At 40.0% G+C, this 41,893-nt stretch carries 26 protein-coding genes and 2 pseudogenes; 5 read left to right on the top strand and 23 right to left on the bottom strand.

Translation table 11 applies throughout. The annotated features are described in order from the left end of the window. The first annotated feature begins 623 nt into the window (after positions 1-623). Positions 624-1,367, top strand: a complete 744-nt coding sequence (locus tag EWV66_RS18825) for a cupin domain-containing protein (RefSeq protein ID WP_002762116.1) — start codon at positions 624-626, stop codon at positions 1,365-1,367. Between the two features lie 87 nt (positions 1,368-1,454). Here the strand turns inward: EWV66_RS18825 and EWV66_RS18820 are convergent, their stop codons facing one another. From EWV66_RS18820 to EWV66_RS18810, 3 genes are all read right to left on the bottom strand, one after another. Then, a complete protein-coding gene (locus tag EWV66_RS18820) occupies positions 1,455-2,375 on the bottom strand; it encodes a hypothetical protein (RefSeq protein WP_072927125.1) in 921 nt (306 codons plus the stop codon). Positions 2,376-2,451: 76 nt separating this feature from the next. Continuing rightward, positions 2,452-3,255: a type 1 glutamine amidotransferase gene (locus EWV66_RS18815; protein WP_072927118.1), complete on the bottom strand. Its 804-nt coding sequence runs from the start codon at positions 3,253-3,255 to the stop codon at positions 2,452-2,454. Positions 3,256-3,444: 189 nt separating this feature from the next. Next, positions 3,445-4,782, bottom strand: a complete 1,338-nt coding sequence (locus EWV66_RS18810) for a Mur ligase family protein (RefSeq protein WP_052275377.1) — start codon at positions 4,780-4,782, stop codon at positions 3,445-3,447. Between the two features lie 163 nt (positions 4,783-4,945). Here EWV66_RS18810 and EWV66_RS18805 point away from each other — a divergent pair, with 163 nt between their 5' ends. After that, positions 4,946-6,136, top strand: a complete 1,191-nt coding sequence (locus EWV66_RS18805; protein WP_052275376.1) for an HhoA/HhoB/HtrA family serine endopeptidase — start codon at positions 4,946-4,948, stop codon at positions 6,134-6,136. A 215-nt stretch (positions 6,137-6,351) separates the two neighbouring features. Then, on the top strand, positions 6,352-7,500 hold the full coding sequence (gene lptC, locus EWV66_RS18800; RefSeq protein WP_287107675.1) for an LPS export ABC transporter periplasmic protein LptC: 1,149 nt from the start codon (positions 6,352-6,354) through the stop codon (positions 7,498-7,500). Positions 7,501-7,567: 67 nt separating this feature from the next. On the opposite strand, the gene nuoK is transcribed toward lptC, so the two are convergent. From nuoK to pyrE, 5 genes are all read right to left on the bottom strand, one after another. Then, positions 7,568-7,873: an NADH-quinone oxidoreductase subunit NuoK gene (nuoK, locus tag EWV66_RS18795; RefSeq protein ID WP_197533180.1), complete on the bottom strand. Its 306-nt coding sequence runs from the start codon at positions 7,871-7,873 to the stop codon at positions 7,568-7,570. Between the two features lie 25 nt (positions 7,874-7,898). Further along, positions 7,899-8,495, bottom strand: a complete 597-nt coding sequence (locus tag EWV66_RS18790) for an NADH-quinone oxidoreductase subunit J (protein WP_002734810.1) — start codon at positions 8,493-8,495, stop codon at positions 7,899-7,901. A 145-nt stretch (positions 8,496-8,640) separates the two neighbouring features. Further along, positions 8,641-9,213, bottom strand: coding sequence for an NAD(P)H-quinone oxidoreductase subunit I (ndhI, locus tag EWV66_RS18785; RefSeq protein ID WP_002741201.1), 573 nt, complete (start codon positions 9,211-9,213; stop codon positions 8,641-8,643). Positions 9,214-9,255: 42 nt separating this feature from the next. After that, positions 9,256-10,374, bottom strand: a complete 1,119-nt coding sequence (nuoH, locus tag EWV66_RS18780; RefSeq protein WP_287107676.1) for an NADH-quinone oxidoreductase subunit NuoH — start codon at positions 10,372-10,374, stop codon at positions 9,256-9,258. A gap of 534 nt (positions 10,375-10,908) precedes the next feature. Beyond that, positions 10,909-11,598: an orotate phosphoribosyltransferase gene (gene pyrE, locus EWV66_RS18775; RefSeq protein WP_185236813.1), complete on the bottom strand. Its 690-nt coding sequence runs from the start codon at positions 11,596-11,598 to the stop codon at positions 10,909-10,911. Positions 11,599-11,651: 53 nt separating this feature from the next. Here pyrE and EWV66_RS18770 point away from each other — a divergent pair, with 53 nt between their 5' ends. Beyond that, positions 11,652-12,104: a hypothetical protein gene (locus EWV66_RS18770; protein WP_052275373.1), complete on the top strand. Its 453-nt coding sequence runs from the start codon at positions 11,652-11,654 to the stop codon at positions 12,102-12,104. Between the two features lie 250 nt (positions 12,105-12,354). Here the strand turns inward: EWV66_RS18770 and EWV66_RS18765 are convergent, their stop codons facing one another. The 14 genes and pseudogenes from EWV66_RS18765 to EWV66_RS18700 form a co-directional block, all read right to left on the bottom strand. Next, positions 12,355-14,349 (bottom strand): ABC transporter ATP-binding protein/permease, encoded by a 1,995-nt coding sequence (locus EWV66_RS18765; protein ID WP_287107301.1) that lies wholly within the window; start codon positions 14,347-14,349, stop codon positions 12,355-12,357. Positions 14,350-14,523: 174 nt separating this feature from the next. After that, a complete protein-coding gene (locus tag EWV66_RS18760; protein ID WP_185236811.1) occupies positions 14,524-15,132 on the bottom strand; it encodes an acyltransferase in 609 nt (202 codons plus the stop codon). Positions 15,133-15,196: 64 nt separating this feature from the next. After that, on the bottom strand, positions 15,197-19,669 hold the full coding sequence (locus EWV66_RS18755; RefSeq protein ID WP_353734425.1) for a non-ribosomal peptide synthetase family protein: 4,473 nt from the start codon (positions 19,667-19,669) through the stop codon (positions 15,197-15,199). A 185-nt stretch (positions 19,670-19,854) separates the two neighbouring features. Beyond that, complete coding sequence (locus EWV66_RS18750; RefSeq protein ID WP_052275369.1) at positions 19,855-20,631, bottom strand: SDR family NAD(P)-dependent oxidoreductase; 777 nt, start codon at positions 20,629-20,631, stop codon at positions 19,855-19,857. Positions 20,632-20,686: 55 nt separating this feature from the next. Continuing rightward, complete coding sequence (locus EWV66_RS18745) at positions 20,687-23,965, bottom strand: non-ribosomal peptide synthetase (RefSeq protein WP_287107303.1); 3,279 nt, start codon at positions 23,963-23,965, stop codon at positions 20,687-20,689. A 99-nt stretch (positions 23,966-24,064) separates the two neighbouring features. Beyond that, positions 24,065-24,436, bottom strand: a complete 372-nt coding sequence (locus tag EWV66_RS18740; RefSeq protein ID WP_287107304.1) for a capsular polysaccharide biosynthesis protein — start codon at positions 24,434-24,436, stop codon at positions 24,065-24,067. Between the two features lie 38 nt (positions 24,437-24,474). Continuing rightward, on the bottom strand, positions 24,475-25,275 hold the full coding sequence (locus tag EWV66_RS18735; RefSeq protein WP_287107305.1) for an SDR family oxidoreductase: 801 nt from the start codon (positions 25,273-25,275) through the stop codon (positions 24,475-24,477). A 48-nt stretch (positions 25,276-25,323) separates the two neighbouring features. Continuing rightward, complete coding sequence (locus EWV66_RS18730; RefSeq protein ID WP_287107306.1) at positions 25,324-25,950, bottom strand: cupin domain-containing protein; 627 nt, start codon at positions 25,948-25,950, stop codon at positions 25,324-25,326. 96 nt (positions 25,951-26,046) lie between these two features. Continuing rightward, positions 26,047-26,679, bottom strand: coding sequence for a LysR family transcriptional regulator (locus tag EWV66_RS18725; protein ID WP_271989432.1), 633 nt, complete (start codon positions 26,677-26,679; stop codon positions 26,047-26,049). Beyond that, positions 26,673-27,716: a type 2 isopentenyl-diphosphate Delta-isomerase gene (gene fni, locus EWV66_RS18720; RefSeq protein WP_271989433.1), complete on the bottom strand. Its 1,044-nt coding sequence runs from the start codon at positions 27,714-27,716 to the stop codon at positions 26,673-26,675. Before fni ends, EWV66_RS18725 begins: the two co-directional genes overlap by 7 nt. 39 nt (positions 27,717-27,755) lie before the next feature. Then, positions 27,756-32,540 carry a non-ribosomal peptide synthetase gene (locus tag EWV66_RS18715; RefSeq protein ID WP_287107307.1) on the bottom strand — a complete coding sequence of 1,595 codons (4,785 nt, stop codon included), beginning with the start codon at positions 32,538-32,540 and terminating at the stop codon, positions 27,756-27,758. Positions 32,541-32,893: 353 nt separating this feature from the next. Beyond that, a complete protein-coding gene (locus EWV66_RS18710) occupies positions 32,894-37,153 on the bottom strand; it encodes a non-ribosomal peptide synthetase (protein ID WP_287107308.1) in 4,260 nt (1,419 codons plus the stop codon). Between the two features lie 36 nt (positions 37,154-37,189). Continuing rightward, a pseudogene (locus tag EWV66_RS18705) lies at positions 37,190-37,321 on the bottom strand (IS30 family transposase); the annotation flags it as partial. 201 nt (positions 37,322-37,522) lie between these two features. Further along, positions 37,523-37,664: pseudogene (locus tag EWV66_RS18700) on the bottom strand (IS30 family transposase); the annotation flags it as partial. Between the two features lie 129 nt (positions 37,665-37,793). Between EWV66_RS18700 and EWV66_RS18695 the strand changes: the two are divergent. Continuing rightward, positions 37,794-38,579, top strand: coding sequence for an SWIM zinc finger family protein (locus EWV66_RS18695; protein ID WP_052275363.1), 786 nt, complete (start codon positions 37,794-37,796; stop codon positions 38,577-38,579). Positions 38,580-38,840: 261 nt separating this feature from the next. Here EWV66_RS18695 and topA read toward each other — a convergent pair whose 3' ends face one another. Next, the gene (topA, locus tag EWV66_RS18690) at positions 38,841-41,477 is read right to left on the bottom strand and encodes a type I DNA topoisomerase (RefSeq protein ID WP_185236802.1); all 2,637 of its coding nucleotides are present in this window, start codon (positions 41,475-41,477) and stop codon (positions 38,841-38,843) included. Positions 41,478-41,893: the final 416 nt, after the last annotated feature.

Raw genomic sequence — 41,893 nt, 5'->3', positions numbered from 1 at the left:
CTGTTCTCGGTTTTCATCTTGTAGGGATTCTTGCTTTTTCCCTATCTACCCAGATATTTTTCTTTTTGGCAACCCTTGTCTTGTCAGGTTTTGACCCACTTGTGTCCGTCAGTCAGACTCCTGACTCCTGACTCCTGACTCCTGACTCCTACCCCCAGGAAAAACTTTTTCAGCAGACCCTACTTATTCCGATAAATCGACTAAAAACGTTACAGATAAGGATTTGAGAGAATGAAACGATCCTAGTGTTCATTCCATGAGATTGTCGGCTATGCTTAAGAATTAAGACGATCACCTTCTTGTCGATGAGAAGCACGGCATAACTCAGCCGTTAGCTGGACTAAAAAGCCATCGCGATCGAGTTCCGCCTATTTCCCGTCCCGAAGTTATTAATGAGAGTAGATGAATTCGGAAACTTGAAGGCATAACTGCTTACATAGTATTCTTAGGTAGAAGAATAATACCAAATTGTGTGATAATTTTTGCTTATGAAATCGTGAAATGTTTACTGGGAAAGACTTTTAGGACTATTTGGTTAAATAAACCATCAGTATAGACCTCGTTTCCACACAGAAACCAGAAGAGCCTAATTTTTCGACGCAAAAAAATAAAATTCAGGAAAGATGACTGCTCAATCTCTGTGGAAACCCCAAAAAGTTCACGAAAACTTACTAAGCCGCGTATCTGTGCTTCCCACATCATTAACTTGGTTTCAGACAAACTTTACTGGAATTTGGTTTGGCTGTTTCGAGTCTGACCATGAAATCCAGGATCATCCAGTAACAATGCTGACTCGATTCTATCCGGGTGGTTTTTTTCCGCTGCATGGACATCCCGGTGGTGAAGAGATTTTGGTGCTTGAAGGCAATTTTGCAGATGAAACAGGGGTGCATCCACCGGGTACTTATATGCTTAACCCCGAAGGCTTTATCCATCGCCCCTATAGTGAGGAAGGATGCCTGACTTTTGTTAAATTGCGGCAACATGGTGGTAAAACTCGCCAACAAGTGAGAACCAACATTTTTAATGGCTCTTGGCAAGCAGGTATAGTGCCTGACATTAAGGTTCAACACCTCTACGAGCAAGCAGATTTCTCAGAAAAAGTCTGGATCGAGCGTTGGCTGCCCAACACTCAGTTGGTGAATGTTGTCGAAACTGAGATTAAAGAAATCTTTGTCATTGAAGGTACCTGGAGTGATGAGTTAGGTAGTTATCCAGTAGGCAGTTGGCTAAGATACCCCCCCAATTGCCCCTACAGCCCTTCCTCAACAACAGGTTGTCTCATTTACGTTAAAACCTATCCTGTTACTGATACAACCGCAAGATTTGTGGTCGGTGATGATTTCCAAGAGCCTGAAGCAACCTGAAGTAACCATCTATAGGGATCGAGGGTCGGACGTAGAGCCAAAAAAGACAGGCATTGAGCCTGTCTAGAAAACCAAACAAATTACCGATCAGTTGGCCACAAATAGGGAGTTTTTTGCGTCAAATTTCCAAGCAATACCATCGGGATCTCTGATGCGACTCCAATCGGCAAATTCTGTTTCGGATTTATTTTTCTTGTTTCTACCCAAAACGGCTGGGGTAACTCCTAAACGTTTAGCCAAATCCGCCAAACTCATTGATGAGATAGTTTCAGAATCAGAGGTTAGAGATTCTTCCTTAACTTCTGATTCTGATTGGGATAAAGAACTATCAGGACTGTTCAAACTAGGATTAATTATCTCCTCCGGTTCTTGAATTACCGTTTCTTGAACAGAGATAGCTGCGGTATTTTCTTCCTCTTTTTCCTCAAATAATTTACCTAAATTAGTCAGAGGTTGGGAGGAGGAAATAACAGGAACCTCCGAGACAGAATTTTCGCTTTTCTCGGCGACAATCAGAGAGGATTTAGCCTCCTGGGATTGCTCTAAATTGGTCAGGGGAGATCTCGAGGCAGTAATCGCAGGAATTTGTTTTTCCCCTATTTCTTCTAAAGAGGAGTCACTCTCATCAAAAATACTACCCAAGGTACTGGCAGTGATAAAGTAATAGGCCATACCTTTATCGCCTACAGCTTTTTTTTGCGCTCCAAATTCCTCAGCTTTTTTGTCTAAAAATTGTCTGGCTAATTTGGCCGTGAGATTGGCTTTTGCCGATAGGTCAATCGGGGTGAGACAACCTTGATTGTCCTGTAAAAGTTGATTGAAATAGGGGTTAATCACCGTCGATAATTTTGACCAGCGATAGTCTTGCCACACCTTGACTGCCAGAGTTAAGAAGAAGACAAGTAGGATCAATGGCCAAGCGGTAAAAACAAGGATGATTAGCACCGCTAGGGGAATGATGAGGACGAGAAACCCCGCCGTTTGACGATCGATAATTTTTCCAGTCATAATTTCATAAGCTGCCACAATTAAAATTCTTAATGGCTAGTTTGACTATCTCCTGCCATAAGTGTATATGACCAGTTTAGGCTTTATTGGTCACGCCGGTTAGTTCTAGTCGTTCAAACATGGCAAATCTTGCTTTCAGGGCCAGAGAATCATCAAGTTTTGTTAAAAAAATCGGTTTTTGATACTTTTGTTCTAAAGCTTTTTTGATTAACCAATCGGCTAAAAAGGGATTTTTGGGTAGTAAGGGACCGTGGGCATAGGTAGCGATCGCATTGTGGTAAAATGCTCCTTCATAACCGTCCTCTCCGTTATTTCCGTAACCGGTAATCACCTTTGCCAAGGGAGAAACGGTCTGTAAATAGGTACGACCCCCGTGATTTTCAAAGCCAATTACTAGCGGTTTTTCCCCAGTCATAGCTTTAATTTCCTCCGCTAAGGGAGAGGCCGTAATTTCAAAAACCACGTTACCGATACAGCGTTTCGCATTGGGTCCTGGATGTTTACTTACTAGGTCTAATAATCCCAATCCTTCGATTCTTTGACCGAAAGCTGGTTCGTAATAATGCCCTAATAATTGTGGGGAACCACAGGTAAAAACTCCCGGTATTCCTGCCGATAATTGTTCTTTCATCGCCGCTGCTTTTTTCCCCTGTAAATCCCGCATAACGATCTCCTGTTGCCGATCCTGCGCCCCACCTCCAACAATTATATCTACTTGATAAAATGTCTCTGCTTCTGTTTGAGCATCTAGGGGAATAATTGTCACAGGAATATCACGCCATTGACATCTTCTTTGGATAGTAATAACATTACCTCGATCGCCGTAGGTACTCATTAAGGTCGGATATAACCAGCCGATTTTTAGTTCTAGTTCTTGCATAATTTCTTAGGGGAAATGGGGGAATGGGGAAATGGGGAAATGGGGAAATGGGGGAATGGGGAAGTGGGGAAGTGGGGAAGTGGGGAATTTCAACTAAAACCCTAAAACCCTAACACCCTAAAACCCCCCGCAACGCGTACGCAGTGACCACACCAACACCTAACACCAATCTTCACTCTTTTCTAATTTCTACAAAATCTTTCGTCCCGTGAGAATCTCTCGTACTTCTAACATAGCAGAATAGGTGGGTAAAATATGTAAAGTTTCCTCATTTTTGGTGTTATTAAGGGCAATTTGGATCGCTTTTTTTAGATCAGATTCAACAATTAAATTAACTGGATAAGCGAGACTATCCTGACTATATTGTAAGCGTAAAGCCATATCATAAAGTCGATCGCCTGTTACCACTAAAGTTGTTCCCAAACGGGTTAATTTTTCCGTATCCACATCCCAAATCCAAGAAACATCCGTACCATCGGGGATGCGATCATTGAGAACTAAGAGAGTAGTAGAAGACTTTTCTTTCTGTAAAATATCAGCCACCGTGCGAATTGTTTCATTCATACCCACGGGATTTTTGGACAGTAAAATTCTAACTTTTTTACCCTCAATTTCTAATTCTTCCGCTCGACCAAAAGCCGCTTTAAAACCCTGAACTGTCTCAAAAATTTCTCGATCTTTAATCCCCAATTCCTGGGCTACTAAACCCGCTGCTAAAGTATTATATTTATTATAAACACCGATTAAAATCTGCGGCCAATCGTGACTATGAAAAGCAGGATTACTCTTTTTAAAGCCACAACTAGGACAACTAAAATCCCCTAAATGGGAGAGATAAACCCCGCGATAATCCAAAGAAGCACCACATTTAGGACAGTAAATAGAATCGACAGCGTGGGGAATTTCTTCTAGATACAATTCCGGCTCACTTAAGCCAAAATATACAACTCTTTGGGGCAGTTGTTGACCCAAATGGGAAAGAGTTGGATCATCAGCATTGAGAATCACTAAAGTATTGGTGGGTAGGGGAGATATGGCCCCTTGCCAACGGCGACTAATCGTATCTACTTCCCCATAGCGATCGAGTTGATCGCGAAACAAATTTAGAGCTAAAATAGCGCGAGGACGACAATCTTTTAAAACCAAAGGGAGAATATTTTCATCCACTTCTAAAATGGCATAATCAGCCTTTAAAGTGCCGAATAAATTGGCATCGGCTAATAAAGCAGTGATTAAACCATTAATTAAATTCGCCCCGGTGGTATTATGGGTGACTTTTGCCCCTTGACGCTCTAGAATAGTTCTTAGGAGTAGGGAAGTGGTAGTTTTTCCATTCGTGCCAACCACCAAGATTACCCCCCCTCGGACTTGCCCACAAAGTAGGGGTAACAAACGGGGATGGAGACGACGGGCAATTTCCCCCGGCAAGACGCTGGCAGCCCCTAAACGGAGTCCTTTAACCACAGCAGTAACGGTTTTAGCCACCGCTACGGCTATCCCTAAACGGATGCGATCAAACAATTGCATGAACTGAGATTCTCATAGCTGTTTCGTGATTTTACCGCTAAAAGAATACCGGTAAACGGGTTAAGTTCCCATTGATTCTTCCCTACCGACAAAAAAGACAGCCTATAATATAGGTAAGTTTGGGGCCGATTCTACCGCACACGACATTTTAGGGCTAGAGCTTATGGGTTTATTGACAAGATTGGGGATTTCACTGGGATTAATCGCCCTAGGCGGTACTGTGGGTGTGCTAGGAAATCAGTATTTAAGCAGAAAAGAGCCCCTAGAGGTAAATAAACCGCCGGCAATCCTCCCCGCTTCCCTCTCTCTCCCTGTTATTCCCCAAACCGACGGTAATGTTAATTTTATCGCCCAGGCCGTGCAGAAAGTCGGGCCGGCGGTGGTGCGGATTGACTCGGCCCGGGAAGTGGCCGACCAAATTCCCGAAGAATTTAAACAGCCCTTTTTTCGGCGCTTTTTTGGCAATGAAGTGCCGATTCCCAAGGAGCATTTGGAACGAGGAACCGGTTCTGGGTTTATCATTAGTACAGATGGACTACTTTTAACTAATGCCCATGTGGTGGAAGGGACAACCCAAGTAAAAGTGACTTTGAAAAACGGTCAAACCTATCAGGGTAAAGTCCTGGGGGTTGACAATATGACCGATGTGGCCCTGGTGAAAATTGAGGCGGAAAATTTACCGACGGTGACTTTTGGCAAGGCCGAAACTTTAATCCCCGGGGAGTGGGCGATCGCAATTGGCAATCCCCTAGGCTTAGATAATACGGTGACGGTGGGCATTATTAGCGCCCTAGGACGCACTAGCAGCGAAGTGGGGGTTCCAGATAAACGGGTTCGTTTTATTCAAACCGATGCCGCTATTAACCCCGGCAATTCCGGCGGCCCGTTGCTAAACGCCAAGGGGGAAGTTATCGGTATTAATACGGCAATTCGGGCCGATGCTCAGGGTTTAGGGTTTGCTATTCCCATCGAAACCGCCCAAAAAGTGGCGGGACAGCTATCTAGTAAGGGTAAAGCGGAACATCCCTACATCGGTATCCAGATGGTGACGCTAACCCCAGAATTACGGCAGCAATTGAACGAAACTAAAGAATTAAACTTTAATATTGACCAAAATGAAGGGGTAATCGTCCTGCGAGTGGTGGAAAATTCCCCCGCTCAAAAAGCTGGAATGCAAGCGGGTGATATCATCGAAACTGTGGCAGGAAACCCCGTTAAAACCGCTTCGGATGTGCAGCAAGGTGTGGAAACCAGTGCGATCGGTGGTAATCTGGAAATCGAGATTAACCGCAGGGGTAAACAACAAACTCTCACCGTACAACCGGGGGTTTTTCCTAGCAAAACTAGCGAGTAAACTACTTTCAACCGGTCAAGGGGCGACCCCTTACCCTACACTGGGAGGAGAGAAAATAAGTCGCTGGTTATAATTAAATTAAAAATGGATTTTAGGTTCGATCCCCCCTGCCCCCCTTGATAAGGGGGGTGCCGATAGGCGGGGGTATCCCCCTTGATAAGGGGGGCATCTGATAATTTTTAACGCCTACCTACTTAGCAGCGGAGCGATCGAAATTGAGGCAGCGGTTACAATTTAAACTATCAATTGGGCGCGGGGCTGCCCTTCTAATCGGTTTGCTGGGATTAACGGCCTGTCAACCTCCCGATCCGCCGACAATTTCGCCGACAGAATCGCCTAAAATCGAGGAAACTGGCCGCTTAATTCTCAATAATGCCACGTTAGAACAGGCTAACCCCTCCGGACAACCCCTCTGGAAAATTCAGGTCAAAAAAGCTACCTACACCCAAGACCAAAAAATCGCCCGTCTGGAAAATATCAAGGGTAATATCTATCAAGATGGGAAAGTAGTTTTACAGGTTAGTGCTGACCGCGGTGAAGTCTATAAGGAAGGCCAGGAAATTCTCCTCAAAGATAATATTGTGGCTGTGGATCCCCGCAATAAGGCCATTATTAACGCGCCGGAATTGCGTTGGCTACCCAAGGAAGGTGTTTTAATCTCCCCCAAAGGGATCAAAGGTAGTCATCTACAACTAGAAGCTAAGGCCCGCCAAGGACGCTACGACACGCGCCAAGAAAAACTAGAATTACAAGGTCAAGTGGTGGCTACCGCCAAGGAATCCCGTGTCGTCCTGCAAACCGAGCGCCTGTACTGGGAAATTCCTCAACAAGTCATTAGTACCGATCAAAAAGTCGCTTTTGATCGCTATATTAATAAAACTATTATCGATCGCCTGACTGCTATCGGCGGTCGTTGGGAAAGAAAAAATAATCAGGTTATCCTGCAAGAAAACCTCGAATATCGCTCTTTAGAACCACCTTTACAGATTTCTGGTTCTCAGGCAATTTGGAACTATCAAAATCGTACCCTAACTTCCGATCGCCCCACGGAAATTTTTCAATATCAAGATCAAATTACTATTACTGGTAATCGTGTGGTGGTGGAATTAGGCAATCGCATCGCTTATCTCAAGGACGGGGTTAAGGGAATTAATCAGAAAACTGGGGCGCAATTGTATAGTCAGATCTTAACTTGGAAAATGTCGGAAAAAATTGTCGAGGCCGAGGGGAATATTATCTATGAACAACAGGAACCAAAATTTAATCTCACCGGCGATAAAGCGATCGGCACTTTAGAAGATAATAACATTGTTGTTACCAGTAGTTCCCCCGATCGAGTTGTCACCGAGATTTATCCCCGTTAACAGGGAAAACTGGCCAAAAAAAACTCTCCCCAGAAAAGGGAGAGAGGGGGGGTAAATATTTAAAAGCTTACCATTTGAGCAGATTAAACTGTTCCATATCGATCGTGTCGCGGTTACGATAGATAGTCAGGATAATCGCTAAACCCACGGCTGCTTCGGCTGCCGCTACGGTAATCACGAAAATAGTAAAAATTTGGCCTCGGATATTAGCGGGGTCAAGATAGTTGGAAAAACCCATTAAGTTAATGTTAACAGAATTGAGCATCAATTCGATCGACATTAAAACCCGGACGGCATTGCGACTGGTGACTAAACCATAAATTCCGATACAAAATAAGGCCGCCGCTAATAACAAATAATACTCTAACTGAATCTGCATGATACCTCTTTTTTGGGTCTTATTTAGGGGCGGTTAATTCTCTAGGTCGTTCGGGTAATGTTAAAGCTGTGGCCGTAGGTTCTTCAGCTTTTAGGGTGGGGATAAGGTCACGACGAGCTAAAATAATTGCTCCGACCATGGCCATTAATAACAGCACGGAAGCTAATTCAAAGGGTAGCAGGAAATCACTAAAGAAATGCTTACCGATTTCTACTAAAGTATTAGTTACTACGGCGGGAGAAGTGCTAGAAATTGACCAAGGTGTGATTAAAACCATGGTCGATAACAGCACAAATAAACCAACACAAACTAAGGCAGTAGATGCCTGACGGATCCAACGTTTAGGAATATCAGAAAAGTCCTCTTGCTTATTAACAAGCATAATGGCAAAGAGAATTAAAACGTTAATCGCACCCACATAAATTAGAATTTGTGCCGCCGCTACAAAGTCAGCATTTAGTAAGAGATATAAACCAGAAATGCTGATAAAAACACCGCCCAATAAAAAGGCGGAATAAACGATATTAGACAATAGTACCACGCCTAAAGCTGTCCCGATTACTAGGGCTGCTAAAATGCCAAAAGATACTATTTGAACGCCCTCGGCTAAATTCACAGTAGTTTCATCTCCTTTTATGTTTGAGAGTTATTAATTATTAGTTATCAGCTTCTGAAGGCAAGAGGCAACAGGCAAGAGGCAAAAGACAGAATCTGGCAATTCTCCTACCTAAAAACCGTGACGGCTGATAGCTAACTGCTAATTAATCGGTAATTTCTTCTGGACGTTTACCGGCGCGTTGACTACCGACGGGTAAATCGTGGGGTTCGATGACACCTTTAGGTAGATAACCTAATTCCCTCAGAGGTGTTACCATCGGGTCTTGGGTGACTTTGTAGGGTAAACGGCCTAGGGCGACGTTATCATAGTTTAATTCATGACGATCATAGGTCGCTAGTTCGTATTCTTCGGTCATCGATAGGCAATTAGTCGGACAGTATTCTACACAATTACCGCAGAAAATACAGACCCCAAAATCGATACTGTAGTGTTTGAGTTCTTTCTTTTTAATTTCCTTGTTAAAAGTCCAATCCACTACTGGTAAATTAATCGGACAAACTCGCACACAAACTTCACAAGCGATACATTTATCGAACTCAAAGTGAATTCTACCCCGATAACGTTCCGAGGGAATTAACTTTTCGTAGGGATACTGAACGGTAATCGGACGACGACGCATATGGTCGAAGGTAACGGATAAACCTTCGCCGATGTATTTCGCCGCTTGAATGCTACCTTTGGCGTAATCGCTGACTTGTTTGAGGATGTTAAACATGATGGTCAGAGGGGTAGTAGGTTAACAGGGCAAAAACGGGAATTAACCGCCAAAAGCAAAGGGAAAAGCTAGTTTTAGGGCGGCGGTAAGTAGTAGGTTAACTAAAGATACCGGTAAGAGGAATTTCCAGCCTAAATCGAGTAATTGGTCAATGCGAACCCGGGGTACAGTCCAACGCAAGAGAATGGCGATGAAGATGAGGAAATAGGCTTTTAATACTGTCATCGTAATCCCTAGGGAAGCGGTGATAATTTGTAGCCAGGGATTGGTTTCACTCACTCCCAACCAGCCGGCCAAAGCATTGACGGGGATAGGAAATTCCCAACCGCCAAGATAGAGGACCGCGAAAACTAGGGCTGACAGCACGAGGTTAACGTAGGAACCCACATAAAAGAGAGCGAATTTCATCCCCGCGTATTCGGTTTGATAACCGGCGACTAATTCCTCCTCCGCTTCCGGTAAATCGAAAGGCAGACGTTCACACTCAGCTAAAGCGGCAATCCAGAAAATCAGAAAACCCACCGGTTGGCGCCAGATATTCCAGCCTAAAATGCCATAACCGGATTGTTGTTCGACAATATCAATGGTACTGAGACTATTAGACATCATCGCGATCGCTAATACCGATAAAGCCAAGGGAATTTCATAACTAATCGATTGCGCCGCCGCCCGCAGGCCTCCCAGTAAGGAATACTTATTATTTGAGGCATAACCCGCCATTAATAAGCCAATGGGGGCAATACTGGACAAGGAAATCCATAAAAAGATCCCCACGTTTAGGTCAGTAATCAGCAGATTTTGGCCGAAGGGGACGATGAGATAGGAGACAAACACCGGCATCACCACCAAAATTGGCCCGAAGAGGAATAACCAAGGATCGGCCTTAGCGGGGACGACATCTTCTTTAAAAACTAATTTCAGACCGTCGGCGACTGGTTGTAAAACGCCTAAGGGTCCCGCGTATTCGGGTCCGATACGCTGTTGGACGGCGGCAGAAATTTTCCTTTCTAACCAGACGCACACTAAAACCCCCACCGTGGCGGCTATAATCATCAGGAACATGGGTAAAGGCATCCAAATCGCTTTAGCCACTCCTCCACTTAATCCCAAGTCTGTTAGGGATTTAATGAAACTTTCTTGTAAATCTATGCCTTGATTCATATTTGGCGATCGCTGTACTGTCAATAGTTCGGCATGGTCTGAAGATTTTTAAGCAAATCTTATAGCCTAGTATACAGTTAGTCGGTCTGAGGGTTATCAGTAAAGTGACAAAGGCTTCAACTCATTAGCAGCCAAGAGAGTCAAGGAATCTTGATTCCCCGTGCGAGAATAGGTATTAGTCAATAGTTAGACCCTGAATCTATCAATGTTCCCATCTGTTTCTTAGCACCGACAACCTCAGCTAGTTATCTGGATTTTAGGTTCGATCCCCCCTGCCCCCCTTGATAAGGGGGGTGCCGATAGGCGGGGGGATCCCCCTTGATAAGGGGGGTGCCGATAGGCGGGGGGATCCCCCTTGATAAGGGGGGTTTCTGATAATTTTTAACGCCTACCTACTTAACTTATCGTTTAGGCAACGAAAGCAGCCCGCTTGAATCTGTCTTCCTCTTTGTGTTCTTTGTGCCTTTGTGGTTTATCCCCACAGCCAATCCGACTGTTAAAACCCAGTTATCGAGCGTTTCTCGCCAATCGCCGCTATTTATTGTGATAAGCCGCCTGTAGGTCCCGAATCGAAAACAAAGCTTGAAACTGTATTCCCTGAGATTGGTAAAATTCCGCCCCTCCTTGTTCTCTATCCACCAAAGCAATGATTAAATCTACTTGATAACCCGCATTGCGTAATCTTTCTACCGCTACCATAGCACTTTTCCCCGTTGTCACCACATCTTCGAGGACAACCACCGCAGCCCCGGGGTTTAAAGTCGGCCCCTCGATATAAGCCATAGTACCGTGACCTTTTGCCTCTTTACGGACAATTAAGGCTGGAATAGGGCGATTTTCGTAGGCAGATACCACACTAACAGCACTGACAATCGGATCCGCTCCTAGGGTTAATCCTGCCACCGCTTGGGTATCTGGAGGCAGTAGAGACAGCAATAAACGCCCCACGGCTAAAGCTCCCTCCCCAGTGAGAGTAACTTGTTTGCCGTTGATATAGTAGCTGCTTTTTTGTCCTGAGGACAGGGTGAAATCTCCCTCTCGATAGGCAAGACGGACAAGAGCATCGAGGAGAAATTGATGCAGGGAAGCAGTATCGAGATTCGCTACCGAGGAATTAGCCATATTTTCAGGATTAGGAGTCTGACTGACTCCAAAATTTCGGTTACAATTAAGCCAAAAGTCATTATATATTGACTCGATCGCTAGTATTGATTTCTTTCTCATCCCATTGACGCGATTTTTTAATTAACCCTATCCCTGTGAGGAGATTTTTACCCATGCGCGCTAAGTTTTTACTTCCTCCCCTGTTTTGTTTAACCGGTTTAGTCTGGTTAAGTTCGTCTAATGCGATCGCCCAAAATTCACCCGCCACCAATCCTGCACCGGTAAAAACCCAACAATTGCAACTTGTCCCCTCTCCCGATACGGCGGTGGGATTTAATAATATCCCTGGTTTGTTTAACCGCGCTGTTAATAACAATACGGGTCGTTTCTACGACTATACCAACATTTTAGGACAGTTCAACTCTCTTTTTGGTTGGCGTACTTTTCCCCAAGGTTCCTATTTCGATAATCTGATTACCCGGGATGCCAAATTAACCGAAACTTTATACTATGATGTCATGCAACAGCAACAGTCTGGGCCTTTAATTCGCACCCAAGATTTACCCAATCCCTTCGATACTTCCCTACAGGAAAATCCCAGTTATTTAAGTCCAGGCGGATTTTAATCTACCAATTCAGACTTGAATTGGCTAAGTAGCTGGTTATAATTAAATTAAAAATGGATTTTAGGTTCGATCCCCCCTGCCCCCCTTGATAAGGGGGGTGCCGATCCCCCCTGCCCCCCTTGATAAGGGGGGTGTCTGACAACTTTTAACGCCTACCTACTTCACAATGTAATCGGTCGAGAATCTTCTTTGAAGGTTTCCGAACTGCGGCAAGATACCTTTTTAGGTTCAATCGAAGCTCCCTGAGAAGCTAAACTCTCACCCATTTGGCAATATCAAGGGTTTTGTCATAACGATAGCTCATGCCATCATTGGCAACAATCGTTTGACCTCGACTGGCTTTATTTTTGATGGTACTTAAGCTATAGTTGGTCAGTTTTTGCATTTCTTGATGGGTAAAATTGTCTTGATTGTTTATTTCAGAGACAATTTCTATCGTTTCATCAACGGTTTGCTCATTGTTGGTATGAGTTGCAATCGCTGCTGATGGATGATAGTCTGCCATGCTCATTAAACGCCAAGTAGAATCCTCGGAAAGTTCCAAAACCCTTTGATGATAGTTAAACAAACTTTCTCGATGTCCGACACTAATAAAGGTCTTGCCAGTTTGTTGTAACTGTTTATATAAATGATCTTCATTTTTTAAATCTAAAGCACTGGTGGCTTCATCTAAAATCACAAAATCTGGCTGATTAACGAATAGTCGCGCAAAGGCTAGACGCTGTTGTTCTCCTAAAGATAAAATATTTTCCCAATCCACTTCCTCATCAAAATTTTTGATGCGATTAAGAACATCTTGCAGGTTAACTTCTTGTAAGATTTCTTTTAATTGGGATTCACTCATCTCCGTTGTCGTTTGAGGATAAATTAGCTGTTCGCGCAGGTTTCCCAAAATGATGTAAGGACGTTGGGGTAAAAATAATAAATCGTCGAGGGGAGGTCGCATCAAATGACCTGTACCTGTATTCCATAACCCAGAAATAGCGCGTAAAAGAGAACTTTTTCCTCGACCACTTGGCCCAACAATTAATAAACCTTCCCCTGGTTCAACGGACAGGGATAAATGTTCAACAATCACTTTAGCGGCATCGGGAGTTTGTAAGGTGACATCATCAAAAGCTAGATTGTTATTTTCAATAACTTTAATGGTATTAACAGGGGTTTTTTGTTCGCTTACATCCTCTAACGCTTGGGAGAAATCTTCTAACCGTTCAATATAATTGATAAACTCACCGGAGCGTCCAAATTCATCGACTAACACAGATAAAGCTGTGGAAAAGAAATAGCAACAATAGCTGGCTTGGTTAACTTGTCCAAACTCAATTCTACCACTAATATATAATGGGGAGACAATTAAGAAGGGGAAGATTTGAACAATGGATTCATAGCCGCGGTTAAAAAATTCTTGGTTTCTTTCCCAATTAATTTTTTCAATTATAATTTTAATCACCTGATTGAACTTCCTTTGAATAATATTTAACTCTTTTTCTTCCCCTCTAAAAAATGCAATTGATTCGGCGTGAGTCCGAACATGAGTAATGGCGTATTTATAGGTTCCTTCGGTTTCTAATTGTTGTTTACTGACTTTATTTAATTGTTGAGTAATATAGGTAGCAAGAATATTTCCAATAATCGTATAAACCAAAAGCACTATAGAAATGGTTCTAGAAATTGACCAAAGGATGACAATAAAAACCATCATCTCCATGAGTTTTTCGACGCAGGTTGTTAAAAAGTCCATCGTTGTTCTGGTGATGGGTTGAATTTCTTGGGATAAACGTTGATCTGGATTTTCAATATCTCTTTTAAAATTGATTTGATAATAAGCACGATTTTTAAAATATTTTTGCAAGATACTACTATTGATCCATTGATACCAATCCAGCGCAATTAGTTGTTTAAGAAACTTGGACAATCCTCCGAAAAACGTCATACTACCTAGGGTAATCCCATAAATAATGACAAGATGAGTTAATTTTTCTACATCCCTGGCTTCTGTGAAGGTAATTAAGTCTCTAAAAACAAAACTATTAAACGCATTAAGACCTACTAATCCCACTAATAATAAAAACAATAAAACGAGCATTCCCCAGGAACGAATAATCTGTGAAAAGGCTCTATCCTGGTGTTCTTTAGGATACCAATAAACTTGAATAAATCTTAAAAATTCTTGAAGAGATTGATTGAAAGTTCGGACATCTTCTTTGAGATTTATACTATCTGAGGTTTTTTCAGCAACATTCATAGGATTCTCCTTACTCTAAAATGAGGGACATTAGAACTTTGAATGTCTATCTCTTAAGTTAGACACTAATTCAGCATACCATAAAAATCTGCATTATTATCACAAATTATATTACTACTATTTTCTGGCTTTTTTACAGATCAGGAATGAATATTAACCGGAATTGAATCAGATTCATAATCGTTTGATAATTTTGGCAGGATTACCAGCAACAACAGTAAAAGGTTCTACATCTTTTGTTACAACAGAACCTGCTCCAATAATTGCTCCTTTCCCAATCGTAACTCCTTTAAGAATTCCAACATTAAATCCAATCCAAACATGATCTTCTATCACCACAGGTGCAGATTTTATATCAACATCCTTAGCATCCTTAATCAGATTATTCAAAATGACTACTTCCACAAATTCTTTCTGTCTTAAAATATAATTTAATGAATGAGCATCGGTATCATAAATATTGACATCATCGGAAATCATAACTTCGTTTCCAATTTTGATAGAATTGGCCGATCTAATTCGAGTTCCTTCACCAATATAACAATTTTTACCTATTTCTATTTTTCCACCATGAGCAAATAAAAATAATTCACCCAATATGATGGTATTCTCTCCAATTTGAATTAGACTTTTATCCTCCCTACAGTTTATACACTTTCCGATAAATTTGACGGAACTGTGAAATGTAGCATTGTCGGAAAGTTTTTTATGTTTTTCGATCCGTTCTTGTTCTTCTAAAAATTTTGAAATTAATAAATATAATTTATGTTTTAAGTTAAACATAAGATTGATCTCGTGGAATTCATGATCTGGATTTTTGAATTTAGAGGTGTGATAAAATCGACATTTATTGTGTTAAAAACCCACTTTTAGTAAAATATGCAAAATAAGTTTTTAACAATTTGTGATCAATCGGGGGAAAATTAAAGGCCGTACCCTTTAACCCCATTACCGTATTTTGAGAATCCAACTCGGGGGAATAACCTGCCGATAAATTTTCATCTGAAAAAATATCTAACACCGGAGATAAAGCATTATCTGTATTAATTTTACATTGTTCGGTTAAATGCGATCGCCATTTTTCAAAAGAAACCAACTGCAACGGATAACCCATTTCCCGAACACAATCAAATAAGTCACGATTTAAGGTTGGGTGAGAATTCAACAAATGAAATGCTTTCCCTAAAGAGCTTTCTTGACTGGCTAAATGTACAATTGCACCACTCACATAATCCACAGGAGTGAGGTCTTCTGTACTGTCACCAAAATCAGGAATCATTCCTAATTGAATACACCCTTTAATCAGACGACAAAACAAATCTTCTCTATTACAAATTCCGGTTTTACTATGTCCAATAATTCGAGATGCTCTAAAAATTGTCATCGGAAGTCCCCGCTTTCGAGCTTCCATGATTAATTTTTCAGCGACCCATTTACTTTGAGTATAACCAGCATTGAGTCCATGATTTATACCTAGAAGATCAGATTCTTGAATTAAGTTTCCTTGAGCATAACTGGGGGAAAAAATAGAAATCGTTGAGACAAAATGAACAGGTTTAGTTTTAATTAAGCACGCTAATCTCAAGATTTCTGCTGTTCCTAAAACATTAGTGGGTTTCAGTATTGAATAGGGATAAATGGCATTAACCCAAGCTCCATTATGATAAATCACATCAATTTGATTCCCTAAGTCCAGAAAATCTGGTTCACACATTCCTAAACGCTTTTGGGATAAATCACCAATAACAGGAATAATACGAGAGCTTTTCTGTTCATCCCATAATTGAAAGATTTTTAATTTCTGGTAAATTTTCGCTTGAGCTTGTTCTAAACTTTTGTCTCGAATTAAACAATGAATATTAGCTTCTGTTTTGTCTAATAATTCAGCTAATAAATGAATTCCGAGAAAACCCGTAGCTCCTGTTAGCAAAATATCAGCAGGTTTTTGAGGAAAGGGAGCCACAAGATTCGGCGGTTGAATGGAGGGATCTAAGGTAATTTCGACTTGCCAATCTGGGATTTGATCGCTCTCAATTTCATCAGATAAATTCAAGTCTAAATTAGAGGATAATCCTGCTACCGTCGGTTCTGAAAAAAGATAGTTTAAAGGAATATTAATAGCTAATTGTTCTCGCAGTCGAGAAATCACTTGGGCAGCTTTTAAAGAATGACCACCTAAGTCAAAGAAATTATCGAAAATACTAATTTGCTTTAACCCTAAAACATCTTGCCAAATCTCAGCAACAATTTTTTCCGTAGCTGTTCGGGGTGTAATCATCGTTTTTTGCTCCTGAATTTCGGTGGGTGCGGGTAAAGCGTTACGATCAATTTTCCCACTACTCATTAAGGGCAATTCTTGAAGCTGTACAAAGAAAGCTGGAATCATATAATCTGGTAATTTCTGTTTGAGAAAACTTCGCAATTTTGCAGGATCAATGGATGGAGATTTTGGCACAATATAAGCCACTAATTGTTTATTATTTTTTTGATCTTCTCGAACAATTACCGCCGTCGCTCGGACATCTGGGTATTCAGTTAATACGGCTTCAATTTCGCCAATTTCAATGCGAAACCCTCGAATTTTGACTTGATTATCAATGCGTCCTAAAAACTCTATATTTCCATCGGGTAAATAACGAGCTAAATCTCCAGTTTTGTAGAAACGTTGATATTCTGATGAATTAAAAGCATGAGTAATAAATTTTTCACGGGTTAAATCATCGCGATTGAGATAACCTTTGGCCAAACCTAAACCTCCAATTAACAGTTCTCCTGGTATTCCAATGGGGACTTGTTGCAAATAGCGATCACAAATATAAACCTGTGTATTTGTAATCGGTTTACCAATGGCAACAGAATGAATTTGAGCAATTTTATGAATGAAATTGGGATTAAAAACTGTGCTGGTTATCGTAGCTTCTGTCGGTCCATAGGCATTCAACCAAGTGATATCTTCTCGTTGACTATTTGATAGGATTTTTTGCCATAATATTAATCGCTCTGCTAATACTTCTTCACTTCCTGTAATCACTAAGCGTAGGGTTTCTGGTAAAGTTATTAAAGTTTGAGATAAATCTAATACCCATTCATGCCAATAAGTAGCCGGAAGATTAATTATCGTTAAACGATTGTGCTGAATAAATTGAGTAAAATCAGCTAAAGAAGTGAACATTAATGCAGGACGCATGACTAAAGTTGCACCCGTTAAAAAGGTTGGATAAATTTCTTCAGCAGCTACATCAAAGGTAAAAGAAGCAAATTGTAAAATTCGATCACGACTTGTTAAATCATAGGCTTTAATGATTCCTAAGCTATGATTAACTAAACTTTGATGTTCAATCATAACCCCTTTAGGAGTGCCTGTTGAACCAGAGGTATAAATAATATAAGCTAAATTATTTGGCTGAATAGGGTTAAATAAATTGTTTTGACTTTGACTAGCAATTGAGTTTTCTTCAGTATCCAGACAAACTACTTTTGCTTGATGATTACGGAATAAATTAATCAAGGTATTTTGAGTGATTAATACCGAGACTTGAGCATCATTTAAGATATAGTTTAAACGCTCTTGGGGATAATTGGGAGCTAGAACAAGATAAGCAGCACCCGTTTTAATAATTGCCAAAAAACTGATAATAATAGATACAGATTGTTCTAAACAAATACCCACTAATGATTCAACTTTAACCCCCTTAGATTGGAGATAATGAGCTAATTGATTGGCACGATCATTTAAGTCTTGATAGGTAAATTTTTCCTTGCCCCATTCTATTGCGATCGCAGTTGGAGTTTTTAAAACTTGATGTTCAAATAATTCATGAATACAAACCTTGGGATTTTCAGCAATATTAGTCTGATTCCATTGAGCTAATAACTTTTGTTCTGATAAAGGTAAAATAGGTAATAATTCAATCGATTGTTCAGGATTAACGGCAATTCCTTCTAATAAAGTTTTAAAGTGGGTAATCATGCGTTCAATCGTGTCTTGATTAAACAACGCGCAATTATAATCAAACGATCCAACTAAACCCTCAGTCGTTTCTTGCATGGCTAAGGTTAAATCAAATTGAGCAATTAAAGCATTCATCGGAACGGGAGTTAATTTTAAATCCGCCATCGAAAAATGATTAATGTGCAGCATATCTTCCCAAGAAAACATCACTTGGAATAAAGGACTATAACTTATATTTCGTTCAGGATTTACCGCTTCTACCACCTTTTCTAAGGGTAAATCTTGATATTCATAAGCTTCTAAAACCACTTGTTTAACTTGATTTAATAAAGCTTGAAATGAGAGATTTTCTTTAAACTGAGTGCGAATGGGTAAGGTATTAACAAAGCAACCAATTAAGGGTTCAATTTCAGGAAAATGTCGATTGCCACTGGGAATCCCAATCACAATATCTTCTTGACGGCTATAGCGATATAATAAAACATTAAACGCCGTTAAAAGCGTCATATTCAAAGTAGCGGTTGACGTTTGGCTAATATTTTTCAGGTGTTGGCTTAATTCTGGACTTAGTTTAAATGTACAATTATTGCCTTTAAACGTTTGTATGGGAGGACGAGGATGATCAGTGGGAATTTCTAATAAGGGTGGAATTCCGGTTAATTGTTGTTGCCAATAATTAACTTCCTGGGTGAGTTTATCTCCTTGTAACTGTTGTCTTTGCCAAACGGCAAAATCACCATATTGAATAGGTAAATCGGGTAAAGGATTAGATTGTTTTTGTAAAAAAGCTTCATATAAATGAGAAAGTTCTTGTAGTAAAACTTTCATTGACCAGCCATCAAAAATAGAATGGTGTAAACTCAAAAATAAAAGATAAGAGTCAGCTTTTAATTTAACCAAAAAAGTCCGCATTAAAGGAGCTTGGGTTAAGTCAAAGGGAGTATAAATTTCTTGTTCGGTTAATCGCTCTAATTCTTGGGTTTGTTCCGCAGAAGATAAAGACTGTAAATCCACTAAAGGCAAATTTAACTGAATTTTCGGTTTAATAATTTGTCGGGGAATTTCGTCAACTTCTTGAAAACAGGTCTGCAACACTTCATGACGTTGCCTAATAGTTTCTAAAGCTTTTCTAAAGATATCAATATCCAAATTGCCGTCAATTTGAAAGCGAAACGGCATATTATAGGTATAGCCTTGAGCTTCTAATTGGTACAAAAACCAAAGTCGTTCTTGAGAAAAAGAAAGCGGTACAAGTTGAGATGGATTCCTAGTAGGTATCGTATTTGTTTTTACACCGATTCCTTTTTTTTGTAGTAACAGCTTGAGTAATTTCTGTTTGTCTTGAGAGTTATGGTTCATTTTTGACATGGGTTAAATAGGATTAATTTAGTGAAGGTTGGTTTGATGGATACAATAGCGATTTTTGTTAATTGTTTTTTTTCTAGAGCGAACTAATCAATTAAGTCTCTTGCCAGATAAGGATTTAGTCGATTTATGCCCCCCTATCGAACCATACCAAGTAACGAAGAACCAAAATTGTTTAATTATTGATGCTAAATAGCGGTATAACCTCCATCTACCATTAAAATTGCTCCAGTGACATAAGAGGAAGCTTCAGACGCTAAAAACACGACAGGGCCAATTAACTCTTCTAAATCTCCGGTTCGTTTCATGGGAATTCTAGTATATAATTCGTCCATTTCATTGGAAGTTGAACGTAAACCTTCTGTTCCTTCCATCATATTATTCATATACCCCGGTGCAAAAGCATTGACTCGAATTTTGTGACTAGCTAATTCGACCGCTAGGGATTTTACTAATTGATTGACCCCACCTTTTGCGGCGCTATATGCTCCTGAAGATTTGGGAACAGCAACGAAAGCACAGATAGAAGAATTCATAATAATTGATCCCTTTGTTCCTTGTTTGATCATTTGTTTGGTTGCGAGTTGAGCGCAATTAAAATAACCTTTTAAGTCAACATTAATAACCTGATCCCATTCAAATTCCTCTAATTCATCAGTGTTTTTGAGAATTTCAACCCCTGCATTACAGACCATAATATCGAGTTGACCATAATGAGCAACCGCCTGGTTAATTAAATTCTGACAAGCTTGACGTTGACGAACATCGGTCTTAATTGCGATGGCCTCACCTCCTGCTTCTTGAATCAGTTGAACCGTTTGTTCAGCACCAACTTGATTAATATCACCAATTACCACCTTAGCTCCAGCTTGTGCTAACCCTTGCGCTAATACCCGACCAATTCCTCGGGCAGCACCCGTGATAATTGCAACTTTACCTGTTAAATCAAAGAGATGATTTGTCATTTTTTTCCTTCAGTTTAAATCAATGTCCATTATAGAAATATTAAGTCATTTAGGTTCAGCTTTGAGATAATAAAGCTTGAACTTCTTCTGGTGAAAGTTGGGAAATTTCTTGAACTGTTACGGCAATTTCATTTAGTAACCCTTCATTCCCCACTAATTCAATCATGACTTGAGTTAATTGGCTGATAGTTGAGTGATTAAAAAGTTGACGCACAGAAACTTCAATTTCTAAGGTTTGACGGATTTTACTAATCAGTTGAATTGCTTTTAAAGAATGCCCACCTAACAGAAAGAAATCGTCTTCAATCCCAACTCGTTCGACTTCTAAAATTTCTGCCCAAATTCCTGCTAAAACTTCTTCAATTGCAGTTCGAGGAGCGACATAATTTTGAGTTAACGATAAGGGGTTTTTATCGGGTATTGGTAAGACTTTTCGATTAACTTTACCGTTAGGACTGAGTTGAAAAGATTCCATCACAACAAAAGCAGAGGGAATCATATAATCGGGTAGCCAGTTTTCAAGGAAATGACGTAATTCAACTTGGTTTACGGTTTCACCTGAACGGGGAATAAAATAAGCGGCTAAATATTTTTCTCTAGCTGTTTCTCCCTGAACTGTAGCAATGGCTTGGGCAATTTGAGGATGTTGATTTAAAATAGTTTCTACTTCCCCTAATTCAATTCTATAACCTCTAACTTTCACCACATCATCAATTCTTCCTAAATATTCAATGTCTCCATTGGGTAAATAACGAGCTAAATCTCCAGTTTTATACAACAATGAATTATCGCTAAAGGGATTAGGAATAAATTTTTCTTGGGTTAATTGGGGATTATTGAAATAACCCCGCGCTAAACCGCCACCCGCAACATATAGCTCCCCAGTCACTCCGATAGGTACGGGTTGAAGATGGGAATTTAAAATATAAACTTGCACATTAATCGCGGGTTTACCAATGGGAATATACTTCGGCCAAAGCTCAGGATTAGGGTCAAAGGTATAACTGGTAACGATATCTGCTTCTGTGGGTCCATAATAATTGTAAAGGGTACAATGTTCGAGTTTTTTGAATGTAGAAATCATCGTTGGAGTAATTTGTAATTGCTCTCCAGCTGAAATAATTTCACGCAAGTTAGCAAATAAGTAGGTTTCCTCACTATAGGTTTCAATTAATTGTTGTAACAAAGTAACGGGCAAAATCGCTTTATGAATGGGTTTATTTGCTAACAATTGACTTAATTTAGCCAGGTCTAAGCGAGAATCTTCTGGAACAATAAATAAGCTTCCCCCTAAACACAAAGCGGCAAAGATTTCGTGATAGCTGACATCGAAATTAAAGGGAGCAAATTGTAAGAAATTCCTTTCGGATGACGTTTTTAATTGATGATGCTCAATAATATTCGTTAAGGATTGATGCAGGATCATAATCCCTTTAGGTACACCCGTAGATCCTGAACTATAAATAATATAAGCCAAATCCTTTAAACTAACGGGGTTGCCGGGATTATTCTTGGGTTCTAAGGCAATTTCTGAACCTTGTTCATCCAATAAAATCCGTTGAGAAATGGTTTCACTGTTTAAGAGTAATTGACAATTTTTTTCGGTTAAGAGGGTTTTAAGTTGGGTATCTTGCAGGATGTAAGAAAGTCTTTCTTGAGGATAGGTTGGGTCTAGGGGAACACAAACGCCGCCTACTTTTAACACTGCTAAAACGGCAATCACCATATTAACAGACCTTTCTAAACAAATCCCCACTAAAGATTGAGAACTAACCCCAATTTTTTGTAAATAATGAGCCAGTTGATTAGCAGATTTATTCAGTTCTTGGTAGGTTAATTGTTGCTCTTGAAAAACAACGGCAATGGCTGAAGGAGTTTTGAGAGTTTGTTGCTCAAATAATTGATGAACGCACTGTTTTAGATGCTTTTGAGGCGCAGTTTGATTCCATTCAATTAATAATAATTGATGTTCAGCTTCCGTTAATAAAGGTAAGTCTTGAATCCGACGATGGGGATTAATGGCGATTCCTTCTAATAAGGTTTTAAAATGACCTAACATCCTTTCAATGGTGTCATTTTCAAATCGTTCTTGAGGATAAATAATTTTAATACTTAAGGCTTCTCCAGGGGTGACAATAACCGTTAAGGGGTAATCAGCATTGCCATAATCTTGCATTTCACCAACTTGTAAACCGCCTAAATTCTCACTATCATTGTCGCTAAAGGGTAAATTTTCAAAGACAACAAAACTTTCAAAAACTGAATGAGGGGAAGGAATTTCACTCCATTTTTGAATATCAATTAGAGAACTATAACTATATTGCTCTCGTTCTAAATGCTCTTGTTGTAATTGTTGAAACCAAGTTAATAATTCAAGTTGAGGCTCAATTTGGATGCGAACGGGTAAGGTATTTAAAAACACCCCCACCATCGATTCAATCCCTGTAAAATTGGGCGGTCGCCCCGAAACTGTTGCCCCAAATACAATATCAGATTCACTACTATAATGATGCAATAATAAAGCCCAAGCTCCTTGAATGAAGGTAGAAAGAGTAAGGCGATATTCTTGGGCGAGTAATTTCAGACGACTGGTAATTTCTGGAGAAAGTTTTGATTTTTGATCAAGATAATTTTTACTTTGATTAACAAGAGGATTTAACGGTTTATCAACTACTAATGGGGTCGGAGAGGTAAAACCTTGAAGATTTTGTCGCCAAAAGCGTTCGGACTGAGTTTGATCTTGCTGTTGTACCCAATTAATATAGTCTTGGTAAGGGCGAGGTGTCGGTAAATTGACGGGTTGATGGTTGATGAGTCCAGCGTAAAACTCGAAAACTTCTTTCAACAGAATTGCTGTTGACCAACCATCTAATAAAATATGATGTCCAGTATTAATAAATTCATATTTTTGATCTTCGACTTGAATTAAATGACATCGAATTAAGGGGATTTTATCTAATTCAAAATATTGCTCTTTATCAGAGGTTAATAATTTCTGAAATTTAGTTTCTTGTTCGGCGGGAGAATGCGATCGCCAATCATAATTAAACCAAGGCAAGGTGACATTTTTTCTAACTATTTGTAAAGGCTGTTTGGTTTTTTTCCAAGCAAAACAAGTCCGTAAAACACTATGTCTATCTACTACTTTTTGCCAAGCTTGTTGGAACGCATTAATATCTAAATTGCCTTGCAAGGTGATTTGAATTTGTGATAAATACGTCTTTGATTCTGGATTATATAAAGAATGAAATAGCATCCCCTGCTGCATGGTAGAAAGGGGATAAATGGATTCAATATCTTTTTTACTAACCTTAGATTGTTGAGGTGTGACCATTGTTTTTCCCAATAGATTAAATAAAAATGTGCGTGAGTTTCTTGAATCAAATTTAGAACGAATTACCTTTAAGGCTCTTCTAGGTTCTGTGTGATAAGTTTAACTTACAATATGATCGATCGATCTTTGTGTCCTCTGTGTCTCTGTGGTTCCTTCCACCCCCTCGCTAGTAGGATTAATTTTATCCCAAATTTTGGCAACAATTTCTGGATTTAAATTATGAACATGATACACCGCTTTTCCTGCAAAAGTTTTTTTAATGGCAAGATAAGGATTAGCAGAACCAACTTTACCCATTTGATAAACTAGGATCACCGAAGGTTGTTGAATCTCCTGTTTAAATTTGCGTTGCAGCCTCCAAATATTAAAATTATTAATAATACTGGAAAAAATGGGAGAGTTACGAGTATCTTTAGTCGGATAATAGGGAACAAATCTGTCTAACATTTGAGATTTAGATTGGCTATTCATGAACCTTGTGCTTGTGGATTTTTACTTGATGGATAAGTTTAAAATGCTGACGAGGATAAACCCCCATCGAGGGGAATAGTAATTCCCGTTATATAACTCGCACATTCTGAAGCTAAAAATACAACGAGATTAGCAAATTCTTCAGTCGTACCAATCCGATTCATGGGAATTGTTTTTAGAATTCTTTCTCGGATTAAATCTGGGGTAGTTCCCTCCTTTTTGGCATAAATTTCTAAATATTCTCGATGTCTAGGGGTGTCAATAATGCCGGGGTTAACACTATTAATTAAAACATTATAGGGGGCGGTTTGTCTAGCTACTGATTTGGTAAAATTCATTAAAGCTGCATTGACAACACCGGATTTAACTAAACGAGGGGAGGGCTCTTTTCCCGATGTGCCAATGATATTAACAATTCTTCCCCAATGTTGTTTTTTCATAATCGGTAATACTAAATTGGTTAAGCGAATATAACCGATTAATTTTCCTTGAAAAACGTTTAACCAATCTTCATCGGAAAGGTTTTCAATTAAATTTTCAGCAAAGTTAGCTCCTTCAGAATTATTGACTAAAATGTCAATTTTGCCATATTGATTTAAAGAGTCCTGTATTAATTGTTCAGAATCTTGAGCTTGATGGACATCAGCTACTAAACGCAGAATTTGTTGGGCAGGATAAGCTTGAGCCAGAGATTGATAAGCTTGTTCTAAGCGTTGGGAATTGCGACCACAAATAATTAAGTGACAGCCTTCTTCTGCTAATTTTTCAGCAATGGTAAACCCAATTCCTGCACTACTTCCCGTAATCAAAGCCACTTTATCTTTTAATCCTAAATTCATAAACTTTCTCCTAGCATTTTGTGGTTAAACTTAAAATTCTAAAACGAACTAAATTAAAATTTTAATCAAATTAATATCTTGATTCGATGAATTATATCCTTTTTTTAAAACTTTTGAAGGAGCATAATAAATTTGACCATATTCTAAACACTGTTCTTCATTTTCTATGAAAATTTCTAATTTTCCATTCAAAATAAATCCGATTTCTTCTTGCTCACCTTGATGTGGGGGAATGGAATAACCAGAAGGTATTTTCATCATCACGATTTCAAACCAAGAACCCTTAGCCGATTGACAAGGTAAATGAGTGATTTTATCTTGGTTGTTTGATAGGGTTAATAAAACGTCTTCTGAAGGTAAAGAAGAGGTAATCCGTTTAAGATCAAATCCAATCATCGGTTCTGACAAGGGATTAACAAAACCATGGGAAACATTAGCATCGGCGACATGAATATCTTGTAAAGCTCTCAAGGGTTTAATCACATCTTTAATATACAGTTCCAGTTCTCCTGAGAGTACCATGCCAATTTGACTTTCAGGATGTTGGTGGGATTCAAGTTTAGCATTAGGAGCTATAACGGATAATTGAAAAATGGTATCTTGGCATTGAAAAACCTCTAATTCTACATGAGGATTGAGTTTAATAGGTTTGGGAATTGGGAAAAATTCAGACATGATTTTAGGTGACAAGTTCAAAATGAAATTGAGATTTAAACTCTCAATTATTTTTCTGTGATGAAGGCAACTATTTTGAGCGGATAGGGAGCTTTTTTAGGTATGCACAGGTAAATAAATATTTTGAATCATGGTGTTTTCCTTTTTGTGAAATAAAGACCAACTCATCTCAATTTTACCATATTGTGAAATAAATTCTAAATCATGTTCTCGGAGGGCATTTTCATTGGTAATGGCTAAATCTGCCAACCCCTGTTTAACTTGAATAGCGGCAACACTGGTAGAATTCACAAATTTGATTTTAATCTTGTTTTGATTAAGGTCGCTAGGTAATAAATAGGGAAGTAAAGGAAGAGGAGCGGGATGAGTAACCAGGGTACAATTTTCTACAACAATTTCTTCATTTTTTCGCTTGGCTAATCCGTAAACGGGTGTGGGATAGGTGAAGATAAAACCTAGTTTAAAATTCGGTTCCATATAGAAATCATTAATTCTTTCATAGGCATGGGGTACTAACGCCAAATCTATCTGATTGTCGAGTAAAGATTCTTTTAAATCTGTAAAGCTATCAAATAAATGACTACTAACCGAAATCTGTTGTAATTTCCATTGAGAAATTAGATAATTTAAGGTTTGTTCGCTGCTGGTTTCTTTGGGACCCAAAGTGCCAACGCTTAAAGTTTTGACATCAAGCTGGGGATAACACAATTCCATTGAAAACTTTAACATGGTTTTAAGGCTCCTGAATGTTTAAGGGCGGATAAATTAGGATTTCCGGTACAAAATAAAACAATTTCAAGTTCAGCAATTAAAAATTTTACTAACTCATCAACGGCGGCTTCTGATTCAATCGCTGCTACGAGAAACGGTCGAGCCAACCCTCCTAAATCGGCTCCTAGAGCGATAGATTTGGCAATATCTAAGCCATTTTTTAAGCCACCAGAAGCAATTAAAGGAATGGTTGAATTGAGGGACCGAATGGCGGTAATACATTCAGCCGTAGGCAAACCCCAATCGGCAAAAACTTGTCCGAGATGCCTTTGTCTGTTGTCTTTGGCTCTTTGGCTTTCGACTTTGGCCCAGGACGTGCCTCCGGCCCCCGCCACATCAATCGCGGCGACTCCGGCTTCAATTAATTTTTTGGCCATCACCGCAGAGATGCCATTTCCGACTTCCTTGGCGATGACGGGAACGGGTAATTGAGCGCAAATTTGCTCTATTTTAGCGAGTAACCCTTTAAAATTAGAATCGCCTTCCGATTGCACCCATTCTTGTAAAGGATTGAGATGCAAAATTAAGGCATCAGCTTCTAATAATTCCACCAGTTTTAAACAGTCTTCTAAACCGCAGCTGTAATTTAACTGTACAGCCCCTAAATTCGCTAACAGGAGAATATCTGGCGCTAGAGAACGGACTGCAAAGGTCGGCGCTAATTCCGGTTGTTCGAGTGCGATGCGTTGAGAACCCACCCCCATCGCTAAACCATAACGTTGAGCGACCGTTGCCAATCGAGTATTGACTAAATGGGCTAATTCCGTTCCTCCGGTCATGGAAGAGATGAGAATTGGCGCTTTTAAAGATTTCCCCAAAAAGGTTGTCCCCAGTTCAATATCGCTGCGGTCAAGTTCAGGAAGACAACAATGGGTAAAGCGATATTTTTCTAAACCGTTTGTAAGTTGTTGAAATTCTACATCTTCTTCGATACAAACTCGCAGATGTTCGCTTTTACGATTTTCAATTTCACTGGGAAGATTAGGCTGTGACATAGTTGTTATCAAGTATGAGGGTTAAACATTAAGTTGAGGTTAAAAATCGAGTTCTGAAAGCAGTTCATCTAGTTCTACCTGATTAAGATCCGCATCGGGAAAATCCGATGGAGTATAGCCTCCTTCTACCGATAAACAATGGTTAATCAGGCTTTCTAAAGAATCTCGATAGGCAGCGGCTAAATTTTTGATCGTTGTTTGATGATGAAAATTCTCACTATATTGCCATTCTATATCAAGTTGCCCATCAACCACAATTCCATGAATCGCAATTAAATGGGAACGTTGTCCCAAAGGACTATGAATGGAACCACTGGATGCTTGAGATAATTTCCAGCCTATCTCGCCGATTTGATGGCTGGTAAATTGACCTAAATAATTAAAGCTAATTTGAGCTTTTGGATAGTTTTTTAGCGGGGATTGAATTGTTAAATCTGAGTTGAGATAATATCCAATTCCATAATCAAATCCTCGATTCGGAATTGGTCTTAATTGCTCTTTAATGGACTTGAGACATTCACCGGGATGGTGAAGATTTTCTAAGGTCAAAAATACGGGGAAAATACTGGTAAACCAACCCACAGTTCGAGATAAATTCACGGATTCAATTACATTCTCTCTTCCATGACCTTCCATGTCAAGCAAAAGCTTATAATTTCCTGTCCAACGACCAAAAGCTTGGACTAAAGCGGTCAATAGAATATCATTAATTTGGGTGTTATAAGCTTGCGGAACCTCCTGTAAGAGTAAGCGGGTTTGTTCTTCGTTTAAGGTGAAAGAAACCGTTTTGGCATGGGCAACAATGTTAGATTGTGTATCCCCCTGAATATCTACAGGAAGAGGAAAAACCGATGAAAAATCACGGTTTAGCCAATACTTGAATTGAGCGTAAAACTCTGGGGTTTTAGCATAGTTTTGCAGTTCCTCAGCCCAAGTTTTAAAAGAACTGGTTTTAGGAGGAAGTTGCAGAGGCTTTTGGTTTTCTAATTGCTGGTAAATCGTAACGAAATCTTCGAGGATAATCCGCCAAGAAATTCCATCTACTGCTAAATGATGAATCACAATTAACATTTTTCCCCTCTCACCCAAGGCGAAGAAACCCACCGCTATTAAGGGGCCTTCCTCTAAATTCAGTACCCGTTGTTGAACCTCGGAAATTTCTGCCATCTTGGTTAATTGTTCATGGCAAGATAGATGGGATAAATCCACCTTTTCAAAAGCAAAATTATTGCAATCATCGCTGTGATTTTGTTGCCATTGTTCTCCTTTTTGAACAAACCTTAACCGCAGCGCGTCATGGTGATAGAGTAATTTAGAAATAGTTTGTTTTAATAAATCTGGTTGTAGATTATTGGGAACTTCTAACAAGATAGATTGATTAAAGTGATGACGTTCGGGCCAGTTTTGTTCAAAAAACCATTTTTGAATCGGCGTTAACGGGACTTCACCTGTAACTAATCCCTGGTCAATTTCAGTGATAGCAGTTGTCTCCGCTACGGTGGCTAATTGAGCGATAGTTTGATGACTAAATAATTGTTTAGGAGTAATTTGTAATCCCGCTTGATTAGCTTTAGCGACAATTTGAATGGCGATAATTGAATCGCCTCCTAATTCAAAGAAATTCTCATTAATACTAATTTGATTTTGCCCTAAAACTTCCTGCCAAATTTGGGCTAAAATTGTTTCTTTCTCGTTACTAGGAAGAAGATAATTTTCTAATTCATCAACATCAATTTCTGGTCTAGGTAAAACACTGCGATCAATTTTTCCATTCTGATTAAGAGTAAAAGCATCTAAGAAAATCAAGAAAGCAGGAATCATATAATTGGGAAGCTTTTCTTGGAGAAAAATTCGTAATTCTGGCTGAGTGAGTTGTTTATCTTTCGGAACAACATAAGCATACAAACGCTTGATTCCAAGTAGATCTTCTCTGGCGATAACAATTCCATCTTTGACCTGAGGATGCTGAAATAAAACGGCTTCTATCTCGCCTAATTCAATTCTAAAACCTCTGATTTTTACCTGATGATCAATCCGTCCAATAAATTCAATATTCCCATCGGCTAAATAGCGTACTATATCACCTGTTTTATACAGACGTGCTGACGAATCTTGACTAAAAGGATTGGGAATAAATTTTTGTTCAGTTAAGTCAGGACGATTGAGATAACAACGGGCTAAACCATCACCACCAATATGCAATTCGCCTTTAACACCAATAGGAACAGGTTGCAAATAGGGATCAAGAATATAAATTTCTGTATTAGCTAAAGGACGACCAATTGGAATAGTTGTAGCTTCTGAAGGAATATTTTTAATTAAATACCAAGAGGTAAAAGTTGTGCTTTCTGTTGGCCCATAAACATGAAGTAAATTTTGAGCGGTTCCTTTATTAAGGGATTCTTTGACCCATTGAGGATCAACTGCTTCGCCACCAAAAAGTAAATATCTTAAGCTTTGAAAAGCATGGGGAATAGTCTGAACTAACTGATTAAATAACGCTGTCGTTAAGAATAAAATAGTAATTTGATATTTTTGGAGAAAATGAACAAATTTTTCAGGAGAAAGAACTATATCTTTATCTACTCCTATTAACTGTGCGCCATGTATCAGCGCCCCCCAAATTTCAAAAGTAGCGGCATCAAAAGAAGGATTAGAAACCTGAGCCATTCTATCAGTTGGTTTTAAATATATATAGTTAGTATTACAGACTAAACGAGTCACTCCTCGATGGGGAATAGCAACTCCTTTAGGTTTACCTGTAGAACCTGAAGTATAGATGACGTAGGCTAAATTCTCAGCGTTAACATGACTGAGAGGATTCTGTTTACTTTGTTGTTTAATTGGGTCTTCATCTTGTTCTAAACAAATCAATTGATTGACTGTTGTTGGTAGTTTTTTTATGAGGTGCTGTTGCGTTAATAAAATTTTGATTTCAGCATCATTTATGATAGATTCAAGTCGTTCTTCGGGATAGCTTGTGTCCAGTGGTACATAAGCTCCTCCAGCTTTTAAGATTCCTAAAAATCCAATAATCATTAAGGGTAATCGCTCGACACAAATCCCAATTAATTGATCTGGTTTAACCCCTAATTTTTGTAAATAACGGGCAATCTGATTGGCTTTTTGATTTAACTGTTCATAGGTGAGGGATTGTTCTCCATCGATGACCGCTATAACATCAGGTGTTTTAACAACCTGTTCTTCAAATAACTGATGAATACAGTAATGATCAGGATAAGACGTTTGAGTTTGATTCCATTCTACTAATAATTGCTGTTTTTCCGATTCAGTCAGTAACGGTAATTGCCCGACGGTTTGCTGAGGATTGGCTACAATTCCTTTTAACAAAGTTTGGAAATGACCCACCATGCGGGTGATTCTTTCAGGGGTAAATAGGTCGCTATCATATTCCCAAAAACCTTCTAAATAAGCTCCTTTTTCGGTTTCGATTTCTTCTAAAACTAAGCTGAGATCAAATTTAATTCTCTGGTTTTCAACGGCTAGATATTGAGCCTTTAAATCAGGTAATTCTAAAGCATTGAGGGGGGCATTTTGCAGCGCAAACATGACCTGAAATAAGGGATTATAACTTAAACTTCGTTCGATTTCTAACCCATCAACCACTTGCTCAAAGGGGACATCTTGATTAGCATACGCTTCTAAAACAACATTCCGAGCTTGCTGTAATAATCCCGAAAAAGTCGGATTTCCTTCTAGGGAATTCCGCAGCACTAAAGTATTGACAAAAAAACCAATCAAAGGTTCAATTTCTTGTCGGTTTCTGTTGGCGGTGGGTGTCCCGATTAAAATATCATCTTGACCACTATAACGGAAGAGTAAAGTGTTTAAAGCAGCCAGTAAGGTCATAAATAAGGTTCCCCCCGACTTTTGGCTCAACAGTTTCAGTTTTTCGGTGAGTTCTGAGTTAATTTGAAACGAGATACTATGACCTCGAAAATTGGGAGTAGCTGGACGGGGTTTATCGGTTGGAAGTTCTAATAAAGGAGGAGCAGCCGTTAATTGTTTTTTCCAATAATTTAACTGATTTTCTAAGATTTCACCTTGTAACCATTGTCTTTGCCATACCGCAAAATCTGCATATTGTATGGCTAATTCGGGTAAATCTACGGTTGAATTAGATAAAAATGCTTGATAAAATTTAGATAATTCTTTAAATAAAATGCCCTTTGACCAACCATCGATAATAATATGATGGAAAACGTTAACCAAAATATAATTTTCATACCCCAGATCAAACAGAGTACATCGTAATAGGGGAGCTTGAGTTAAATCAAAGGGTTTTTGTAGTTCTTCAATAATCTGTTTATCAATTTGATCTTGGGAAATATCTTTTAAATTAATAACTAATAATTTAATCTTTAGAGATGGAGCAATTTCTTGAATAGGTTTTCCTTCAACCATTGGAAAGGTTGTGCGTAAGCTCTCATGGCGTTGAATAATAGCATTAATTGTTTGCTCTAAAATATCAATGTTTAAGCGTCCCGTTAAACGGATGGTTAGAGCTTCATTATAAGCCGAATTTTGCTGATCCATCTGATAGAGAAACCACATTCTCTGTTGAGCAAAAGATAGGGGTAAATCTTCAGTTCTGGCAACGGTATTAATAACCGATTCAAGGGGTTTAGATGGTGTTGTTGCGCTTCTTAAAAAAGTGATAATTTCTGGTTTTCTTGTCCTGATTTCTTGCTTAATTTCTGGTGTCATCGCTCCCTGGGGAGCTTGATATTTTAACTTTTCTTCCTCAAGCCAAAGCTTGATTTCTAAACTATTTAAGTAAGATAAAAATTCTGCGACTTTCATTAATAGTATCCTTTTCCTTGATTAATATTCTGATATTTTTGGAATGGGGGTGATGTTTGGCTGGGTTCAGTAGCCCTAGCTTGAGCTACTGTTAGAGATATAATCAACGTTTTTCATAAATTTAAGTAGCCTCAAAGACTAAACAATATAGACCAAACAAAAATTATCAATGGCAGGGAGTCGGTGGTTATTGTTAAAATCAGTTGCCCTGGGAGCAACCGCTTACATACTCCATAAAAAGACTGTTTGGCTATTCATAGCACATTCTGGATGATAAATTTTAGTGATGGATACAATTTTTTACATTTTTTCCAAAATGGCTCTGAAAAGCTTAAATTTTAGTTAAGCTATTTTCATAATTCTCCTTCTTCATAATTTTCTGAGGCTGTCGTCATAACTTTACCACTTTTGGATACACTGTGACTATTTTTGGCTACATTAAGCACCTCGATGGTTTGAGTTAAACTGGCAACGGTTGGGTATTCTAACAAACTGTGCAACGACAATTCTACCGAGAAAACATCGCGTAAACGAGAAATGACTTGACTCGCCAGTAAGGAATGTCCTCCTAGTTCAAAGAAATTGTCATGAATTCCAATTTGAGATAAATTTAACACCTTTTGCCAAATGTTAGCAACTTGACGTTCAGCTTCCGTTCTGGGTGCTATCAATTCGTTATTTTCTTTGCCTTGGAGTTCCTTGAGTAATTGCCGCTTATCAATGTCTCCATTATCCTTAATAGGGAGGGATTGTCGCAGCACCAAGGGACATTGATAGGACGTTCCAAATCGATCTTTTAGACTAACATGATTAGGTAGATTGACCGATTGAACTGTAGATTTACGGGTGTAATAAGCCGTTAACTTTTGGCATCCTTCCGACCCAGATGTGAAACGATTAATCTTGCTATTACTACCATCTAAACCGATCATTAATTGTCTTTGGTTGTGATATAAACTCGTTAGAAATGAGTCTAAACCTTGCCGCACCGTCATATCATAATACCCTTGAGATCGGGTTATGTATTGCATCTGATAACCTTGGCTCATCCCGGTTTCTTGCCAAGTTGTCCAACTATAACAATAACTGGGGAACAAATTCTTAGATTCTTGATAGGTATTCAGAGACTCAAGGAAACTATTAGCCGCCGCGTAGGAACCCAAAGCCGCTCCTCCAAAAAAACTAGCCAAGGAGGAAAAACTAATAAAAATTCCCTGAGATTCTTTGAGGAGTTGATGTAAAATCCAAGTTCCTATTACTTTAGGACGAAGAATTGTCGATAAACCGTCTTGAGTTTCGTCCAGAAGTAAACAATCTTTGTAAATTCCAGCCAGATGAATCACCCCATTAAGTTCCCCTTGCCATTGTTTTTTCACCTGTTCTACAGTCTGTTTAACTTGAGGGAAATTAGCCACATCTACCGCTTGATAAATTACCTGTCCCCCAAGGTTTTCTAAAGCTTGGAGATTTTTTATTTTTAAGGATAATTGATCTTCGGTTTTGAGGTACTCACTCCAGAGATGTTTTTCTGGTAAAGGTGTTTTTCCAATTAACAGTAAACGAGCTTGATAATTTTTGAGCAAATACTGAGCAATTTGTATGCCAATCCCCCCTAGTCCTCCGGTAATCAGATAAATTCCCCCTGATTTAAAGGGTAATTCCTGTTGGGTGTGTTGAAGTAAATTGACTTTTTCCAAACCTGCAATTAAACGTTTCCCGTTGCGATAGGCAATTTCTCTTTCCTTGGATAAAACCGATAGTTCTTGCTGCAGATAACTGAGATTAATTTCGGTTTGATCCAGAGGTAAATCAACATGACGAGTATTTAACCAAGGAAGTTCTTGAGCTAAAGTTTTTATCAGTCCTAAAACTGGAGATTTTTCATAGGCAATTTCATCGGTGTCTATGACAAGTTGACTATAACTAGAAACAAATAGCAATTGAATTTTTGATTTAAAATCATGAATTTTAGCTAAAGCTTGAACTAGGAATAATAAATCATAAACTCCTCGCTCTTGTGCTTTTTCTAACTGTTCAATTGTTGAAATTTCTCCCTGATAGTCTTGATAAGTCCCCAGATGAATAATATTGCTAAGGATAATTTTTCGCTCGGATAAAGATGACATTAACTGTTGATAATGATTAGCTGTCCCGGGTCTGAGGGTATAGCAATTTTGACTGATTTGAGAAAATTCTTGCGCTGCTAAAACCGTGATACAGGGTAAGTTTTGACTTTCGATTTTTTCTGCTAAAGATGCTCCTAAACCCAAGCAATCCAGAAAAATTAAAGTACAACACTTGGAAAGTTCTGGTTTTAAGTTAACTGGAGATCGAGGTTTCCAAACTTTCTGGTAAAACCAATCAGGAAGGGTTTGAGCATTTTCTAACAAAATATCTATTTCTTTTAAAATAGAATTGAATTCTCCGTTTGCAAACCGTTTTGTTAATTGCGATCGCTGAATTTTACCAATGGAAGTTTTAGGAATCTCCATTTTATTTAAGGGTATTAAATATTCAGGATTAACGCCAAAACTGTTAATTACTTTTCGTCTAATCTTTTTCAGAAGTTCCGCTAGATGCTGGTGGTCAAAGGTTTCTGCACTAAAAAATAAAGCTAATTGATCGGTACTATTCCTAGAATCATAAACAGCACAAGCGGCGGTGTAGGACACTTCTACTTCTTCAATAGTTTCCACTACAGTTTCAATTTCATGGCTATAATAATTGACTCCATTAATAATAATGGTTTCTTTACTTCTTCCAGTAATAACTAAATGACCGTTACTAATAAATGCTAAATCTCCTGTCTTAAACCAGCCATCTTTTAAGAAAGCGTCTTGATTCGCTTCTGGGTTTTTATAATACCCCGGTGAAACTGCATCTCCTTTAACTTGTAAATGACCAATGGTTTCTTCTGGTAATAGGGAATTATCAGCATTAACAATTCTAATCGATATCCCCGGAATGGGTAATCCTAAATCCGTAAAGGTTGCACCATTGGGATGTTCAGGATGGACTCGTTTTAGGGAAGAATTCAAGGAGGATTTATCAACCGTATGAAAGAGTAATGGCTGTTGATCCGTCGGCTGATAATAGGTAATTCCTGACCCCATTTCTGCCATCCCAAAAGCAGGACGCATCGCCGTTTTTTTCAGATTATATTGAAGATGAAGGGTGTTAATAAATTCTCCAACTGCTTGACCAGAAACAGCTTCACCCGCTGCCAAAAAGAATTTGACACAATCTAAATTCCAATTTTGATCTGGTTCTTTTTTTAAAGCTTCATTAATCAAATTATAAGCAAAATTAGGAGCCCAACTGTGGGTAATTCGATATTGATCAATTAAATCTAACCAATTCAAAGGACGACCTAATATATATTCAGTTTGAACATAAACCATTTGGCATCCTAACTCGACACAGCGAATATTCCAGTCGGAAATACTTCCAATATGATCAAAAGGAAGCCAATTAAGAATAATATCGTCGTTTTGATGTTCACAAATGATGTTTGTTCCTCGCGCACGAGAGATGACATTTTTATGGGTTAATGAGATACATTTCGGTATTCCTGTACTGCCTGATGTGAGATTAAAGAACGCGATATCACCCGGTTCACCAATAGGAGGCTGATGGGGAGAATGAGTTTTTAATTCTTCAATAAAACTCAAGCTTAAGGTTTGATTAGGCAACCATTGTTCTAAATATTTTATCTCTTGCTGACGGGATTGATTTGTGATAATAATAGGCTCATCTAACAACTGCCAAACTTGAGATATTTTATGAATTTCATTATTAAAATCTTTATAGCTGGGTGGCACTGAAATAATAACAGGAATAAATCCCCCTAAAAGACACCCCCAAAATGCGGAAATGATATCATAGTTTTCCGATAGCTGAAGAATTACTTTATCTTTAGCTTGTAAACCCTGCTTTTGTAATCCAGCTTGTATTTGTTGAGCGTCTTCCCATAATTGTTGATAGGATTGAAAAACTTCTGATCCATTAGATTGAATATAAATAATCCCTTTATTTGAATAATTTTCAGCAGCTTTTCGGAGGATTTCTGCCAAGGTTTTCGGCTGAAGTTCAGATTCTTCTAAAAGCTGTCCGTGACTGATTCCAGATTGAGTGTTAGAAGTGTGAATCCCTAGATGAATCGGGGTTTCAGATTTTTGATGATCATTTTTTTTCTCTATTTTTAAGGGCAATAATTCCGATAGATGTAGGGGTAAAATTTTGTTTTTTTTAGAAGTCATGACGACAGCAACTTGATCGATATCTGACAAAGATCGCAGTTTTTCTTCTGTTTCCTGAACTTGATGATTATCGATAATTTCAATATTCTTTAATGCAGTTTCATCGATATCACCGCTATCGGTTAAGGGTAAACTGGAAATTTGCACATAGATATTAGGTAGAAGATTGTCCGGTAACTGAGACTGTAAATCGGAGGACAATTGTTCAGAATTCCAAGCTCCAGAGGAAACGATATAGGCGACTAATTCATCCTCTCGTACCATAAAATAGCAATCTTCAATTAAGGGATTTGATAAAAATACTTCTGCTAATTTATGACAATTTAATTGTGGATTTTTCTGTTCTGTCCTCATACCTAAAATCCTCGTTTTTGTGTACATCTTGCCAATTCAATTCTGAATTTCATCACTGTCTGAGCTATCACATAATAGCTCATTCGGGGTACGATAGTCAAGACATTTTCGAGGAGGATGGTTAATTAAGTTTACGGCTCTTTCTATTTCCTCTGGCTTAAGGATTTTTCAATTCGTTCCCTTCTACCACCGACTCAGTTACTTTTTAAAAGGGTTGTTTTCAGTTGTTTCGGCGAGTCTCACTCTCATACTAAATCCTGTTTAAAAAGTATAGGAGAGTGGGAAGTGGGGAGTGGATTTTTAAAGTTCGATTGGGAGTTAATCACACTATTAAAAACCGATTTGGTATCAGCTTGTGCTGTAGCTTTGTAGATAGCATCCGAGGGAACTTTGATTCCTTCTTAATTCTGGCTCCGGTCTTGCTTTGATGACATCCCAGCAAGACGGCTATTTGCCGTTGAGATAAATTTACCTCTTGACCAAGTTGGTAGAGCAAGTTTCTTTGTTCTATGTTAAGATGTTGAGGGCTTCGTTTTTGGGTCTGATTTGTTGTTGTTAAAGATCAGAATATACCTGATGAGCCTTTCTCTGTCAACTCTTAAGGTTGATGTGTTTCATTTTTGAATTGGCGAAATAAAAAATGACAGAACAAGCTTGGTGGGTACAAAAATGGCTAGAACTACTCGATTCCTATCGCTTTAAAAAACGCTTGGAACGAGCTAGACTGTACGCTAGAGAAGGCAATGTGTTAAGTATTGACTTTGAAGACTCGCAAGTTATTGCTAGAGTGCAAGGCAGTGAACCAGAGCCTTATATAGTGGATTTATCCCTAGCGGCTTTTAGTGATGAAGAATGGGATTATATTATTAAGCTTCTCTCCAAAAAAGCCATTTATTCCGCTCAATTGCTCACCGGACAAATGCCCGATCATATTGAGCGTGTTTTTATCGATAGTGGGGTGAATTTATTTCCCTTTTCCCTAGCTGATATTCGCTCTCGTTGTACCTGTCCCGATCAAGCCAACCCCTGCAAACATATAGGAGCAGTGTACTATCAATTGGGTGATCGTTTTATTGTCGATCCCTTCCTGCTTTTGCAACTGCGCGGCCGAAGCAAAAGCCAAATTCTGGAAGCTTTACGGGAAAAACGCTCCTATTCCTCTGATAATCAACCTTTAGCAGTCAGTGAACCCCCCACAGTAGTCGAAAAAACTGCCCCCGACAGCACTATCGATCGCTTTTGGCAGTACGATGAGGAGCTAGAACCCTCCCTAGTTGTGATTACGCCGGGGAATGAAAATCAAACCATTCTCGACATTTTAGGCAATTTTCCCCTCGCTGCCCCCGAATCGGATGCCATAGAACAATTTTTAAAACCAATTTACCGGCAAATTCCCCAAGAAGCGATGGCGATCGCTTTACAGTAGGGGAATTTGAGGTATAAGTAGCTGGTTATAATTAAATTAAAAATGGATTTTAGGTTCGATCCTCCCTGCCCCCCCCCTTGATAAGGGGGGTGCCGATCCCCCCTGCCCCCCTTGATAAGGGGGGTGTCTGATAATTTTTAACGCCTACCTACTTAGGATCAGCCCGGTCAAAGTGGTGCCAAGGACAAAAAAGCCAACCGGATTTGTCGCCGCATCAGGGGGAGGAATTGACCAGGGAGAAAATCGCCCCACCAGTAACCGCTAAACCGTCTTACTTTTGCCAGTTTTACTGCCCGGGGAAGTAGTTTTTTTGGTGGTGGTAGAAGTAGTTTTCTTGGTAGTGGTTTTCTTGGCAGTGGTTGTCTTGGCGGCTAGGGCCTCCAAAGCTTGTTCTAGGGTGAGGGTTTCGGCGGTTTCTCCTTCGGGAATCTTGGCGTTAGTTTTACCGTGCTTGATATAAACTCCGTAGGGACCTTCGTACAATCCCACCAATTCCCCATCGTCGGGATGTTTACCCAATTCTTTTAAGGGTGGTTTGGTAGAACCACGAGCGCCGCGAGTTTTTTTCGGTTCGGCTAATAAGGCCAAAGCTCGATCGAGGGTTATGGTTAAGATATCATCGCTGGCTTTCAGGGAACGATATTCTTTTTCTTTGCCCTCTTCCTGAACCACATAGGGACCGAAACGCCCTAAACTGGCTTTAATTTTGCCTCCGGTGAGGGGATGGGTTCCCAGCAGTCGCGGCAGTGCTAATAAACCCACCGCTTGTTCGAGGGTGATGTCCTCGGGTTTGACTCCTTTGGGTAGGGAGGCGCGTTTCGGTTTGGGATTGTCCTCGCTGATATCTCCTAACTGGACGTAGGGACCGTAACTACCAACGAGCAGATAAATCGGCTCTCCGGTGTCGGGATGAAGACCGATTTTATCGGGACCCTCGGTTTTCTGTCGCAGCAGGGTTTCTACCTGTTCGGGGTTGAGGTCGGCGGGGGTTAAATCGGCCGGGATGGAAGCGGTGAGGATTTCATCCCCCCGGGGGACTTCCAGATAGGGGCCGTATTTGCCGATCTTGATAGTTGCCTGTAAATCTTCTAAAATCACCGATTTAGCGGTGCTAGAGTTAATTTGACTCTCGCGCTCTTTGACTTGGCTTTCTAGCCCTTTTTCGCCGCGATAGAAGCGATCGAGATAGGGCAACCACTGAGCGGAACCGGTGGCGATATCGTCGAGGGTTTCCTCCATCTTCGAGGTAAATTTGGGATCTACCAGGTCGGGGAAATGGTTTTCTAATAAACCGACGACGGCGAAGGCGGTGAAGGTGGGAATGAGGGTTTTATTCCGCATTTGAGCATAACCGCGATCGATAATGGTGCCGAGAATGGTGGCGTAGGTGCTGGGTCGCCCGATTCCTTCACTTTCGAGGGTTTTTACGAGGGAGGCTTCGCTATAACGGGCGGGGGGTTGGGTATCGTGGCTAATGGCTTCTAGTTGGCGACAATTGGGGGTGTCACCGACGCTGAGGGGGGGTAGGATTATTTCTTGGTCGTCGATGGCGGCCTCGGGATCGTCGGAACCTTCCACATAGGCGCGGAAAAAGCCGGGGAAATCGATTCTTTTGCCGGAGGAGCGAAATCCGGCATTTTCTACCTGAATATTGACGGCGATCTGGGTAATGCGGGCATCGGCCATCTGTGATGCGACGGTACGTTTCCAGATTAGGTCGTAGAGGGCGAATTCTAGTCCGCTCAGGCCGGTTTCCCGGGGTAGGCGAAAGCTACTACCGGCGGGCCGGATGGCTTCGTGGGCTTCCTGTGCGCCTTTGCTTTTGGTGGTGTACTGCCGGGGTTGGGGACTGAGGTAATTTTTTCCGTACATTTGTTCTACACAACTGCGGGCGGCGGTGATGGCCTGATCGGAAAGATGGACGGAATCGGTCCGCATATAGGTGATGTAGCCCTGTTCGTAGAGATTTTGGGCGATTCGCATGGTGTCGCGGGCGGATATGCCCAGTTTCCGGTTAGCCTCTTGCTGTAGGGTGGAGGTGGTGAAGGGGGGGGAAGGTTTGCGAGTGGTGGGTTTTTCTTCGGTGTGGCTAACGCGCCAGATTTTGTCTTCGATGCGTTCTTTTAAGGCGGCGGCGGTGGCTTGATCCAAAAGTGTCACCTGGCGACCGGGGAGCAGTCTGCCGGTGTCGGCATCGAAATCGCTGCCATTTGCCACTTTTTGACCGTTTAAGGTGACTAATTTCGACTCGAATTGATTTTTATCTTTTTCGAGGGTGGCTTTCAGGTCCCAATAATTGGCGGTTTTAAAGGCTCGTCGTTCTCGTTCCCGTTGTACGAGCAGACGTACCGCGACGGATTGCACGCGGCCGGCGGATAAACCTTTAGAGATTTTTTTCCAGAGTAGGGGGGAGAGGGTATAACCGTAGAGGCGATCGAGTATGCGGCGGGTTTCTTGGGCGTGAACTAAATTTTCGTCGATGGAGCGACAATTTTTGAGGGCGGCTTGGATTGCTTCTTTGGTGATTTCGTGAAATACCATCCTTTTGGTGGGTATTTTCGGGTTGAGTACCTGCAAGAGATGCCAACTGATGCTTTCGCCTTCCCGATCTTCGTCGGTGGCGAGGATCAGTTCGCTGGCTCCTTTGAGGGCTTCTTTTAATTCTTTGACGACTTTACTTTTGGTTTTGGGGACGACGTAGAGGGGATCGAAATCGTTCTCCACATCCACGCCCAAATTCGCCCAGGATTTGTCTTTGTGGGCGGGGGGAATTTCTTCGGCAGAGGCGGGCAGATCGCGGATGTGGCCCATGGAGGCTTGGACTCGATAGCCGCTAGGCAGATAATTGCTGATCGTCCGAGCTTTGGTGGGGGATTCGACAATAACCAGGGTTGACATAGGAATTGATCACGAGGGCATGGCCACAGCGACTGTTTTAGTTAGACTGACAATCGTTGTTTGATGATGGGCAAAAGTTACTATTTATCTTGACCGGCTTGATTCGGGTCAAAAGCCACTTACTACGATAATAGAGATTAAAGCTGGTCTTTTGTCACTAACTTCTTAACAAAACTTAATATTTTTCTGGAGCAGGGAGATGGGAGCAGGGAGTGGGGAGATGGGGAGAGGGGAGACCAATTCGTGCGCGTTGCGGGGGGAGACGGGAGCAGGGAGAAGGGAGAAAAAAGCTGACACTGTTGACATCCTCGCCGCCCTAAAAGTGCGGCGATTCCTAAACCTCACGATTTAAGTTTCTGCTTCCACCACCGTCGCATACCACAGTTAAAAAACCATGTACTGTCTTACACAGAGTC

Source organism: Microcystis sp. M_OC_Ca_00000000_C217Col (genome assembly GCF_007095585.1).
GTDB lineage: Bacteria > Cyanobacteriota > Cyanobacteriia > Cyanobacteriales > Microcystaceae > Microcystis > Microcystis panniformis.
The sequence above is the reverse complement of the archived record's forward strand: the minus strand, read 5'-3'. Positions and strand labels throughout refer to the sequence as shown.

Coding starts and splice junctions, on each gene's coding strand:
- topA (WP_185236802.1), bottom strand. CDS start 41,477: ATGTCAACCCTGGTTATTGTCGAATCCCCCACCAAAGCTCGGACGATC.
- ndhI (WP_002741201.1), bottom strand. CDS start 9,213: ATGTTTAACATCCTCAAACAAGTCAGCGATTACGCCAAAGGTAGCATT.
- EWV66_RS18730 (WP_287107306.1), bottom strand. CDS start 25,950: ATGTCTGAATTTTTCCCAATTCCCAAACCTATTAAACTCAATCCTCAT.
- pyrE (WP_185236813.1), bottom strand. CDS start 11,598: ATGAGAAAGAAATCAATACTAGCGATCGAGTCAATATATAATGACTTT.
- EWV66_RS18750 (WP_052275369.1), bottom strand. CDS start 20,631: ATGACAAATCATCTCTTTGATTTAACAGGTAAAGTTGCAATTATCACG.
- EWV66_RS18765 (WP_287107301.1), bottom strand. CDS start 14,349: ATGAATGTTGCTGAAAAAACCTCAGATAGTATAAATCTCAAAGAAGAT.
- EWV66_RS18815 (WP_072927118.1), bottom strand. CDS start 3,255: ATGCAAGAACTAGAACTAAAAATCGGCTGGTTATATCCGACCTTAATG.
- EWV66_RS18735 (WP_287107305.1), bottom strand. CDS start 25,275: ATGAATTTAGGATTAAAAGATAAAGTGGCTTTGATTACGGGAAGTAGT.
- nuoH (WP_287107676.1), bottom strand. CDS start 10,374: ATGAATCAAGGCATAGATTTACAAGAAAGTTTCATTAAATCCCTAACA.
- EWV66_RS18710 (WP_287107308.1), bottom strand. CDS start 37,153: ATGAGGACAGAACAGAAAAATCCACAATTAAATTGTCATAAATTAGCA.
- EWV66_RS18725 (WP_271989432.1), bottom strand. CDS start 26,679: ATGTTAAAGTTTTCAATGGAATTGTGTTATCCCCAGCTTGATGTCAAA.
- EWV66_RS18760 (WP_185236811.1), bottom strand. CDS start 15,132: ATGTTTAACTTAAAACATAAATTATATTTATTAATTTCAAAATTTTTA.
- EWV66_RS18740 (WP_287107304.1), bottom strand. CDS start 24,436: ATGAATAGCCAATCTAAATCTCAAATGTTAGACAGATTTGTTCCCTAT.
- fni (WP_271989433.1), bottom strand. CDS start 27,716: ATGTCACAGCCTAATCTTCCCAGTGAAATTGAAAATCGTAAAAGCGAA.
- EWV66_RS18770 (WP_052275373.1), top strand. CDS start 11,652: ATGCGCGCTAAGTTTTTACTTCCTCCCCTGTTTTGTTTAACCGGTTTA.
- EWV66_RS18825 (WP_002762116.1), top strand. CDS start 624: ATGACTGCTCAATCTCTGTGGAAACCCCAAAAAGTTCACGAAAACTTA.
- EWV66_RS18745 (WP_287107303.1), bottom strand. CDS start 23,965: ATGGTCACACCTCAACAATCTAAGGTTAGTAAAAAAGATATTGAATCC.
- EWV66_RS18810 (WP_052275377.1), bottom strand. CDS start 4,782: ATGCAATTGTTTGATCGCATCCGTTTAGGGATAGCCGTAGCGGTGGCT.
- EWV66_RS18820 (WP_072927125.1), bottom strand. CDS start 2,375: ATGACTGGAAAAATTATCGATCGTCAAACGGCGGGGTTTCTCGTCCTC.
- EWV66_RS18715 (WP_287107307.1), bottom strand. CDS start 32,540: ATGAAAGTCGCAGAATTTTTATCTTACTTAAATAGTTTAGAAATCAAG.
- EWV66_RS18805 (WP_052275376.1), top strand. CDS start 4,946: ATGGGTTTATTGACAAGATTGGGGATTTCACTGGGATTAATCGCCCTA.
- EWV66_RS18755 (WP_353734425.1), bottom strand. CDS start 19,669: ATGTCAAAAATGAACCATAACTCTCAAGACAAACAGAAATTACTCAAG.
- EWV66_RS18695 (WP_052275363.1), top strand. CDS start 37,794: ATGACAGAACAAGCTTGGTGGGTACAAAAATGGCTAGAACTACTCGAT.